General features: G+C 60.6%; 40 protein-coding genes (1 of these 40 cut by a window edge). 23 read left to right on the top strand and 17 right to left on the bottom strand.

The window, feature by feature from the left end; translation table 11 throughout:
* Positions 1-166: 166 nt before the first annotated feature.
* Positions 167-1000, bottom strand: a complete 834-nt coding sequence (locus AC1DUP_RS25700) for a TolB family protein (protein WP_477835393.1) — start codon at positions 998-1000, stop codon at positions 167-169.
* 25 nt (positions 1001-1025) lie between these two features.
* A complete protein-coding gene (locus AC1DUP_RS25695) occupies positions 1026-2705 on the bottom strand; it encodes an NAD+ synthase (RefSeq protein ID WP_477835409.1) in 1680 nt (559 codons plus the stop codon).
* A 201-nt stretch (positions 2706-2906) separates the two neighbouring features.
* On the opposite strand from AC1DUP_RS25695, the gene AC1DUP_RS25690 reads away from it, so the two are divergent.
* The 9 genes from AC1DUP_RS25690 (at position 2907) to AC1DUP_RS25650 (ending at position 12245) form a co-directional block, all read left to right on the top strand.
* Complete coding sequence (locus AC1DUP_RS25690) at positions 2907-3443, top strand: DUF1003 domain-containing protein (protein WP_113301109.1); 537 nt, start codon at positions 2907-2909, stop codon at positions 3441-3443.
* Positions 3444-3616: 173 nt separating this feature from the next.
* Positions 3617-6283, top strand: coding sequence for an ATP-binding protein (locus AC1DUP_RS25685; RefSeq protein ID WP_477835391.1), 2667 nt, complete (start codon positions 3617-3619; stop codon positions 6281-6283).
* Between the two features lie 79 nt (positions 6284-6362).
* Positions 6363-6902 (top strand): type 1 glutamine amidotransferase family protein, encoded by a 540-nt coding sequence (locus tag AC1DUP_RS25680; protein WP_477835389.1) that lies wholly within the window; start codon positions 6363-6365, stop codon positions 6900-6902.
* 83 nt (positions 6903-6985) lie between these two features.
* The gene (locus tag AC1DUP_RS25675; protein ID WP_477835387.1) at positions 6986-7624 is read left to right on the top strand and encodes an ArsR/SmtB family transcription factor; all 639 of its coding nucleotides are present in this window, start codon (positions 6986-6988) and stop codon (positions 7622-7624) included.
* The gene (locus AC1DUP_RS25670; RefSeq protein ID WP_477835385.1) at positions 7621-8862 is read left to right on the top strand and encodes an MFS transporter; all 1242 of its coding nucleotides are present in this window, start codon (positions 7621-7623) and stop codon (positions 8860-8862) included. The genes AC1DUP_RS25675 and AC1DUP_RS25670 overlap by 4 nt, the downstream gene beginning before the upstream one ends.
* Positions 8863-8892: 30 nt before the next feature.
* On the top strand, positions 8893-9684 hold the full coding sequence (locus tag AC1DUP_RS25665) for an aminoglycoside phosphotransferase family protein (RefSeq protein ID WP_477835383.1): 792 nt from the start codon (positions 8893-8895) through the stop codon (positions 9682-9684).
* A gap of 382 nt (positions 9685-10066) precedes the next feature.
* Positions 10067-10897, top strand: coding sequence for an alpha/beta fold hydrolase (locus AC1DUP_RS25660; RefSeq protein WP_162765413.1), 831 nt, complete (start codon positions 10067-10069; stop codon positions 10895-10897).
* A 100-nt stretch (positions 10898-10997) separates the two neighbouring features.
* Positions 10998-11198 carry a hypothetical protein gene (locus AC1DUP_RS25655; protein WP_477835381.1) on the top strand — a complete coding sequence of 67 codons (201 nt, stop codon included), beginning with the start codon at positions 10998-11000 and terminating at the stop codon, positions 11196-11198.
* Positions 11199-11303: 105 nt separating this feature from the next.
* Entirely contained in the window at positions 11304-12245 is a 942-nt protein-coding gene (locus AC1DUP_RS25650) for an MBL fold metallo-hydrolase (RefSeq protein ID WP_477835379.1), read from the top strand.
* 60 nt (positions 12246-12305) lie between these two features.
* Here the strand turns inward: AC1DUP_RS25650 and AC1DUP_RS25645 are convergent, their stop codons facing one another.
* On the bottom strand, positions 12306-13025 hold the full coding sequence (locus AC1DUP_RS25645) for a Crp/Fnr family transcriptional regulator (RefSeq protein WP_113301101.1): 720 nt from the start codon (positions 13023-13025) through the stop codon (positions 12306-12308).
* Positions 13026-13126: 101 nt separating this feature from the next.
* Here AC1DUP_RS25645 and AC1DUP_RS25640 point away from each other — a divergent pair, with 101 nt between their 5' ends.
* A complete protein-coding gene (locus AC1DUP_RS25640) occupies positions 13127-13378 on the top strand; it encodes a DUF6894 family protein (protein ID WP_113301100.1) in 252 nt (83 codons plus the stop codon).
* A 41-nt stretch (positions 13379-13419) separates the two neighbouring features.
* Here AC1DUP_RS25640 and AC1DUP_RS25635 read toward each other — a convergent pair whose 3' ends face one another.
* Both AC1DUP_RS25635 and AC1DUP_RS25630 read right to left on the bottom strand, forming a co-directional pair.
* On the bottom strand, positions 13420-13815 hold the full coding sequence (locus tag AC1DUP_RS25635; protein WP_477835376.1) for a GFA family protein: 396 nt from the start codon (positions 13813-13815) through the stop codon (positions 13420-13422).
* Positions 13816-13926: 111 nt separating this feature from the next.
* Positions 13927-14301, bottom strand: coding sequence for a nuclear transport factor 2 family protein (locus AC1DUP_RS25630; protein ID WP_477835374.1), 375 nt, complete (start codon positions 14299-14301; stop codon positions 13927-13929).
* 387 nt (positions 14302-14688) lie between these two features.
* Here AC1DUP_RS25630 and AC1DUP_RS25625 point away from each other — a divergent pair, with 387 nt between their 5' ends.
* Positions 14689-15438 carry an aminoacyl--tRNA ligase-related protein gene (locus tag AC1DUP_RS25625; protein WP_477835372.1) on the top strand — a complete coding sequence of 250 codons (750 nt, stop codon included), beginning with the start codon at positions 14689-14691 and terminating at the stop codon, positions 15436-15438.
* Between the two features lie 84 nt (positions 15439-15522).
* Entirely contained in the window at positions 15523-15978 is a 456-nt protein-coding gene (locus AC1DUP_RS25620) for a GNAT family N-acetyltransferase (RefSeq protein WP_477835370.1), read from the top strand.
* Here the strand turns inward: AC1DUP_RS25620 and AC1DUP_RS25615 are convergent.
* Entirely contained in the window at positions 15975-16358 is a 384-nt protein-coding gene (locus tag AC1DUP_RS25615; protein ID WP_162748454.1) for an NUDIX hydrolase, read from the bottom strand. The genes AC1DUP_RS25620 and AC1DUP_RS25615 overlap by 4 nt on opposite strands.
* A 136-nt stretch (positions 16359-16494) precedes the next feature.
* On the opposite strand from AC1DUP_RS25615, the gene AC1DUP_RS25610 reads away from it, so the two are divergent.
* Positions 16495-16977 carry an HIT family protein gene (locus AC1DUP_RS25610; protein WP_477835368.1) on the top strand — a complete coding sequence of 161 codons (483 nt, stop codon included), beginning with the start codon at positions 16495-16497 and terminating at the stop codon, positions 16975-16977.
* Positions 16974-17732 (top strand): NUDIX hydrolase, encoded by a 759-nt coding sequence (locus tag AC1DUP_RS25605; protein ID WP_477835366.1) that lies wholly within the window; start codon positions 16974-16976, stop codon positions 17730-17732. Before AC1DUP_RS25610 ends, AC1DUP_RS25605 begins: the two co-directional genes overlap by 4 nt.
* A 32-nt stretch (positions 17733-17764) precedes the next feature.
* On the opposite strand, the gene tyrS is transcribed toward AC1DUP_RS25605, so the two are convergent.
* Positions 17765-19051 (bottom strand): tyrosine--tRNA ligase, encoded by a 1287-nt coding sequence (gene tyrS / locus AC1DUP_RS25600; RefSeq protein WP_113301093.1) that lies wholly within the window; start codon positions 19049-19051, stop codon positions 17765-17767.
* A gap of 183 nt (positions 19052-19234) precedes the next feature.
* Positions 19235-19711 carry an NUDIX hydrolase gene (locus AC1DUP_RS25595; protein WP_477835364.1) on the bottom strand — a complete coding sequence of 159 codons (477 nt, stop codon included), beginning with the start codon at positions 19709-19711 and terminating at the stop codon, positions 19235-19237.
* A 78-nt stretch (positions 19712-19789) separates the two neighbouring features.
* On the opposite strand from AC1DUP_RS25595, the gene AC1DUP_RS25590 reads away from it, so the two are divergent.
* A complete protein-coding gene (locus AC1DUP_RS25590) occupies positions 19790-20602 on the top strand; it encodes a hypothetical protein (protein WP_477835362.1) in 813 nt (270 codons plus the stop codon).
* 189 nt (positions 20603-20791) lie between these two features.
* Here the strand turns inward: AC1DUP_RS25590 and AC1DUP_RS25585 are convergent, their stop codons facing one another.
* Entirely contained in the window at positions 20792-22168 is a 1377-nt protein-coding gene (locus tag AC1DUP_RS25585; protein ID WP_113507763.1) for a class II 3-deoxy-7-phosphoheptulonate synthase, read from the bottom strand.
* A 254-nt stretch (positions 22169-22422) separates the two neighbouring features.
* Between AC1DUP_RS25585 and AC1DUP_RS25580 the strand changes: the two genes are divergently transcribed.
* A complete protein-coding gene (locus tag AC1DUP_RS25580) occupies positions 22423-23706 on the top strand; it encodes a pilus assembly protein TadG-related protein (protein WP_113301092.1) in 1284 nt (427 codons plus the stop codon).
* Positions 23707-23753: 47 nt separating this feature from the next.
* On the opposite strand, the gene gor is transcribed toward AC1DUP_RS25580, so the two are convergent.
* From gor to rpiA, 3 genes are all read right to left on the bottom strand, one after another.
* Positions 23754-25139, bottom strand: a complete 1386-nt coding sequence (gor, locus tag AC1DUP_RS25575) for a glutathione-disulfide reductase (RefSeq protein WP_477835359.1) — start codon at positions 25137-25139, stop codon at positions 23754-23756.
* 108 nt (positions 25140-25247) lie between these two features.
* On the bottom strand, positions 25248-25829 hold the full coding sequence (locus AC1DUP_RS25570) for a DUF2059 domain-containing protein (protein ID WP_113301090.1): 582 nt from the start codon (positions 25827-25829) through the stop codon (positions 25248-25250).
* A 17-nt stretch (positions 25830-25846) separates the two neighbouring features.
* The gene (gene rpiA, locus AC1DUP_RS25565; protein ID WP_113301089.1) at positions 25847-26545 is read right to left on the bottom strand and encodes a ribose-5-phosphate isomerase RpiA; all 699 of its coding nucleotides are present in this window, start codon (positions 26543-26545) and stop codon (positions 25847-25849) included.
* 193 nt (positions 26546-26738) lie between these two features.
* Between rpiA and AC1DUP_RS25560 the strand changes: the two genes are divergently transcribed.
* Entirely contained in the window at positions 26739-27455 is a 717-nt protein-coding gene (locus AC1DUP_RS25560) for an HAD family hydrolase (RefSeq protein WP_477835357.1), read from the top strand.
* An 8-nt stretch (positions 27456-27463) separates the two neighbouring features.
* On the opposite strand, the gene AC1DUP_RS25555 is transcribed toward AC1DUP_RS25560, so the two are convergent.
* Positions 27464-28153, bottom strand: coding sequence for a hypothetical protein (locus AC1DUP_RS25555; protein WP_477835355.1), 690 nt, complete (start codon positions 28151-28153; stop codon positions 27464-27466).
* Between the two features lie 388 nt (positions 28154-28541).
* The gene (locus AC1DUP_RS25550; RefSeq protein WP_113308400.1) at positions 28542-30431 is read right to left on the bottom strand and encodes a L,D-transpeptidase family protein; all 1890 of its coding nucleotides are present in this window, start codon (positions 30429-30431) and stop codon (positions 28542-28544) included.
* A 418-nt stretch (positions 30432-30849) separates the two neighbouring features.
* Between AC1DUP_RS25550 and fumC the strand changes: the two genes are divergently transcribed.
* The 3 genes from fumC to AC1DUP_RS25535 all read left to right on the top strand — a co-directional run bounded on the left by fumC (position 30850) and on the right by AC1DUP_RS25535 (position 35821).
* The gene (fumC, locus tag AC1DUP_RS25545; RefSeq protein WP_113301085.1) at positions 30850-32241 is read left to right on the top strand and encodes a class II fumarate hydratase; all 1392 of its coding nucleotides are present in this window, start codon (positions 30850-30852) and stop codon (positions 32239-32241) included.
* A gap of 211 nt (positions 32242-32452) precedes the next feature.
* Complete coding sequence (locus tag AC1DUP_RS25540; protein ID WP_477835352.1) at positions 32453-33736, top strand: carbohydrate porin; 1284 nt, start codon at positions 32453-32455, stop codon at positions 33734-33736.
* Between the two features lie 477 nt (positions 33737-34213).
* Positions 34214-35821 (top strand): fumarate hydratase, encoded by a 1608-nt coding sequence (locus tag AC1DUP_RS25535; RefSeq protein ID WP_477835350.1) that lies wholly within the window; start codon positions 34214-34216, stop codon positions 35819-35821.
* A gap of 13 nt (positions 35822-35834) precedes the next feature.
* Here AC1DUP_RS25535 and AC1DUP_RS25530 read toward each other — a convergent pair whose 3' ends face one another.
* The gene (locus tag AC1DUP_RS25530) at positions 35835-36071 is read right to left on the bottom strand and encodes a hypothetical protein (protein WP_477835348.1); all 237 of its coding nucleotides are present in this window, start codon (positions 36069-36071) and stop codon (positions 35835-35837) included.
* Positions 36072-36431: 360 nt separating this feature from the next.
* On the opposite strand from AC1DUP_RS25530, the gene AC1DUP_RS25525 reads away from it, so the two are divergent.
* Positions 36432-37502 (top strand): GGDEF domain-containing protein, encoded by a 1071-nt coding sequence (locus AC1DUP_RS25525; RefSeq protein ID WP_477835346.1) that lies wholly within the window; start codon positions 36432-36434, stop codon positions 37500-37502.
* A 142-nt stretch (positions 37503-37644) separates the two neighbouring features.
* On the opposite strand, the gene AC1DUP_RS25520 is transcribed toward AC1DUP_RS25525, so the two are convergent.
* Positions 37645-40053, bottom strand: a complete 2409-nt coding sequence (locus AC1DUP_RS25520) for a glucan 1,4-alpha-glucosidase (protein ID WP_477835344.1) — start codon at positions 40051-40053, stop codon at positions 37645-37647.
* Positions 40054-40209: 156 nt separating this feature from the next.
* Here AC1DUP_RS25520 and AC1DUP_RS25515 point away from each other — a divergent pair, with 156 nt between their 5' ends.
* Together AC1DUP_RS25515 and AC1DUP_RS25510 are read left to right on the top strand one after the other, a co-directional pair.
* Positions 40210-40950 carry an ROK family protein gene (locus AC1DUP_RS25515; protein WP_113301079.1) on the top strand — a complete coding sequence of 247 codons (741 nt, stop codon included), beginning with the start codon at positions 40210-40212 and terminating at the stop codon, positions 40948-40950.
* Between the two features lie 55 nt (positions 40951-41005).
* Positions 41006-41818: a class I SAM-dependent methyltransferase gene (locus AC1DUP_RS25510; RefSeq protein ID WP_477835342.1), complete on the top strand. Its 813-nt coding sequence runs from the start codon at positions 41006-41008 to the stop codon at positions 41816-41818.
* Here AC1DUP_RS25510 and AC1DUP_RS25505 read toward each other — a convergent pair.
* A protein-coding gene (locus AC1DUP_RS25505; protein WP_477835340.1) for a class I SAM-dependent methyltransferase crosses the window boundary here: on the bottom strand, positions 41815-42585 show its 3' portion. Its footprint extends 18 nt past the window's final position; 771 of the gene's 789 nt are visible here — the last part of the coding sequence; the start codon falls outside the window, past its right edge — the gene reads right to left on this strand; it ends in the stop codon at positions 41815-41817. The two genes, AC1DUP_RS25510 and AC1DUP_RS25505, sit on opposite strands and share 4 nt — an antisense overlap.

Here is a 42585-nt window from a genome sequence, read left to right as displayed (position 1 = left end):
AATGCGTCAACCACATTGAAGGCTCGTGCTGCGAAGCTCCATCATGCGGCGACCGATGTCGACCGCGAAGACAACCATGCACCCGGCAGCGCTGCTTACAAAAGATTGCTATTGACGCCCCAGTTGCGATTAGACAACCCCATCATCAAATGGCGGTACGACGCTCTCAAGCTCTCGCCGGGAAATACCGCACATAGGCGAATTCCTCGCCATCCGGCGACCAGTTCGGCACATTGATCGTGCCCTGCCCGCCGAAGAGCTCGAACAATTCCGTCAGGTTGCCGCCATCCATGTCCATCATTCTCAAACGCACATTCAGATCGCGCGGATGGTCGAAGACATCGGGGTCGTAGGAAAGGATCAGCACCTTGTCATTATTCGGTGACGGATGGGCGAACCAGTTGCCGTAATTGTCCGATGTCACCTGTTCGAGACCCGTGCCGTCGGGATGCACGCGCCAGATCTGCATCAGCCCGGTGCGGCTGGAATTGAAATAGATCCACTGTCCATCGGCCGACCAGTCCGGCCCGTCATTGCGGCCCTCGCCATGCGTCAGCCGCTTCTCCTCGCCGCCGTCGACGGAGATCGTATAGATATCAAAAACCTGGTCGCGGATGCCGCAATAGGCAAGCTCTCGCCCATCCGGTGACCAGCCATGCCAGTAGGACGGCAGGTTCTTGGTGATCAGCCGCGGCTTGCCGCCTTCGATCGGCAGGATGTAGATCGCCGACTTGCCGAACTCGGTCTTGTCGGAAATGACGATCTCTTCGCCATCGGGCGAAATGCCGTGGTCATTGTTGCAATGAACAGCAAAGCCGGTATCGACCTTCTCAACGAGATCGCTGCCATCGAGCCGCAGGCGGTAGAGCAGCCCGTCGCCATTGATCAGCAGATAGGCGCCGTCGCGCGAGAAATTCGGCGCCTCCACCAGCGCCTCCGTCTGCCAGACGACGCGGCTTTCGCCTCTCTTGACGTTATAGATCTCTACCGAACTGCGCATGTGCCCCCTCCCGGAAGTCTCAAAATCAGCGATCCCGGAACCGGTTGGTGATCGGGTAGCGCCGGTCGCGGCCGAAATTCTTCTTGGTGATCTTCACGCCCGGCGCCGACTGGCGGCGCTTGTACTCGGCGAGATAGAGCAGATGCTCGATGCGGTGGACCGTCTCGACATCATGGCCGCGCGCCACGATCTCCTCGACCCCCATTTCCCGCTCCACCAGGCATTCCAGGATATCGTCGAGCACGGGATAAGGCGGCAGCGAATCCTGGTCCTTTTGATCAGGCCGAAGCTCTGCCGACGGCGCCTTGTCGATAATATTGTGTGGGATGACCTCGCCCGAGGGGCCAAGCGCATCCGGCGGCACATTCTCGTTGCGCCAGCGGGCCAGCGCATAGACCTGCATCTTGTAGAGGTCCTTGATAGGATTGAAGCCGCCGTTCATGTCGCCATAAAGCGTGGCATAGCCGACCGACATTTCCGACTTGTTGCCTGTCGTGACCACCATCGAGCCGAACTTGTTGGAGATCGCCATCAGGATGACGCCGCGAGCGCGGCTCTGCAGGTTTTCCTCGGTAATACCGCTGTCGGTGCCTTCGAAGAGATTTGATAGCGCCGAGGAGAAGCCCGTCACCGGCTCCTCGATCGCCACGATATCGTAGCGGCAGCCAAGCGCCCTGGCGCAATCGGCCGCATCCTTCAGCGAGTCTTCCGAGGTGTAACGATACGGCAGCATGACCGTGCGCACGCGCTCCTCACCGAGCGCATCAACGGCAATCGCCGCGCAGATCGCCGAATCGATACCGCCGGAAAGGCCGAGCACGACATTCTTGAAGCCGTTCTTGTTCACATAGTCACGGAAGCCGAGGAGGCAGGCGCGATAATCGGCCTCCTCACTCTCGGGGATTCGCGCCATCGGTCCCCCGGAGCAATGCCAGCCGTTTTCCGTGCGCTTCCAGCTCGTGACCGCAAGCGCGGTTTCGAACTGGCTGAGCTGGAAGGCGAGCGACTTGTCGGCATTGAAGGCAAAGCTTGCGCCATCGAATACGAGCTCATCCTGGCCGCCAAGCTGGGCGGCATAGACCATGGGCAGGCCGGTTTCGATCACCTGCTTCAGCACGACCTGATGGCGGATATCGACCTTGCCGCGATAGTAGGGAGAACCGTTCGGCACGAGCAGGATTTCCGCTCCGCTTTCGGCAAGCGTCTCGCAGACACCGAGATCGCCCCAGATATCCTCGCAGATCGGAATGCCGATGCGCACACCACGGAAATTCACTGGTCCCGGCATCGCGCCCTGGTCGAAGACGCGCTTCTCGTCGAACTCGCCGTAGTTCGGCAGATCGATCTTGTCGCGCACCGCAACCACCTTGCCTCCGTCGAGCACGGCGATGGAGTTGTAGCGCCCCGTTTCGTCCTGGCGCGGAAAGCCGATGACGATGCCCGGCCCGCCATCGGCGGTATCGGCAGCGAGGCTTTCGATAGCTTTCCAGGAAGCGTGGATGAAGGCCGGCTTCAGAACAAGGTCTTCAGGCGGATAGCCCGAAATGAAAAGCTCGGTCATCATGAGGATATGCGCACCCTGCCGCGCTGCATCGGCGCGCGCCTCGCGCACCTTGGCAAGGTTGCCGGCGACATCGCCCACCGTGGGGTTCAGCTGGGCGACGGCGATGTTGAACGTATGGGAGAGAGCGTTTTCCTGTGTCATGTCATTCATTTAATCCGCCCTTTCGTGCACCGCAATAAGCCGCTTCAAAAGCCGTAGCCATCTGCGGCGAAAATTTGATGAAGGGCAGCCCCATGCCTGTGCCTATCCCTCTGTTTGCCTTGCGCGACGCCGATACGCATTGCAATTTGCGGCAAGGGCGGAATACTGCGCGCCAATTCGATCCATTCCCGGGACAATGCCATGTATAATCTTCCGAATTTCGTCCACCTGCATTTCGGCAAGCCTGCCGATGAGCTCGGAGACATCGAAAAGCGTGTGATCGCCAAGGCGCATGAGCGCAAGATCATCTCCACCGATGTCAACGCCGCCATTGCCGCCGAATCCTCCTTCGGCGAGCGTGTAGCCGATGGCATCGCCCGCGTCGGCGGTTCCTGGTCTTTCATCATCACTTTCCTCACTTTCCTCGTGATCTGGACGATCATCAACACGGTCATCCTGATGACGAGGGCCTTCGACCCCTATCCCTTCGTCTTCCTGAACCTGATCCTCTCCATGCTCGCCGCCATCCAGGCGCCGATCATCATGATGTCGCAGAACCGTCAGGCCGAGCGCGACCGTTTCGAGGCCGCCAAGGATTACGAGGTGAACCTGAAGGCCGAGCTGGAGGTGCTGTCGCTGCACCAGAAGATCGATATGCGCGTGCTCACAGAACTCACCGCGCTGCGCGAGGATGTCTCCCGGCTGAACGCCATCCTCGCAGAGCGGGGGCAAGGCTAAAACAGCGTGGTCTTAAACACCTGAAATCCCGTCGCAATTTCTGCCCCGCCGCAGCGTTTCATTTGACAGGACGCAGGCATTTGGCTCAACCTGCCGGCACTACGCGAGGGCCGTGCTTGGCAGAAGAGTTTCATTTCGGCGCGTTTTCGATCGTACCTGCCAGGCGGAGCCTGATGCGGGAAGGTTCTGCCGTGCCGCTCGGCAGCCGCGCCGTCGATATTCTGCTGTTTTTGTTGCACCATCCCGGCGAGCTGAAGACCAATGCCGAGATTGTCAGGCAGGTCTGGCCGGATACTTTCGTGGACGAGGCCAATCTGCGTGTCCATGTCTCGGCGCTGCGCAAGGCGTTGGGTGATATCAAACGCGAGCCCCAATTCATCGCCAACGTCCCGGGCCGCGGCTATACCTTCATCGCGCCCGTCAGCCGTCGCAGTAATGGCGCAGCGCCTGCCACGGTATCTCAGAGATTTCGCTCCGAGCGCCTGCCCGCCCGCATCTTCGGCCGCGAGCAGCCGATCGCTGCCATATCCGGCCAACTCGCCAAGGGGCGCCTCGTGACGATTGCCGGTCCTGGCGGGATCGGCAAATCCACCGTTGCCCGCGCCGTCATCGCGCAAGGCGGCTTCGACGGTGAGATCGTCTGGATCGATCTTTCGGAGGTCGCAACCGGTAATTTGATACCGACCGTCATCGCCTCCGCGCTCGGCATCCTCTCCCGCAGCGACGATATATCAAGGGAGATCGCGGCTCATCTGCATCTGCGCAAGCTGCTGCTCGTGCTCGACAGCTGCGAGCATGTGGTGGCCGATATCGCCGAGCTCGCCGAGGACCTGCTGGCCGAAGCGCCTGATCTGTATATCCTCGCGACAAGCCGCGAGCCGCTTCGCGCCGAAGGCGAACGTGTCTACCGTCTCCTGCCGCTTGATTTGCCGCAGGGTGCCGTCACCGCCGAGGCCGCCCTTGTCTCGCCCGCCGTGCAGCTTTTCGTCGAACGCGCCGATGCCTGCCTTGGCGGTTACACGTTGACGGATGCGGATGCTGCCGATGTCGTCGATATTTGCACCAGGCTCGACGGCATTGCGCTGGCAATCGAGCTTGCCGCCGGCCGGCTGGAGGCGATGGGGGTCGCCGCCCTCTCCCGCTCGCTGTCGGATTGCTTCCGGGTGCTGACGCGCGGGCGGCGTACCGCGTTGCCACGTCACCAGACGCTGCGCGCCACGCTCGACTGGAGCTACCTCATCCTGTCACTGGAGGAACAGCAGGCGCTACGCGAACTCTCCGTCTTCCGCGGCCGCTTCACCGGAGAGGCAGCCGCTGCCGTCTTCTCTGGAGGCGAGCCCGAGGACCTCCTGGCCGCCCTCGTCGCCAAATCGCTCGTCGCGGTCGAGACCACGACGGACAAAACCCTCTACCGTCTGCTGGACACGACCCGTCTTTATGCCGGTGAGAAACTGGCTGATACTGGCGAGCTGCCCGATGTCATGGCCCGGTTTTCCGGCTATCTTTGCGCCGCACTCGAAAGTGCCGAGCAGGATCTCTATTCCGCTCCGCCGGACCAATGGCCTGAGGATTTCGCCCAGCAGGTTCCAGGCCTTCGAGTAGCCCTCGACTGGGCCTTCGGCACTTCGGGCGATGCGCTTCTCGGTGTGCGGCTCACGGTTGCCGCTCTGCCGCTCTTCTTCCGCCTGTCGCTGCTCGACGAATGCCTAGCCGCACTCACCCATGCCATCGCCTTCCTCGACGCCCGCCCCGGCCTTGACGAGAAAAGCCGGATGAAACTTTACGCTGCGCTCGGCTGGCCGCAGCTTCGCGCCACCCATGCACCGGAACTCGGCGTCGCCGCCTGGACGACGGCATGGCGGATTTCTGAAGAACTCGGTGATGTCGACCATCAGCTTCGCGCCATCTGGGCACTCTGGGTCGATCTGGTGAACCGCGCTGAACCACGTCAGGGCCTGGAACTGACGGAGCGTTTCGCAGCACTCGCACCCTCTTCTTCCGACCCCACCGATATCATCATCGGCAAGCGCATGAGGGCCGCGACACTCCACTGGCTTGGTCGCCATGCCGAGGCCCGCAGCGAGCTTCTGGCGATGCTGGCGGAATACGAGCACGTGCCGCAGGCCCGCCATTCCGTGCGCTTCCAGTTCGACCAGCGTGTAACGGCGCGCATCATTCTGGCCCGATGCCTCTGGATGCTAGGCGACGAGGACGCTGCTATGCGCGAGGTCGAAGAAACCATGCGTTACGCTAGCGATATCGGCCACAACCATTCGATCAGCAATCTGCTTGCCGAAGCCGTCTGCCCGCTCACGCTTCTGTCGGGCGATGACGGCGAAGCGGCCGCGGCCATCCAGTTGCTGCGCGACCATACCAAGGCGCTATCACTCGATGTCTGGCATACCTATGCCGATTGCTTCGAGGCGGAACTCCATCTGCGGGCCGGCGAATATAGGCTATGCCTCGCAAAGCTGCGCCCGGCGATGGACATTCTGCGGCATGCCGGCTTCAACCTCTTCCGCACCTTCTTCCAGTCGGTGGAAGCCCAGGCGCTTTCCAGTATCGGCCAGCATGCGGAAGCCCATGGCGTCATCGATATAGCGCTCGCCCATTGCGACGCATCAGGCGAACGCTGGTGCCTGCCCGAGCTTCTGCGCATCAAGGCGCTTGTCACCGCGAAGGGACAAAGCCCGGAAGCGCTGGACGCGGCTTCAGCCACCCTTGAGGCGGCGCTCCATGCCGCAAGGCAGGATGGCGCCGGCGGCTGGGAGCGGCGCATCCGCGTCGATCTCGAAGCCCTCGGCCATGAACCGGCCCACTTCTCGGACGCCGCCGGCTGAGGCCTTTACACCGATTTACAACTCTCAACTCGTCCGCTTCCTGACCTCCATGCATGATCGCATCAAGAGGAGCATGCCAATGGACGGTCAACTGCCCATCCGCTTTCTGATCGTTCTTGCCGCGGATGGGGCCGACAGCGAAGTCAGGATCATCAGCATTGCGCCGGCCTATTACCTTTTCAAGGATGCGCCGGCAGAGGTGGTGCTTGCCACACCATCAGGCGGCTTTCCCAATCTGACGGACGAGCTGCGCCGGACCACCCATCAGGAGCCGTCCACCCGCCGCTTCCTCGCCGATCGCACGGCGCGCGACGATCTCGCCGATACGCTTCGCCTCGACCAGATCGTCGTCGAGGATTTCGACGCCGCCTTCTGCATCGGTTTTGCCGGTGCGCTCTGGAGCGCCGGCAATAACGGCATTGCCCACACCCTCAGCGCCTTCCTGAAATCGGGCAAACCCGTCGCCATGATCCCCGGGCGACATCTGGACGTTGCCCCGCAAGGCGCTGCGGCCGGTCTGCTGATCCTCGGCGACAGCCAGGCTTCTCCACTTCTCGCTGCCCATGCGCTGCTCAAGGCCGTGGTCGAACGCCACAAGGGCATGGCGCCGACAGATTAAAAGTCACTGGACGGAGATACAGAAGCATTGCTATTTGCAAAGGAATCTTTGCAAAGAATTGTTTGCGATGGTAAGCTATTTTTATGAAAGCGCCCGTCCCTACATCAACGTCAGCGACATCCCGCAACGTCAGCCGCGTCGTTCCCGATGTCACCGCCCTCAAGGCGCTCGCCCATCCCGTGCGCCTGCGCATGCTCGGCATGCTCCGCATCGACGGTCCCGCCACCGCAACCCAACTCGCCACACGCCTCGGCCTCAACAGCGGCGCGACGAGCTATCATCTGCGCCAGCTCGCCCAATACGGCTTCATCGAGGATGCGCAGGGACCATCCCGCCGCGACCGCTGGTGGCGCGCAAGCCACGAGCTCACTTCGGTGCCAGCGGCCGAAACCGAAGGCGAGACCTTCGACATGGACGTCGCCTTCACGCAGGCGATCCTCTCCCTGCAGGTCAGCCTGATGCAGAAGGCGGTCGAGGAATATGCCGAACTGCCGCTCGCATGGCGCAAGGCGAGCACCGCAAGCGACATCATCATTCCTCTGACCTCGGAAAAGGCTGAGGCGCTGACGAAGCGGCTGAGCGATATCGTCATGGAAGCAATGAGCGAGGCCCCGCCCCTCGGAGAACCGTTGCCGCCTGATATGGTGCCCTTCATGGTGCTGCTGCACGCCTTTCCCTATCCGGGCCGCGTGCCGCACGGCGAGGAAGAGAGCGAGCGATGAGCCGACGCAAGCCTTTCATCGCGCTCGCCATTGCCGAAACGCTTTCGATTTCGGGCACACGGCTCTCCGGCGTCGCCATCCCTTGGCTGGTGTTGAGCACGACCGGCAGTCCCGTACTGACCGGTCTCGTCGCCATGATGGAGATGCTGCCCTATGTCGTCGCCAAGGCTCTTGGCGGCCCCTTGATCGACCGCCTCGGCCCCAAGCGCATCGCCATCATCTGTGACAGCGCCTCGGTGATCGCGGTCGGTCTCGTGCCGCTGCTGCATCTCCTTGACCTCCTCACCATGCCGATCCTGCTGCCGATCGTCTTTGCCATGGGCGTGCTGCGCGGCCCATCGGATGCTGCCAAGCAATCCATGGTTCCCGACATCGCGGAACTCGCCTCCGTGCCGCTGGAGCGCGTGACCGGCGTCGTCGGCGCGATCGAGCGCCTGGCATCGACCGCGGGAGCAGCCGCCGCCGGCGCGCTGATTGCGCTTGTCGGACCGAGCCAGGCGCTTGCCGTCAACGCCCTCACCTTCGCCGCTGCCGCCCTGGTCGTCGCGATCGGCATTCCCGCTGTGCGCCATGCCCCGAAAGCTGAAGCTGCTGGCATCTCCGCCTACGGTCGAGAACTGGCGGAAGGTTGGCACTTCATGCGCCGTGATGCGGTGCTCGTAGCGATCGTGCTGATGGTGGCGACAACCAACCTGCTCGATCAGGCCTATTACGCCGTACTATTGCCGGTCTGGACCCAGCATTCCGGCCACGGCGCCGCCCTGCTCGGCACCTTGTTCGCCGTCTTCTCCGCTGCGTCCATGATCGGCGCAGCGATTGCGGCCCTGATCGGCGAGCGGATGCCACGCCTTCTCGTTTACACGGTCGCCTTTCTGCTCACTGGCTTTCCACGCTTTTTCGTCTTTGCGATGGATTCGCCCCTCGCCCTGATTTTCGCGATCCTCGCGATCGGTGGTTTCGCCTCCGGCTTCCTCAATCCCATCATCACGTCAGTCCTATTCGAGCGCATTCCGAAGCCGCTGATGGGCCGCGTCACCTCGCTGAATGCCGCCCTCTGCTGGGCGCTCATTCCCTTCGGTGGCCTCGTCGGCGGCGCGTTGGTCGATGCCTGGGGCCTGTCCGCCGCATTGCTTCTCACCGGCATCGCCTATCTCGCAGCCACGCTCGCTCCCCTGGCGCACGGCAGCTTCCGTGGCTTCGACAGGAAAAAGCTTGCGGATAACGTACAGTCTTCGTGATGATAACCTGGGGGCCACCGGGGAGCGACGATGCCGACATCAGATGACGAAACGCCGCTCGCAGGCGGCAATATCAATGCCGGCGTCGTCAGGGTTGGCGATACGGTACGCCGTTCGATAAGCCCGAATAGCCGGAATGTGCATCGGCTGCTGGAGCAACTGGAACGCCGGGGTTTTGCTGATGCGCCTCGTTTCCTGGGTATTGACGATCAGGGAAGAGAAATCCTCTCTTACATGTCCGGCACCGCGACAATCCCGCAGACGCTCTGGACAAATACCGCCGCCCTGATCGAAGCCGCCCAAATGCTGCGGAATCTGCATGATGCGACCAGAATCCGGGACTTCGCTCCGGACGGTAATTGGGCTTACACCTACCCTCTTGCCGAACGCAACGACGTGATCTGCCACAATGATTTCGCACCCTACAACATGATCTTTCGAGATGGTCTCCCGGTGGCGATCATCGATTTCGATCTGGCAGGCCCGGGACCGCATTTGAGAGACGTGGCTTACCTCGCCTATTGGTTTGCGCCGCTTTCCTATTCATCCGAAGATCTTGCCGAACAATCCGCCCGCGAGCTTGCCGGCGGCAATAGCCGGCTCAAGTTGCTCTGCGCGGTCTACGGCACCAGCGACTATGCCGGCCTGCTGGATATGGTTTCCGAGGTTCTGGAACACATGGGCGACGAGACAGCGGTCGAAAAGATGGTTGGTCGAGACGCGGCAACCAGACTGCGGGAGGGCGGGCATTTCGAACATTGGAAGCAGGAGGCCAGGTCCTTTAGGGAGAGCCGGCCGGCCATCTGGCGCAATCTGCAATGATGGTCGTGAGCAATTCGGCGCACGGGAGGCCATCGTGGCTTAGACAGGAAGAAGCTTGCGGATAACATACTGTCTTCATGAGGTTAGTACGTCTTATGGCGCATTGCCGTCATTATAGCTTTGCATCAATTTACGACGGTTAACTCGTATCGCTGGCTGAAGTGAGTCAGCTTGTCCTCATCGAAGAGGCGCGGAGAAGCCCGCAAGGAGGCAAGCATGCCAAACGGAGGCAAGCATGAATGAGCGCAGCATTGCACTGACGGCAGATGCCACACGGCGGGACGTTCTTCTGGCAGGAGGCGCCGCCATTGCGGCCATTGCCCTGCCGAACGCCACGCTTGCCGCAACCAGTTCAATATCACCAGAAAATCGGAGCCAGACCATGCCTTTCATCAAGACCACGGACGGAACTGAGATCTTCTACAAGGATTGGGGCTCCAAAGACGCCCAGCCTATCGTCTTCCATCACGGCTGGCCGCTCAGCGCCGACGATTGGGACGCGCAGATGATGTTCTTCCTCGAAAAGGGTTTCCGCGTCATCGCCCATGATCGCCGCGGCCACGGCCGCTCCACCCAGACCTTCGAAGGCAACGAGATGGACACCTATGCGGCCGATGTCGCCGCGCTGACCGATCACCTCGACCTCAAGAATGCCGTCCATATCGGCCACTCGACCGGCGGTGGCGAAGTCGTCCACTATGTCGCCCGCGCTAGGGAAGGCCGTGTCGCCAAGGCCGTGATCATCGGCGCCGTRCCGCCTGTTATGGTCAAGTCCGAGAAGAACCCCGGCGGCCTGCCGCTTGAAGTCTTCGACGGCTTCCGCGCAGCCCTCGTCGCCAACCGTGCCCAGTTCTTCCTCGATATCCCGACCGGCCCCTTCTACGGCTTCAACCGTCCGGGCGCCAAGGTCAGCCAGGGTGTCATCGAAAACTGGTGGCGCCAGGGCATGATGGGCGGCGCCAAGGCGCACTACGATTGCATCAAGGCCTTCTCGGAAACCGACTTCACCGACGATCTTCAGAAGATCACCGTGCCTGTTCTGGTCATGCACGGCGATGACGACCAGATCGTCCCCTATGCCGACTCCGCTCCGCTTTCCGCCAAGCTGCTGAAAAACGGCACGCTGAAGACCTATCCCGGCTTCCCGCACGGCATGTGCACCACGCACCCTGAAGTCATCAACCCGGATCTTTTGGCCTTCATCAAGGGCTGAGTTTTCCTTCGGAAGAACAACGGAAGGCGCGCCCTTGCGGCGCGCCTTTTTTTGTTTTGAAAGGCTTCCCCGCACGCGCCTTTTTCATCTCGATATCAGTTTGTCAGCACCGACAACCCGGATAGGATCGCCGCTACACGGCCAGCGTTTCGAACGCTGGCTGGTCGGCCATGCTGCCGAACTGGCAGACGCCAGGATCGATATCGTGACGCTGCGTGAGGATGCCGCAAACTTCGGTCCTGCGCTGAAAGAGGCGGGCCGCGCTGTCGTCAAGGAATGGCTGTGGGATACTGCGCTGTAAAGATCTGAAAATCAATGTAAATCATTGATAATATTGAATTTTAGGCGCGAAATCCCACAGCTTGTCTGCTATTGTCTCCTCACGGTGAAAAACGGGAGACGAGAGATGAGCAATCCGGATGATCTCGGCCTGCGGGCCACGCGTCGCGAACTGCTGGCCGGCGCCCTTGCCGGTGCTGCGGCGCTCTCCTTGCCGCGTGCCACTTATGCGGCAGAGTTTCATCGCGTCACGCATGGCGCCTTCGATATCACCGTCGTCAGCGACGGTTTCATCACCCTGCCCGCCGAAGTCCTGCTCCCCGATGCCACGCCGGAGGAACGCCAGTCGATCCTGGCGCGGCTCGGCGGCGATGCGGCGGGCGCCTCCGTGCGGGCCAATATCCCGCTCATTCGTCACGGCAACGACCTGATCCTCATCGACAACGGCTCGGGTACGAATTTTCAGCCAAGTGCGGGCAAGCTTGCCGCCAACCTCAAGACGCTGGATATCGAGCCCGAGGCAATCACCAAGGTGATCTTCACCCACGCCCATCCCGATCATTCAGGCGCGACGACCACGGCCGACGGAAAGCTGCTCTATCCGAACGCGCAGTATTTCGTCAGCGAGACCGAATGGAATTTCTGGACCGACAAGGACTACGAAACCCATATGCCATCAGCTCTTCATGGTTTCGCCCGCGGCGCGCAACGCGATCTATTCGCGGTCAAGGATAGGCTCACCCTCGTCAAGGCCGGCCAGGAAATCCTGCCCGGAATGCAGGTGATCGAAACATCAGGCCATACGCCGGGCCACATCTCCTTCGAGCTTGCCGGCGACGGCAGTCTCCTCATCACGGGTGACGCCTGCACCAATGACGTGATCTTCTTCGAACATCCGGGCTGGCACTTCGGCTTCGACACCGATCCGGAAACCGCACTGAAAAACCGCCGTATGCTGCTCGACCGCGCCGCTTCGGAAAAGATCAAGCTGCTCGGCTATCACTGGTCCTATCCCGGTGTCGGTTAYGCCGAGCGCAGGGACAGCGCCTATCGCTTCGTAAAGGTTTAAACTTGTCCCGCTGTTGCGGAAAGGCGGGCAGGTTTGACCCAGCGGCAGCATGTTCGGGCGCTACCGCGGCTCCACTCTCAAGCTCAAATATGTGTCATCGAATTCCGCAATCTCCTGCAGCCGATCCCAGTTGATGATTCTCAGTATCCGGTTTTCCCAGGTGAAGACGTCTTCGCGTTTCAACATCTGAAGAGTCTTGTTGACGTGGACAAGTGAAATTCCCATCGCATCCGCAAGTTCGGCCTGGGTCAGCGGAAATCGAAACGACCAGTTGTCAACTTGCTCTACCGTTCGCAAGCGGACATACAATTCGCAAATCAGGTGCGCGATATGAGCCCGCTTCGATCGTCGCCCCATCGAGGAAATCCACTCGCGATTGATGGCGGCGTCGATGATCGTATTCAACCACAACAGCCGCGCCAGATGCGGCATGGTTTCGGAAATTTTCTTCAAGTCGGAATGATCAGCGAATGCGACACGGCAAGGTGACAAGGCGACGATGCCATGATCGAGCTTCTTCAGCAGGAAGGCGTGCAGGTCGACGAAATCGCCCGGCACCTGCAACGCGGTGATCTGCCGTGAGCCATCGGTCATGTCCTTGTAGCGGGCGGACAGGCCTTCGATCATCAACGTACTGTAACCCGGACGCGACCCCTCAACGACGATGTCTTCACCAGGCATGAAGGAGCGGCCGTTGACAATTATTTCGCGCAACCGGGTGCTCTCTTCCGCAGTCAGAACATCGCGGCTTCGAAGATTCAGCAGAAGAGCTTCAATCATCAGATTCCCGTTCGGATCGGTTCATGATCCGATGGAATTTGTGCGAAGGGAACATTTTTCAATGCAAGGCTTTAAGCCTATCAAAATATAGGGAGCCTTCGATGAGCCGATATTACTTTGATCTCCGCAATGGCGACGGTCCGCTACGGGATGACCATGGCCTGGAAATCGGCAGGCGTAGCGACATTGTGCACGAAGTGGCGAAGATCTTGGTGGGAGTCGCAGGCGACGAGCTGCCAACGACGGATCGCGCGACAATTTCGGTCACGGTGCGAGACGAGGGCGGAAAGGTCCTTTCGGTATCGACCCTCACGTTCAACCACGAGTGGACCGACGTCCGACCTGATGCGTAGATTAGAGCGTCCCTTGTGCGTCCGAATGGACGCGCGGCGCTTTAAGGGCGTCCTGCATATTGCGGAACGCCATCAAGGATCTCGTAGAAATCGCTCTTGTCGGCGCAGAAGATATGATAGCCGAAGCGGAGTCCGCTCGGTTCGTCGAAAGCGCCGGCCAGGATGGAAATGACCGGCCGGCCGAGCCCCTGCCAGAACAGCGCAGAGCCGCATTGCGAGCAGAACCCGCGCCTGGCCTCATCGCTCGACTGATACCAGCGCAAGTTTTCCTCGCCGGTAATAGTGACGGCCGAAACCGGCACGTCGGCCGCCGCATAATAAAGCCCCGTCTGCCGCCGGCACTGCGAGCAATGGCAGCCGACCACGACATCGGGCTTCTCCCGCGCTTCAAACCGTACAGCGCCGCACAGGCATCCACCCGCATGATGTTCGCTCATTTCCGTTCCCCCTGAAGCGATCGGAAGATTGACGTCGGGACACCCGCCAGTCAAATCCAAAGCGCTGATCGAAGGCTTCAGTAAAACTGATACTGAGAAAGACGCACGGCACTAACTCGTCGGCGTGCCCTGATGGAAGACGATCTTCCAGCCTTCATCCGTCCGGCGCCAGATGGTCGAACGGCGCGTCACGCGCCAGGGCTCTTCCAGTATGTAGGAGAGCAGGTAGAGTTCAGCCGCCAGCTGCTTAATGCTGAAATCGCGGCATGGCCAGTCGTGCTGCTCCGGTTCCTTATTGTAGCGTTCCAGCAGCGTCTCGATCACATAGGCGCGGTCGTAGATCTTTCCACTTGCGCCGATCTCCGAGAATGCATCATCGATCATGCGCTCGAGGTCAGCCCGCGTCGTCCCGAACTTCCGTCTATGGAAGATCGGTTCACGTTCGGATAACTCCCCGAGAATGTTTTCCAGCTGCAGATCTGTCATCCCACGAACATGTCTCGATATGCTGGTCTGTGCAATGTGCAATCCGGCAGCGCGTATGCGGCACACATGCGACCCGTTTGACAAGCGCCCGCCCCGCAAGTACGAAGCCTGGCATGAGCTCCAACAGCGCGCCCATCTCCCGTCTTGACCGCACCTGCCTGCAGGTTGCCGTTCTGCGCGCTTTTGGCGGACGAGGTCTCCGCGTCCAGTCGTGACGTCCGGATGCCCCAGGTGTCCGGCGAACTGCTGGACGTAAAGCCCTCCGCCAAAGAGCAATTCCAGCAAAGCAGCGGTTTTGCGTCCGGAATTGCGCGAAAAAACAGATAGAGCCTTTCTGTGTTTCGAAGAAAACGGAAATGCTCTCGGGCTGCCAGGGAGACAGGCACCGTGCTCAATCTTTTCAATGTCAATTCGCTCGTCCACTGGGAAGAGCGTGAAATCAACATGCGCGACCATATGGTTCGCTTCTTCTCCGAAGAGGTGCGAACCTTCCTCCGCTCAGCAAATCCGGCCTGGGATATCAGAAGGGTCGAGGCACCGGCGCTGACGCCGCGCGCCCTCGTCTCGGACGCTTATACCAATGCCGATATCTGGGTGCAGGAGCAACTCGCTGAGACCGACGCACCGCTTGTGCTGAGGCCGGAAACGACGCCGTCGACTTACGTCTACATGCAGCACATTCTCGGCAATCATTCGAGAACGCGCCTGCCGCTCTGCGTCTGGCAGGCTGGCCGATCCTATCGCCGCGAGCAGGAACAGCCGTCCAGGCATATGCGCCTGAAGGAGTTCTGGCAGCTGGAATTCCAGTGCGCCTATACGGCCGACAGCGGCAACGACTATCACGCCGCTGTCCTTGAACCGGTGCGCCGTATGATCGCCGTGCTCATCCCGCTGCCGACCCGCATCGTGCCCTCCGACCGGCTGCCGGCCTATTCGCAGACGACAGTCGATGTGGAAGTCGATAACGGCGACAAGTGGATGGAAGTCTGCTCGATCTCGCGCCGCACGGACTTTCCGGAGCGCTACAGGACGCAGCCGAAGAAGGGACCGGCCATGGAGCACGACGTCCTCGTGCTCGAAATCGCCATCGGCCTTGATCGCTGCGTTTACAACTGGAACATGGCAACGAGCATGTAAGGAATGCGGACCGGATTCACGGGGGATCCGGTCCGCATGCAAAATATAGTGAAAACAATATGTCTTGAGTTTTGGGCGATGGTTATGGATATCGGCATAAGAGAGGCGGAGTGCGGCGATGCCGAAGTGATAAGGCTGATAATCGTGAGTGCCTTGCGGGAGTCCAACGCAAGCGACTACTCGCCCGAGATCATTACCCGCCTTGAGAAGAACTTTGCCCCACCTGCGATCGAAGCCTTTCTGGAAAACCGCAGGGTCTACGTCGCACTCGTGTCCGGCACTGTCGTCGGCACGGCCAGTCTGGAAGCAGGTTATGTGCGAACCGTCTTCATTGCTCCGGACATGCAAGGCTGCGGCGTCGGCAAGCGACTGCTTCAGGAAATCGAGAACGCCGCGCGTTCCGCCGGGCTTTCCGTCTTGCTCGTCCAATCCTCCGTGACGGCCGAACCGTTTTACGCCAAGCTCGGCTTCACCGCGGTTGGCGATCGCTATCATGGCGATGAACGCACCATCCTCATGCAGATGTCCCTGTCAGGCTAGTCCTGAAGCCCGTCGAAGATCGAACACCATTGCGGGTGCCCCATATCGTAAAGGGCCGCAGCTTCATCAGGGGTGATCCATTGCATCGCCGTATGTTCATCGCCGAGCAATGCAGGCTCTCCGCCCTGCCATTCGCTCACCAGAAAGAGATGAAAGATGGTATCCTGCTCGCGGTGTTCGGCGACTTTGCCAAATCGCACCGGCGTCAACCCGATCTCCTCTTTTGCCTCGCGTATCATTGCGGCTTCGGCGCTCTCTCCGGGCTCAACATGGCCGCCGACCAGATCCCAGCAATCCGGAAAGCGCGCCTTGTGCCCTGCCCGCCGGACCAGCAGAACCCGGCCTTCCCGCCAGAAGATGGCGCATGCAATATCAGTCAAAAACATGTCCCCCGATGCGTCCGCAATCTGCCTCGACAACAGGCGAAAGTCACTTCCCCTTGCCCTTGTCGAAGCATGTCATCGTCGGCCACAGTGCGAATCCGTGCGGCTGCCCCACGCGATGGAGAAACAGTCCTTGGAAATCCCCCCGCAATTCCATGTATCCGAAACGCCTGGCTGGCTGGTGAACCATCGCATCAATTCCGCCCTGCCCGGCTATCTCGTGGTCAGTTCCCGAAGCTTCACCAATGACCTCTCCGAGCTATCGGCTGAAGCGCTTGGCGAACTCGGCCCGCTGCTCGCGAAGGCGCAGACGGCCCTTGGTACGATGCTCGGCGCAAAGCGCGTCTATATCGGACGCTACGGCCACACGCCGGGCTATCCGATCCATTTCCACATCATTCCCGTTTATGACTGGGTGGAATCGCTCTTCTGGCAGGACGAGCGCTACCGTCTGCGTCAGACCTTTGCCGAAGGCACGGGCGAAACCCTGACCGACGGCGCGGAATTGACCTTCTTCATCTGGCGGGAATTCTGCGAGCGCGCCGAGCCGCCGCCGATCCAGGGACCATCCCTTAACGAGACCATCGAATTGCTGAGAGAGGCAATGCGCGCATGATATTTGCAGATGAAGCATTCAGCATCCCCGTTGACCATATCGAATGCCGGCTTTCAGGAAGTTTCCAGCTTTCCGATGCGCTGGAGGCCAGGCGGAAGGCAGGTTGGGAGAGCTTCCTTGCTCGCCATCCCGCCGCCTTTGATGGCACCTTGTTGCGCCTTGCCGCCCATCGCATCGAAGGTGGCAGGCTGATGATAAACGCGGCGAGCACGTCCTTTTCCGCCTATGTTGAGACCCGCCATCCGGGTTTTGCGGACGAGTATCCGCAGGCCGAGCGCGCCGATCCGCTTGGCCTGACCGCGCTTGTGGTAACGGCAGACCAGCGCGTCATCGTCACGAAACGCAGCCTCACGGCCGAGCAGAACCCCGGTGCACTCTATTTCGTCGGCGGCTATGCCGAGCCCGCGACCGGTGAAAACATCGACCTCTTCGACGAAGCGGCCCGCGAAATCGCCGAGGAGATCGCCGTCACCGATCTCCAGCGCCCCGAATCCTTCGCCATCGGCCTCGCCTACGATCCCGTCTTCTGCCACCCGGAACTCTTCCTGCTGACGGTCAGCCGCTCCACCGCCGCCGATATCCTCGAAGGCGCCCGTCACGCGCCTGACCGTAACGAGGCTGCAGAACTGTTTACGTCACCGCTGAGTGATATCCTGAACGACGAAGGTCCTCTTGTCGGCGCGCCGCGAACATGGAGTTTTCTCAAGGGCCAGGGCTTTCTGCAGCAGCATTTCCGGCAACGCCATTCACTCTAGCGTTGCCGGCTGATAGCGGCCGTCCGATAGCGTCATCCTCCGGGCTGCAAAAGCACGTGTCTCTTCCTGCCGACGGACAGGCGGATGACACCGTCCTCAACATCCGTATCGACCAGCCGTACGGTTTCATCGAGAACGGCACGGCTGTTGACCCGCACTCCGCCGCCGATGATCAGCCGCCGCGCTTCGCTTTTCGACTTTGCAAGCCCGGCGGCGACAAGGGCGTCTGCCAGCGGAAGACCCTCGCGGAAGGTATCCAGGTTCAGAGCGATCGTCGGCAGCCCGGCAGCGGTCTCGCCGTCTTCGAACATGCGCCGCGATGTTTCGGACGCTTCCGTCGCTGCACCTGCACCATGGCAGAGCCGTGTCACCTCATCCGCCAGCACCTTCTTCGCCACATTGATCTCGGAGCCGCGCAGCATTTCCAGCCGTGCGATTTCATCGAGCGGCAGTTCAGTGAAGAGCCTCATGAACCGGCCGACATCGGCATCCCAGGTATTGCGCCAGAACTGCCAGAATTCGTAGGGCGACAGCCGGTCGGCATTCAGCCAGACCGCACCCGACGCACTCTTGCCCATCTTCGCGCCCGAGGCGGTCGTCAAGAGCGGTGCCGTCAATCCGAACAGTGCGCGCCCGCCGGCGCGCCGGCCGAATTCGACGCCGCTGAGGATATTGCCCCACTGGTCGGAACCGCCGAGTTGCAGCAGGCAGCCGTGCCCTTCTGCGAGCACATGGAAGTCGTATCCTTGCATGACCATGTAATTGAATTCGAGCAGCGAAAGCGACTGCTCGCGCTCCAGCCGCTGGCGCACGCTTTCGGATGTCAGCATGCGGTTGACCGAGAAATGCGGGCCGACATCGCGCAGGAAATCCAGGTATTTGAGACCACCAAGCCAATCGGCATTGTTGACCATGAGCGCATCGGTTGGCCCATCGCCGAACGTCAGGAAACGTTCGAAAATGCGCCGGATACCGGCCAGATTCTGCGCAATCTGCTCTTCGCTGAGCAAGGGACGCGACGTATCGCGAAAGCTCGGATCGCCAAGCCGCGTCGTGGCGCCACCCATCAGCGCGATCGGCCTGTTGCCGGTCTTCTGGAACCAGCGCAGCATCATGATGGGAATGAGATGCCCGACATGCAGGCTGTCGGCCGTCAGGTCGAAGCCGTTATAGGCCGTGCCGATCCCGGCGCAGAGCCTGTTGTCGAGCGCTTCGAGGTCGGTGCATTGCTGGATGAATCCGCGCGCCGTCAGAACGCGCAGAAACTCCGACCGGGGACTGGTGGATGGTTGAAAATTGATGGTCACAAGGGTCTCCATTGGGGCCGATGAGGCCGGAGACCTTCTGTTGAAACACACGCCGCCGACCATGCGGCGTTGAGGTGTCAAATAGATGACCGTCGCCGCTCTATGGGAGCAGCGCGTAATACAGGCCGGAAAGGGTCGGAATACGGGTCATGCAGCCTGCATACAGGGCCTGCGATGCGGCCACAAGGGCTTACATCACCGACGCACGGCACTCGGCACTGCGGACTGAGAAGCTGCCACCTCCAGAAGATCGAAAATTCCGTCCGGAAAGATGATGTCGGTACTGCCGAGCAGCTCCTCTACGGACCACCAGTGATGGTCGGCCATGACCTCGCGCTCCAGCTCCGTCCAGCCGCTATCGGAGATCGCACCGCGTTCGGCGTGCACCACAAAAAACTGCTCCTCGGCGCGCACCAGTTCGCCATCGGGTAGCTGCAGCTCGAAAGACCGGCTACCGATCGACGCTCCCACCCGATCCGCATGAAGGCCTGTCTCCTCCCTGAGTTCACGCAGAGCAGCTTCCTCGTAGGTCTCACCCTCTTCAAGCCCGCCCCCTGGCGTCGCCCAATATTGCCGCCCCGCAAGTGCGCCAGATGTGAAGACGAATTTGAAGAGCAGGACGCAGCCGAACTGATCGAGCAGAAGCAGCCGTGCCGACGGACGTATTCGCATCAAACTTACCTCTTGTGTCATCGCTCATGAGAATGGCAATGGAAGATAATCGCAACTTCCGGTCTAAAAAAGCATCAGATGCTTCGTTTCGCCTTCCGCTTCGCAATCGTCGTCTTTCTGACCCTGCTCACCCAGATCGGCGGTATCGCCTATCTCGTGAGCCTTGCGGTTGCACACCTGTGGAGCGTGCGCAGATTGGTGGCGAAGCTCGCGATCTTCCTGCTCGCCTATACCAGCCTGACGCTTGTCGCCAGCATCATTGCACCGATCTTCGGTCGTGTATCCCTGCCCTGTCTGGCAGACGTTTCGGATAAGCTTGTCCTTCGCTCATCGATCTACTGCGCCCTCAACCGCAACTATGTCACTCCCGGCATGCGGGATCTGGCCCATGCCCTCGCCAATAATATGGACAGGCAATTCCCCGGCACGACAACGGTCGCGCTGGATGCCAACTTCCCGTTCTTGACGGGGTTTCCTCTGCTGCCGCACCTGTCGCATGCCGATGGCAGGAAGCTCGACTTCGCCTACTATTACAAGGATGCCGGCGGCAACTTCCTTGATGGCGTGACCCGCTCACCGATTGGCTATTTCGCTTTTGAGCAGCCCAGTGCTGATGACGAGCAGCAATGCAAGGGGCGGAATGACTGGCTGACGGGACGCTGGAACCTCAATGTTTTCCAGCCGCTGTTTCCAGCCTACCGGATTGAGGAGCAACGGACTGTTGCCGCGATCGATTGGCTGACCACCGAGGGGGTGACCGGGTTCGGGGTAGAAAAGATTTTCCTGGAACCTCACCTGAAAGATGCGCTCGGCATTACTGACGATCATGTGCGTTTTCAGGGGTGTCGTGCCGCTCGTCACGACGACCATCTGCATGTTCAAGTGCAGTGATATCTATAATGGCTGACAGAGGATCAGGCTCAGCTTGCCGACAAGCCTGCTCTTTACTCGACGTCATCCTCGGGCTCGTCCCGAGTATGACGACAGTGCAATCGGCAGATTTCGTTGGAACAAAAAGCCCGGCGCTCGGCCGGGCTTTTCAAATCTATTCACTGCTCACTACTCACTACCCGCCTCGCTTTACGCGTTGGCAGCAGCCATCCGCTTCTCGTCGCGGCCGCCCTTCATGCGCTCGGCCAGCAGGAAGGCCAGCTCCAGCGCCTGGTCGGCGTTGAGGCGCGGGTCGCAGTGGGTGTGGTAGCGATCCTGCAGGTCTTCGGCCGTTACCGCGCGGGCGCCGCCGGTGCATTCGGTGACGTCCTTGCCGGTCATCTCGATATGGATGCCGCCCGGATGCGTGCCTTCGGCGCGGTGAATCTGGAAGAAGCTTTCGACTTCCGACAGGATACGTTCGAAGGGGCGCGTCTTGTAGCTGTTGAGCGTGATCGTGTTGCCGTGCATCGGGTCGCAGGACCAGACGACCTTCTTGCCCTCGCGCTCGACGGCGCGGATGAGCTTCGGCAGGTTGTCCGCCACCTTGTCGTGGCCGAAGCGGCAGATCAGCGTCAGGCGGCCGGCTTCGTTGGCCGGGTTCAGCGCGTCGATCAGTTCGATCAGGTTGTCGGGCTGCAGCGAAGGGCCGCACTTGAGACCAACAGGGTTCTTGATGCCGCGGAAATATTCCACATGCCCATGGTCGAGCTGGCGCGTGCGGTCGCCGATCCAGATCATGTGGCCTGACGTCGCGTACCAGTCGCCCGAGGTGGAGTCGATGCGGGTCAGCGCCTCTTCATAGCCGAGCAGCAGCGCTTCGTGGCTGGTGAAGAAATCCGTCTCGCGCAGGCTCGGATTATTATCCGGGGTGATGCCGATCGCCTTCATGAAATCCATGGTTTCGCTGATGCGGTCGGCAAGCTTGCGGTAGCGCTCGCCCTGCGGGCTGTCCTTGACGAAGCCGAGCATCCACTTGTGCACGTTGTCGAGGTTGGCATAGCCGCCCATCGCGAAGGCGCGCAGCAGGTTCAGCGTTGCGGCAGACTGGCGATAGGCGTCGAGCTGGCGTTCCGGGCTCGGAATGCGGGCTTCCGGCGTGAATTCGATCCCGTTGACGATGTCGCCGCGATAGCTCGGCAGCGACACGCCATTCAGTGTTTCCATCGGCGACGAACGCGGCTTGGCGAACTGGCCGGCGATACGGCCGACCTTCACGACAGGCAGCTGTGCGCCGAATGTCAGCACGACGGCCATCTGCAGGAATGCGCGGAAGAAGTCTCTGATATTGTCGGCGCCATGCTCCAGGAAGCTTTCGGCGCAGTCGCCGCCCTGCAGCAGGAAGGCGTTGCCTTCGGCCACATTGGCGAGAGCGCTCTTCAGGCGACGGGCTTCACCGGCAAAAACGAGCGGAGGATAGGTGGAAAGCACAGCTTCCGTCGCCGCCAGCGCAGCCGCATCGGGATATTCCGGAACCTGCTGGACGGGCTTGCTCCGCCAGCTGCTGGGGGTCCAATTCTGTGCCATGTCACTCATCTGCTTCCCCATCCGGTTTGCCCCGGATGCCTGCCCGTTAAATAGTGCGGCGGCTTATAAACCTTTCGGCTCCCCTTGCCTAGCGCATTCAGCGCCCTACAGAGTTTCCGTCGGCGGCTCGCAACGCCGGTCCGGCCGCGTCAATATGGCGCCGAAACTAGCGTTAAGACGATGTATACCATGCTATTTTCCGGCTAATTTAGATTTTGAACGTACAGAATACCCTAATAAAATAGGGGTTCAGCATGGGTATCGTTTCGTCCGCTTTCCTATCGGACCGGTCTGGCAATTTCGGCATCATGACGGCGCTTTTGATGGTGCCGCTGGTCGGCACCGCCGGGCTGGCGCTGGACTATGCCCATGCGCTGAGCCTGCGCACCCAGCTCTACGCCGCCGCCGATGCCGCCGCCGTCGGGTCGATTTCCGAAAAATCGGATGCGGTGGCAGCTGCCATGATCATGCAGGGCAATGGCACCATCTCCGTCGCAAAGACGGATGCTCGCAGCATCTTCTTCTCGCAGATGTCCGGCGAGCTGACCTCGGTGCCGGTGAATTTGAGCATCGACGTCACCAAGACGGCCAACAAGCTCAATTCGACGGTGACCTTCAGCGCCACCGTGCCCACCACCTTCATGCACGTTCTCGGCCAGGACGCGATCACCATATCGGGCACGGCGACGGCGGAATACCAGACCGCCTCGTTCATGGATTTCTACATCCTGCTCGACAATACGCCGTCCATGGGCGTCGGAGCGACCCCGACCGACGTTTCCAAGCTGGAGGCCAAGACGGGCTGTGCCTTTGCCTGCCACCAGATGGACCAGAGCACCAACAACTACACGATTGCCAAGAGCCTTGGCGTTGCGATGCGCATCGACGTGGTACGCCAGGCAACCCAGGCGCTGACCGACACGGCCAAGAACGAGCGCATCAGCGCCGACCAGTTCCGCATGGGTGTCTACACCTTCGGCACCAAGGCCGAGGACGCCAAGCTGACGACGATCTCGGGCCTCACCTCCGATCTCAATAAGGTGAAGAACTATACCGACGCCGTCGATCTGATGACCATTCCTAAGCAGAATTACAATCAGGACCAGCTCACCAGCTTCGACGGCGCCATGACGCAGATGAACACCATCATCGATCCCTCGGGCGACGGCACGTCGAATATCAGCCCCGAGAAGATCCTGTTCTTCGTGTCCGATGGTGTCGGCGACAGCTATAAGCCGTCGACATGCACCAAGAAGACTACCGGCGGCCGCTGCCAGGAGCCGATCGATACGTCTTTCTGCAAGCCGCTCAAGGATCGCGGCGTCAAGATCGCCGTGCTCTACACCACCTACCTGCCACTGCCGAGCAACAACTGGTACAATGACTGGATCAAGCCCTTCCAGAACGAAATCCCCTCGCGCATGGCGGCCTGCGCCTCGCCCGGCCTCTATTTCGAGGTGTCGCCGACCGACGGCATCGCCGAGGCGATGAAGAAGCTGTTCCTGAAGGTCATCCGTGCGCCGCGCCTGACCAGCTAACCACGCTCGCCTGCCGCTGGTGCGGCAGGCTCGATCCTGTCAAAAGATCAGACCCGCTGGCCGTCGCGGATGCGGTAGCTCGGCGCATACATCGTCACCAGTTCTTCGGCCGCCGTCGGGTGCAGCGCCATGGTGCGGTCGAAATCGTCCTTGGTGCAGCCGGCCTTCAGCGTGATGCCGAGAAGCTGCGCCATCTCTCCGGCGTCGTGACCGAGGATGTGGGCACCGACAACCTTGCGACTTGCGGCATCGACGATCAGCTTCATGATCATCTTTTCCGCCCGGCCGGAGAGTGTAGCCTTCAGCGGCCGGAACTGGGCGCGATAGACTTCCAGCTCCTTGTAGCGCTTGCCTGCCTCTTCCTCTGATAGCCCGACAGTGCCGATCTCCGGCTGCGAAAAGACTGCCGTCGGGATCAGGTCGTAATCCGGTTTGGTCGGATTGTTCTTGTATTCGGTCTCGATGAAGCACATGGCCTCGTGGATCGCGACCGGCGTCAGCTGTACCCGATCGGTGACATCGCCGAGCGCATAGATGTTCTCGACATTGGTGCGCGAATAATCGTCGACGAGGATGGCGCCGCGCTCGTTGACGGCGACACCGGCATTGTCGAGCCCAAGCCCCTGCGTATTCGGGTCGCGGCCGAGCGCCAGCATGACGATACCGGCATTGAGCGTGCCGTTCTTCAGCGTCTCGATGACGAGGCCGTTTTCGCCCTTCGTTACCCGCTGCATCACATCCTGACAGAGGATGCGGATGCCCTTTGCAGCCATCGCCTCATGCAGGCCGCGGCGTAGGTCTTCGTCGAAGCGCGAGAGGATTTCGGCGCCGCGATAGATCAACGTCGTCTCGACGCCGAGGCCATGAAAGATATTGGCGAATTCGACGGCAATGTAGCCGCCGCCGGCAATCAGGATGGATTTCGGCAACTCTTCGAGATGGAAGGCCTCGTTGGAGGAAATGCAGAGCTCATGGCCGGGCAGCGCCTCATGCGGGTTCGGCCTGCCGCCGGTCGCGATCACGATGGTCTTGGCCGTCACCGTCTCGCCGGTCTTCAGGAGCTTGATCGTATGCGCATCGACGAGCTCGGCACGCGTCTCCAGGATCTCGGCATTGGCGCCGGCAAGCCCCTTCTTGTAGAGCCCTTCCAGCCGCGCGATCTCGCCGTCCTTGGCGGCAACCAGCTTCTTCCAGTCGAACGAGCTTTCGCCGACCGTCCAGCCGAATCCGGCTGCATCCTCGAAATGTTCGTGGAACTGAGAAGCATAGACGAAGAGCTTCTTCGGCACGCAGCCGCGGATCACGCAGGTGCCGCCGTAGCGGTATTCTTCGGCGATCGCCACGTTCTTGCCGAGCGAGGCTGCGACGCGCGCGCTGCGCACGCCCCCCGAACCGCCGCCGATGACGAAGAGGTCGTAGTCGAAGGTGGGCATGATGATCTCCGGAGGGAATCGCTGCGTGGGTGGTTCACATATAGGAGTGAGCTGTAGAAAAACAAAAGCCCGGACGATGCCGGGCTTTTGCGAAAGTTGAAGGCGGCCTTACGGCTTGGCTGGTGCCGGTGCGGCGGCCGGAGCCGGGGCAGCCGGTGCAACCGGGCTTTCGGTTGCCGCCGGCGGAGCCTTGATGACCTTGGAAAGCTCGACATTGCTCTGCTTTTCGAGGTCGCGGGAAATGCCCTGCGCCCAGATATCGGCAGCCTTGGCGGTTTCGCGCGAGGCAACCGGGCCGTCGCGCAGCAGCTTCTTGCCGATGTCGGAATTGTAGAAATCGGCGATCGCCTTCAGCTCTTCGACCGTGAAAGCCTTGGCATAGGTCAGAGCTGCTTCCTTTTCGAGGTCGGCACGGCGCGGCGCCAGAGCCAACGCTTGCGCATCGACGGTCGCGGAGATGACATCCTGATAGTTCGGCGAATCCTGGATGAGACCGGCCTTCAGACGTTCGGCCAGACCCGGCAGGATGTTGTCGTACTGGGTGGTTGCGCCGATCGCGTCCATGGCCGCGCGGGCAGCCTTCAGCTGCTCCTCGGATGCTTCCTGCGCTCTTGCGGCAGAGCCGAAGGCAAGCCCGGAAAGAACGATGGTCGCAGCGGCAAGACGGCCAAGGCCTGCAATGTTCATCATGAGTTTCTATGCTCCTGTTATCTGTTTGCCTGCAGCGTGCGGGCACCTGCAGGACCGGCAATGATCGCAAGCGCCGCCATGTTGATGAAAAGCCCGTGCTCCACGACACCGGGTATGGAATTCAGTTCCCTCGAAAGCGCCTCTGCATCAGGAATGCGGCCAAAAGATGCATCGATAATGAGATGTCCGCCGTCAGTGGTAAACTCTCCGTCACCGGATTGGCGAAGCTTCAGTTCGCCCGTCAGACCGAGGCGCGAGGCGGTCTTTTCGATAGCCATGCGCGTCGAAACGAGGCCGAATGGATTGACCTCGATCGGCAGCGCGAAGGCGCCGAGTGTATCGACGAGCTTGCTCTCGTCAGCGATGACGATCATCCGCGTCGAAGCTGCAGCGACGATCTTTTCGCGCAGCAGCGCACCGCCGCCACCCTTGATGAGCCGCAAGCCTGCATCGACTTCGTCAGCACCGTCGATGGTGAGATCGAGCTGTGGTAGCTCGTCCAGTGATTTCAGGGGAACGCCGAGTTCGACGCAGAGCCGAGCGGTGCGTTCGGACGTCGGGACGCCCTCGACCCTGAAGCCGGCTGCAACCTTTTCAGCGAGCAGACGGACGAATTCCTCTGCCGTGCTTCCGGTCCCGATTCCAAGGCGCATGCCATATTCAACATGGACAAGCGCGGCCTCGGCGGCCTTGATCTTCATTTCGCGGGCATCCATGCGCCGCCAGCTCCTGATGTTGCGTTGGATGTGCTGTTTACACGGCTCGTATTGCAAACGAAAGCCAAAATCATCGTCTTTGGATTGAAAGCCACCCGTTTCGGCTGCGACGTTTCTCTCTGATATCCTGGCGTTGCTTTTCGCCCGTTCATCGCCTACTCCCGGATGATCCTACCCGCAAAAAGGCACCACTTTGACCATCGCTCCCGAACATACCGGAAACGCCCTTGTCATCTTCGATCTCGACGGCACGCTTCTCGATACCCATGTCGATCTGGTCGAAAGCCTGAACTACACGATCGCGGCGCTTGATCTAGCGCCTGTCACCTATGACGACCTCACGCACCTGGTCGGCCAGGGCGCCCGTGTGATGATAGAGCGCGCCTGCAAGCTGCAGGGTCACCCAATCTCGCCTGAAGCCCTGCCCCCGCTCGTCGAGCGCTTCGTAGCCCACTACAGCGCAAACATGCCGGGGCATACCGAGCCCTATCCCGGCCTCGTCGCTGCGATGGATCGCCTGAAGGCATCGGGTTATAGGCTTGCCGTCTGCACCAACAAGCTCGAGGGCCTGGCTAGCGGCCTGCTGGAGAAGCTCGGCCTGACGCATTATTTCGACGCGGTCACCGGCGGCGATACGTTCGAACACCGCAAGCCCGACGCCCGCCACCTCACCGGTACCATCGAGCGCGCCGGCGGGGACATTGCCCGCTCCGTGATGATCGGCGACAGCATCAACGATATCGCCGTCGCGAAAAATGCCGGTGTGCCGGCGATTGCCGTACCCTTCGGCTATTCGGATGTGCCGGTGTCCAGCCTCGATCCGGATGTGATCATCACGCATTTCGATGAGCTGACGGTGGAACTCGTGGAGAGTTTGCTGCGGGATTCTGCTGCTAAGGTTGCTGTCTGAGGCAGGGCTCACTCGGCCATCCGTGCCGATGGAATATCCCTGAAGACACTCCCCATACAGCGTGCAAAGTTGCGCTCTGCTTCATCCGACCGTGTCCTCTCGCCATTCAACCCGAAATCCGTTACATCGAGCTCAATTGGAATGGTTATGTCCTTGTTGCCGCCTCGCTGGTTGAAAGCAACAGCGATTTTGTGAGAGGACTTCGCCGCCTCCTTCAATATTTTCATCGTCGGATCGGCATCAAGCATCAATGTCACGCTTCCGGGCGTCTCGGTATTCCTGGGTTCGTAGAGCCTGTCCATATGGCTCTGCATATTCTCACCCAGCAGGTAGGCTCGCGAGGGAGCCGATGGCGTCAAATTCAACCGGCCGTCGGATGAGATGGCAACCTCATTGACAACCAGCTTTAACATCGTGTTGACGGCATGTTGCGCAGGTGAATCCACGAAATCGCTCGTTCTTATGACACTGACCGATCCGGCAATCCTCAAATACTGCCCGTGCCGGTAGACCCGATCTCGCGTGAGAACAACGAATGTGTACTGGCAACCAGCGTGTCGGCCGTCTTCCAGGAGCAGTGGTTCCCCTATTACCTTCATTGTGCCGAGCGCGGAATCGAGCCTGTCTTCGCTTGCATTGGCTGACGCCACGGCGAGGGACGCAGCAAGCGCCACTCCCGTCAAAAAAGTCCATCTCATCTGATCCCCTCAACCCCGGCATGTTGAAGCCTCACCATAGGGCGGTATGCGAGTCTGTTGAATATCGAAGTTAGCGATCATCCGATGGATAGTGGAGCTATCCGTCCGTTTGCACTCTCATTCACCTGAATTATCTCGATCAAGAAGGGACCGCTCGTTGAAGCGCAGCGCTTTCCCGTCAGCATCCCGCAGGCACCTTCTCCCGCTGGGTAGAAGGGACGCTGTCGCGACGCCTCGCTCCCAATCAAAGTGTCTCATGTCGTTGCAAGCCAAGGGGCGGATGAGAGGCCCACGGTACACCCTCTCCTCAGATTTTTCGTGCGCAGACGCCCAAAACAAAAGGGCGGCCCGAAGACCGCCCGCCCAATTACCCATCCAACGCTTGGAGTCAGATCTGCGCCCCACGTGACTTCGTCGTCACATCAAACGCCTTGTCCACAAAAGCATCGCGACCATACACATCGTCGAAATACTCGATCACGCCGTCCTTGTTCGGCCATGCGGTGAAATAGGACACGTAGACCGGGATCTTCTGCGGCACCTTAACAGCATGGTTCTGGCCGGTGGCGATCTGTTTCGCAACATCATCGACCGTCGTGCCGAGAACGGCAGCCGCCATGGCGCGCGGGTCGGCAAGGCGGACGCAGCCGTGGCTCAGTGCACGCATGTCACGCTTGAAGAAGCTCTTCGAGGGCGTGTCGTGCATATAGATGGCGTGGCTGTTCGGGAACAGGATCTTCAACTCGCCGAGAGCATTGTCGCTGCTCGGCGGCTGGCGCACCGAGACATTCTGCGTCGAGCCGTACCAGTCGACGCTGGAGGACGGAACGGCGCGACCGCCGACTTCGACTTCATAGCCCATCTGGTCCAGATAGTTCGGGTCGGAGCGCAGCTTCGGCAGCATCTCGTTGATGATGATCGACTGCGGCACGCCCCAGAACGGGTTGAACTCGACGGTCTCGATCTCGTCGTCGAAGAAATAGGTCTGGTTGTTCTTGCCGCCGACCACGGTGCGCATCGCAAGCTGCTGCTTGGAGTCGTTATAGTAATAGGCCATGAAGGCCGGCTGGTTGATCATCACGTAGCGCGGGCCGAGATCGTCAGGCAGCCAGCGCGCCTGCTCCATCGCGACAACGAGCTTGTCGACCTTGGACGCATTGGTGTCGCCGCCGGTCATGGTGCGCACAGTCGCCTGGCCGATCACGCCATCGGGCTTCAGGCCATGTTCTTTCTGGAAGTCCTCGACCAGTGACACGATCTCGGGCGAATAGTCGCTGCTGCCTGTATAGGCCGAGAAGGTGGCCGCATGCGCGGTCTTCAGCTCTTCCGAACCGTGCTTCTGGATCGCCTTGACGATGTTGGCGACTTCCGTCGAGCTGTCGCCCGGGCGCAGCAAGGAAGTGAGCGAAATGGTGATCGGCGCTTCGTTCCCGCCGTCGGCGGCGCGCAGCTTGGCAAGCTCGGCCTTCAACGCGAGGAACTGCGTGCTGTCTGGATTGCGGCTGGAAAGATAGGCCGCAACGTCGGGGCTCAGGCGGGAGAGCTTCAGCACCGGATCGAGCTTGACGACCTTGCGCTGGAAATCATGGTATCCGGAGAGCTTGTTCGGGTCGACGCGGCCGCGCGTCGTATCCTGCACATAGGCCAGAACCTTGGAGGAAAGCGCCAGTTCGAACTGCGTCAGCGCCCGGTCGCGGAGATCGGGATCCGGATTGGCCGGATCGATCGTCGGCTCGGACACGGCATAATCGGCCGGATCGAGGCCGACGCTTGCCGCATCGGCAAGTACGGTCAGCGCAGCCTTGCCGCGCTCGCTGACACCTTCGCTGGAAACCCAGACGAGCGGGTTCTTGCCGTCGCCGTAATAGCCCTGCAGGGCCTTGGCGACATCGGTATTGGCGCGAACCTTGGCTTCCGTCAGGAAATGGCGCTGCGGAGCGCCATCGGTCGTGGCAGCGCCCGACACGTCGGCGACCGCGCCGGTCACGACTGGATCGGCAAACTTCGTCGTATCGACGAGCAACAAGGCTTCGGTCTTGTATGTGTAGTAGCGCGGGCTGGAAACCTTCGGCAGTGCGGCTTCCGGATCGATATCGCCGCCAAGGCCGTTACGATTCCCGCGAACCGGAGCCGAGGGGTCCATGATGATCGTGCTCTGGCCGCTTCTTGCCCGGTCGCCGCGCAGCATGTCCATCAGCGTATAGGCATGCGCAGGAACCGCGCCCATCACGCAGGAAAGTGCCAATGCGGAAACCGCGCTTTTCAAAACGAACTTCATCTTGTTTTCCAGTCCCAGTACCATGCTGTTGTCAAGTAAAAAGGCTCAGATCAATTCTTCCAGAATTCCCGGCAGCTGCGGCCCATTCATCAGAAACCGGCCCGCGCCGCCAGCACTTTCAGGCTCAACTTTGTGTGACGGGGTCGAACGCAAGCGCCGTGCAGAAGTTCACACAAAATTATGAAATTATTAGTTAATTTTTTACCGAATTTTCCGCTACGAGAAAGTGTGCTTTGTGACGCTATTTGCATTAATTTCCCAGCGTGACCGAAAGAACACGCTGAAATACGCCGGTAAACATGACAACCGGTTTCAATATTTCGCACTGCGTCCGGTTTTCTTGGAAAGCTTTCCACCCTATAAGTCCCTCATCCTCAAAGACTGCCCTTAACAGCATGTGACAGGAAGGCACGAAGCCATGAGCTCCACCCGCACCGAAACCGATACATTTGGCCCGATCGAAGTTGCCAGCGACCGATATTGGGGCGCGCAGGCGCAACGTTCTCTCGGCAATTTCAAGATCGGCTGGGAAAAACAGCCGCTCTCGATCGTGCGTGCGCTCGGAATCGTCAAGCAGGCTGCAGCACGTGCCAACATGGCGCTCGGCCAGCTGGATGCTGGCATTGGCAAGTCTGTCGTGGATGCGGCCCAGGAAGTGATCGACGGCAAGCTGAATGACCATTTCCCGCTGGTCGTCTGGCAGACCGGTTCCGGCACGCAATCCAACATGAACGCCAACGAGGTGATCTCCAATCGCGCCATAGAAATGCTCGGCGGCGTCATGGGTTCCAAGAAGCCGGTACATCCGAACGATCACGTCAACATGAGCCAGTCGTCGAACGATACCTACCCGACGGCCATGCACATCGCCTGCGCCGAACAGATCGCCCATCATCTTCTGCCCTCGCTGAAGCATCTGCATGCGGCGCTCGACATGAAGGTCACCGAGTTCAGCCACATCATCAAGATCGGCCGCACCCACACGCAGGATGCGACGCCACTCACCCTTGGTCAGGAATTCTCTGGTTACGCCGCGCAGGTCGGCTCCGCCATCAAGCGTATCCAAATGACCCTGCCCGGCCTTTGCGAGCTCGCCCAGGGCGGCACGGCCGTCGGCACCGGGCTCAATGCGCCGGTCGGTTTTGCAGAGAAGGTCGCCGAAGAGATCGCTGTCATCACCGACATGCCCTTCGTGACCGCGCCGAACAAGTTCGAGGCACTCGCCTCGCATGATTCGATGGTCTTCGCCCACGGCGCGATCAATGCCGCCGCCGCTGCCCTCTTCAAGATCGCCAACGACATACGCCTGCTCGGGTCCGGCCCGCGCGCCGGCCTTGGCGAACTGGCACTGCCGGAAAACGAGCCCGGCTCCTCGATCATGCCCGGCAAGGTGAACCCGACGCAGTGCGAGGCGCTGACGCAGGTCTGCATCCACGTCTTCGGCAACCACGCGGCACTGACCTTCGCCGACAGCCAGGGCCATTTCGAGCTCAATGTCTATAATCCGATGATGGCCTACAACTTCCTGCAGTCGGTCCAGCTGCTCGCCGACGCCGCCGTCTCCTTCACGGACAATTGCGTCGTCGGCATCGAAGCCCGCGAAGACAACATCAAGGCCGGCCTCGAGCGCTCGCTGATGCTCGTCACCGCACTCGCCCCCAAGATCGGCTACGACGCAGCCGCCAAGATCGCCAAGACGGCGCATAAGAACGGGACGACCCTGAAGGAAGAAGCGCTGGCGAGCGGGCTGGTAACGTCGGAAGAGTATGACGCGATCGTGCGGCCGGAGACGATGATCAGTCCCATGTGAGCTGACAGATTGAATGATGATGAAAGGGCCGGCTCTGCCGGCCTTTGTTTTAGGCTGGCGACCGAATGTGGCGGGTTGCGATGATTGACCGACACTATTGTGCAATCGACCGGAGCTGGAATAGGCTACCATACTCTGACGAATCGGAGAATCTTTTGGAAGGACGGCGGCCTGATCGCGCGGCTACCTTCCAGTTCGGAGGATGACCGGAGTGCAGTGCTCAAAGCTTGCCGTGGCCGCCATCATGCTCATCGCGCTCGACGGAACTGGCGTCGTCGAAGCCGGAGACGCGATTGCTCCTGTTTCTCCAGCCGCAGCACCCGTCAGCGATCCGGAGCCGTGGCTGTTCGGCGACTGGAACGGGGCTCGGACCAATCTTCGGGACAGGGGCATCGATTTCCAATTCGGTTATGTCGGGGAGTTCGCCTACAACCCGGTCGGCGGCATCGATAGCAAGAGCAGATATGCCGACCAGTATTCGGCCGGAGTGACCTTCGATCTCGACCGGCTGCTTGGGGTCCCCGACGCCAAATTCCAGGTCACGCTCACCCAGCGCACCGGCCGGAACCTGAGTGACGACGCGCAGCTCGGAACCCTGCAGCAGGTACAGGAGGTCTACGGCCGCGGACAGACCATCCGACTGACCGACTTCTGGTACCAGCAGCAGTTTGCGAACGGTCTTATCGACTGGAAGATTGGACGAATGCCCGTCAACGAGGATTTTGCCTCGTTCCCGTGCGATTTTCAGAACCTGACGTTTTGCGGTTCGGATCTCGGAAATCTTGTCGGAGACTACATCTACAACTGGCCGATCAGCCAGTGGGCGACGCGGGCGAAGTTCAATCTGACTGGCTTCGGATATTTCCAGGTTGGCGTCTATGACGTAAACCCTAAATATCTAGGGGTTGATGATCAGGTTCTGCCGGTGTTCTTCAGTCATTCCACGGGCGCATTGATCCCCGTGGAACTGGCTTGGTTGCCGAAGTTCGGAGGCGGAACCTTGCCCGGCAGCTACAAGATCGGCGGCTGGTACGACACCTCCAACGCCGACGACATCGCTGACGACGTCAATGGCGATCCTTTTGCCATTACGGGCCTGCCTGCACGCCGGGATCGGGGACGATACGGTGGCTACCTGAGTTTCCAGCAGCAGATGACGGACAATCTCAGCCTGTTCCTCAACCTTGTCATGGCCGACAAGCGTACATCGACCACCGATCGCCAGATCGCTGCGGGCGTCGTCTACACAGGGCTTTTCAAATCGCGTCCGGAGGATGACGTCGGATTCGCCATAGGCACCACGCACGTCAACAGTCGCGCCTCGACGTCCGACGATCCGCGTGGTTCCGAATACGCTGCCGAGCTCTACTACACGTATCGGCCGCATGCCGGGCTGCTCATCCGTCCCAATCTCCAGTATATCCGCCATCCCGGCGGCACCAGCGACAATGACGACGTTGTCGTATTGGGATTGAAAACCTCGGCAACATTCTAGGGCGCCGTGCGTCCGTTCGGACGCACTAGGGATGCTCTAACTCTTTGAATCTACGCATTGGGCTTTGCGAAAATCGATTCCGATTTTCGGGCCGGTGCTGGGGGCTCAGGCCCATCGATCGATCCGGTAGCCGCACGTTGCCTCGATAAGGATTGCTGCGATGGTGTGCCCGGAGACGATGACCACCTCGATGTGAGCTGATGGGTCAAATGATAATGGAAAGGCCGGCTCTGCCGGCCTCTTTTGTTTGAGGTGGAGACAATAGAGGATTGCCGCACATGGCTCGGTTTCGATGAGGCGAAGGGAGTTCCCATCATCCCTCATCGCTGTGACATCCCTTGTGCCGGCACGAGGGCACAGGAATGAGCAAGGAAGGCGCGGCATTTTTGCCAACACTCCACCACCCCTTCCCGATTGATTTTGCCATCCACCAGATTTAGACCGCTTCCAAAATATCCCACTAGAAAGGTCACTTCGATGGCTGACGATCTCTTCCCCCTCGGCGCCGATTCCACCCCTTACCGCAAGATCAGCAGCGACCATGTCTCGGTCGACAGCTTCAAGGGCCAGGAGATCCTGTCAGTCGATCCTGAAGGTATCCGTCTGCTCGCCGAAACCGCCTTTTCCGATATCAACCATCTGCTGCGTCCCGGCCATCTGAAGCAGCTCGCTTCGATCCTCGACGATCCCGAGGCGACCGATAACGACCGTTTCGTCGCCTATGACCTGCTGAAAAACGCGAATATTGCCGCGGGCGGCGTGCTGCCCATGTGCCAGGATACAGGCACGGCGATCATCATGGGCAAGAAGGGCCGCCGCGTCTGGACGGAAGGCGGCGATACGGCTGCTCTTTCGAAGGGCGTGCTCGACGCTTATGAAAAGAAGAACCTGCGCTACTCGCAGCTCGCCCCCATCACGATGTTCGAGGAAAAGAACACCAAGAACAATCTGCCGGCGCAGATCGATATCTATGAGGAAGGCATCGACAGCTACGACTTCCTCTTCGTCGCCAAGGGCGGCGGCTCTGCCAACAAGACTTTCCTGTTCCAGGGCACGCCCTCGCTGCTGTCGCATGACCGCATGCTGGACTTCCTCAAGGAGAAGATCCTGACGCTGGGTACGGCAGCCTGTCCCCCCTACCATCTGGCGATCGTTATCGGCGGCACCTCGGCCGAGATGAACCTGAAGACCGTCAAGCTCGCCTCCACCCGCTATCTCGACGAGCTGCCGACCGAAGGCTCCGAGAGCGGCCATGCCTTCCGCGACATCGAGATGGAAAAGGAAATCCACAAGCTGACGCAGGGCCTCGGCGTCGGCGCCCAGTTCGGCGGCAAGTATTTCTGTCATGACGTCAGGGTGATCCGCCTGCCCCGCCACGGTGCCTCGCTGCCGATCGGCCTTGGTGTTTCCTGTTCCGCCGACCGCCAGGCCAAGGGCAAGATCACCCGCGAGGGCATCTTCGTCGAGCAACTGGAAACCGATCCCTCCAAGTACATGCCCGAGATCGACGAGGCCAAGCTCTCCGAATCCGTCGTTCGCATCGACTTGAACCGTCCGATGGCCGATATACTTGCCGAACTCTCCAGGCATCCGGTCAAGACGCGGCTGTCGCTTACCGGCACGATCATCGTCGCCCGCGACCTGGCGCATGCCAAGATCCGCGAGCGGCTGGAAAAGGGCGAAGGCATGCCCGACTATATGAAGAATCATCCGGTCTATTATGCCGGCCCGGCCAAGACCCCGGCAGGCTACGCTTCCGGCTCCTTCGGCCCAACGACGGCCGGTCGCATGGACAGCTATGTCGACCAGTTCCAGTCCTTCGGCGGTTCCATGGTCATGCTCGCCAAGGGCAACCGCTCGCGCGCCGTGCGCGAAGCCTGCAAGAAGCACCAGGGCTTCTATCTTGGCTCGATCGGCGGCCCGGCCGCGCGCCTGGCGCAGGACTGCATCCGCAAGGTCGATGTTCTCGAATATCCGGAACTTGGCATGGAAGCGGTCTGGAAGATCGAGGTCGAAGACTTTCCGGCCTTCATCGTCATCGACGACAAGGGCAACGACTTCTTCCAGGAGCTGAACCTCGGCTGATACTCCAGGCAGGCTATCGAACGGAAGCCGTCTCGGCGACATCGATATTGGCCGCCGTCACGGCGTGAGTTGCGGGCTTTTCCATGCCCGCGAAATCGGCTGCAATCAGCATATCCTCCGCCTTCACGCTGGCGAGGATGTCGGTGCTGAAGATGCCGTTGAAGAAGCCGCTTTGCTGCAGAAGGAAAGCAATGCCGGCGACGATGGCGAGCGCAAGAATGGCGGGCGACGTGTGGCGAGACGATTCCATGATCTCATGCCTTCAACAGGGGGCCGCGTTCCGGTCCCCGTAAATCCGGTTTATTGAGATGGAATCTGTCACTTAGCGCTTCCCGCCAGTAGATCAGACAACAGACACCGACCGTCAACAAAACCAAAACAATCCCTGAAAATAGAAAAACGACTGAACTTTTTTGAGACACTCGCGCATAGGAGGTGTCTTCGGTACTGTCGAACTTACAAATCTTTGAGAAAAATCATAGGGCTGATCGTTGTATTGCGACCTGTCAAACTTATCGTATGTAATCTTTGGTATATGTGGCTTTAATCTTTTCCCAAGAAATTTAAGCTAACAAATAGAAGATTGCTTAAGAACTGAGGAGTTGCCGGAATGAATACGGCCGTCGCGCCCAAGGTGCAGGTTCCCGATGTGGCGGGTCAGATCACCTATGCCATGCGCTCCATGGGCGTTGCGCCAATTCCCCGCAATTACGAACTCTTCTACGAGGCCTATATCGGTTCCAATCCCGCGCTCACCCGCGACCTTGCCGCTCTCGGCAGCCAGGCGACACAGGCGGAACTCGACGTGCTCGGCACGCAGCACTGCTCACACACGGCGCCAGCCAAGATCTTCGACGACGCGCACAGCCGCATCGCCGGCGAACTGGAAGGCCTGCTCCGCGTGCTGCGCCAGGAGCAGACCTCGCTCGAAAGCTATAACCGGCTGCTCAACGAGACCTGCAAGCGCATCAGCTCCAAGAGCACGAGCAGCGCCGACCTCATCGAAAACGCCATCGACCTTTTGACCCAGGCAACCGGCGATACGATCACCCACGGCGAAAAGACCGTAGAAGACATGGTCCAGCGCTCGCAGGAGATGGATCAGGTTCGCAAGGAACTCGACGAATACAAGCGCATCGCCAACACGGATTCGCTGACGCGCCTTTCCAACCGCCGCGCCTTCGACGACCGGCTGGCCGCCGTCTTCAACAATCCTGCGCTGCGCCCGGTCACTGCGTTGCTTCTCGCAGACATCGACAATTTCAAGAAGATCAATGACACCTATGGCCACCCGGTCGGTGACAAGGTGCTTGCGACGGTTGCCTCCGTCATCCGCACCAATGTCCGCCGCGATGTCTTCGTCGCCCGCACCGGCGGCGAGGAATTCGCCCTCATCATCGACGGCAATACGCTCGACGAAGTGACTGCAATCGCCGAGCGCATCCGCCGCACACTGGAATCCACCCCCTTCAAGAATTCCCGCACCCGCGTCAACTACGGCCCGGTCACGGTCTCCATCGGCATCTGCATGGCCTCGCATGCCGATGATGCCGGCGAGCTCTATTCCAGGAGCGATATCGCGCTTTACGGCGCCAAGAATGCCGGCCGCAACTGCACCGTCGTGTATGAGGACGGCATGCAAAAGGAATTCACCAAGAGCTGGCTGATCTACAAGTCCTGATCCCCCTGGGTTTGGCTTGGGCCTGATCCCGAGTTTCCGGCAATACATCCGGAAATACAGAAAAAATGAAATAAGTCTCTTGAGCGGCCGGAAACGGCCGCTTCTTTATTGCAGGCTTCTTAAGTGCACACCGCGCGCCCTTTCAAACCACCTCGACCCTGAAATCCGTGCCTTCCCAGCGCTGCGCGTCCGTCCAGAAGATCGTGAAGTCGACGACACCGGGACCGAGCGTTTCCGTCGCCAGATCGAAGACATGGATGCCGAAGCCCGTGTCGCGGCATGGACTGTCGGTGGCACTTGCCCAGCCGTCGGTGGACCAGCGCACCAGCGCAGGCTCGGGCAGATCGATGCGGAGCCGCCGGCCCGCCGGCATTTGATCGCGCCGGGCCGTCAGCCGCCAGGAGAAAGGTGCCGGCGCCGGCTTTGCCGCGACATAGCGGGCAACGGTCTGGGGCGGCATGTCGAAGATCGTGCCGTCGCGCAGCGACCGCAGCAGCTTGATGTGTTCGGCATGCGCCCAGACGAGCGGCATGGCGCTGCCGGAGGGTCGGCCGAGGAAAAGCTCGCGTGCCGGCACGTCCTCGCTATCCCATATCTGCTCGGGCAAGAGCCCTCCCTCGCTTGCCGAAGCCTCCAGCGCAGCGAGCATCCGCCGCGCTTCGTCCACTCGTCCGGCGGCGAGTTCATAATGGGCGCGCTCGCCGGTCAGCAGCGGCCAGAGCCTGCCGACACCGCTTCCGGCAAAAGGCGCGCCGCCAATGCGCTCGCCGTAGCCGTCGTCATTGTAGCGATACCAGTAGGGACCGGCGGGAAGGTCGCGGCGCAATTGCGCATCGATTGCCGCCACCGTGCCGAGGATGCGTGGATCGTCGGCGGCCCGGAGGCCGAAGCGCACCAGCGCCAGAGCATCCGGGCTAATCAGCAGGTCCGCCTCCAGCACCTCGCCGAGATCGTCGCGATTGCGGATCGGAATGAAGTCACGCCCCAGCGACGAGGCGCCATCCGTGGCCGAAGCGATGCGCACGTAATAGCCCTCGACGCCGAGACTACGCGACAGTTCCGTATCGGTGGCGTAAGTCCACTCCTCGATGCGCTCGTTCCAGCCATCGGCCACCTCGCGCAGATAGTGCGACGCCGTGAGCCGCCCGGCCGCTTCCAGTGCATCGGCCGCCGCAAGCAGCCCGGCGATCTCCACGGCGAGCGTGAACGGCGAGTAACCGGCATCTTCCTCCCAGCGATCCTCCTGGGTGGCGGGACCGTTTCTGACGAGATAGCTCGCAGCCGCCTCGATCATCGGCAGATAGCGGCCGGCCTCTGACGCATCGATCGCGCCTGCCCGCAGCAGCATGTCGTAGAGCAGGATCGGAAAGGCAGTTTCGTCCATCTGGATGCCATGCCAGTAGGGCCTGCCGTCCAGCCAGGCATTCTGCACCCAATGGCCGTCCGCCTCCTGGATGACGGCGAGATAGTCGAGAACGGAGCGCGCATCCGCGGTGGCCCCGGCCGCGAGCAGACCGCCTGCCGTTTCCACCAGGTCGCGCGTCCACACCAGATGATAGCCGCCAAGGTCGTCATCGCCTTTACTGAAACCCCAGGGGATGGACAGGCTGGCGATGATGGCACCGGAGGCATCGTCTCGGTGGGTGGCGAGCACGCCGGTGCTGACGCGGTAGCGGTTCAGCTTATCTGGATCATGCGGTTCGTCGAGCGCAAGCAGCCCGGCCTGCCACTCCCGCCATCCGCTGCAGTAATGTTTCAGCGCCGGTTCGCCGCCCTGTTCGAGGCTCAGCAGCGCGCGCAGGGCGGCCTCTTCCGGCTGCGTGCCGAAGCCGATGGCGATCAGCGCCCGCCCCTTACCCGCCTGCATATCAAGCGTGCCTGATAGCGCGACATTGCCGGAGGTAGCAACGCAATAATCCTCTCTCAATCCCTTGCCGCGCGACAGCGTCTGCCAGCCATCGGAAATGCCGACATAACCCACTGACCGGGCAAGCAGAGGCACCGAAGCGGCAATGGCGAGCGACCGCCCGGATCCCTCGGCAAAGAGCATCTGCCTGCCCTTGAAATCGGCAGACCAGCCGGTGTTCTCGGCACCGCCATTGACGAGATGCGGGGCAGCAAGCGCATGCAGCCTGTAGTCTGAAAGGTTGCCCCTCAATGCCTCGAAGTGGATGTCCTGCAGCACCACCTCGCGCTCCGGGTCGGAAAAGATGGTCTTGGTGATGCGATAGCGTCCGTCGCGGGCGGTATTGACGAGACGGAAGGCCGGAACGCCGTCCTCGATAGCCTGAACGCTATGATCGGCATCGCGCTTCTCCTCGGAGAAATAGCTCTCCGCCGTGACGATGAAACCGAAATCGCGCATACAGGCCATGTCGAGGCGCGGCGCGTAGATCTCGTTGAGGATGCCGTGGCTTGCCGTGAACCAGACGCAGCTCGCCGAACTGACGGCGGTACCAACAGCACTCTTGTCGCTGGACGTCCATCGGGGCTCGATGCCCGGCGCGCCTGGTGGCTCGACGGAACCGGGTGGCAGTGTCGGATAGGCCAAGTGCTGTTCCTCCGCTTTGTTTGCGCATCTTCCTTGCCATCCTGAGATGAAATTAAGCGATCCGCAATATACCGGCTTGACAGCCGGCTACGATCTTGTGCCCGATAGAATGGCGCGGGAGGGAATGAGGGTACAGCCCGGAGAGGAGCGCCAGCCATGGTTGACACAATGGAAGCATCGCAGGCAAAGCAGGCGCGTGAGCGAGCCAAGCCCAAGGTTGCTGCGCCGGACGGCCGCATCGTGCTCGCCGTCGATATCGGCGGCTCGCATCTGAAGGCGGAACTCAGCAGCGGCAGCGAGCGGCGCTCGGTCGTATCGGGGCGCGAGATGACGGCGGCGAAGATGGTGGCAGCCCTTACCGATCTGACCGCCGACTGGCACTATGACGTCGTCGCCATGGGCTATCCCGGCGCCGTTGTCGCCCACCGCCCTGCGGCCGATCCGTTCAACCTCGGCCCGGGATGGAAGGGCTTCGATTTCGAAAAAGCCCTCGGCAAGCCCGTGCGCGTGGTCAATGACGCGCTGATGCAGGCGATCGGCAGCTACGAGGCCGGCCGCATGCTCTTCCTTGGCCTCGGCACCGGACTCGGCTCGGCCATGATCGCCGAGAACGTCTGCTTGCCGCTCGAACTCGCGCATATGCCCTATAAGAAGGCGACATTCGAGGACTATGTCGGCGAACGGGGCCTCGAAGGTCGCGGCAAGGGCAGATGGCGAAAATCGGTCTTCGACGTCGCCGATCGCCTGGCCGCCGCCCTGCTGCCCGACTATATCGTCATCGGGGGCGGCAACGTCGAAAAGCTGAAGGATCTGCCGCTCAAATGCCGGCGTGGCAGCAACGAAAATGCCTTCCGCGGCGGCTTCCGGGTCTGGCTGGACGACAGCTTGCGGCTGTGAGCGGCAGTGAAACCGATGTGCTTGAAGCCGTAGTGGGCGGCGGAGGGTGATGACAATGCTGGAAACGGACAAGCTGTTCACCGGCTCGATCCCGGAAAACTACGACCGCTATATGGTACCGCTGATTTTCGCGCCCTTCGCCGTGGATCTCGCTCAGAGAGCGGCATCCCTGTCGCCCGGCGCCGTTCTGGAAATCGCAGCAGGCACCGGGGTCGTCACCCGCGCACTGGCGCCGAAACTGTCCTCGGACGCACGCTATATCGTCACCGATCTAAACCAGTCGATGCTCGACTACGCTGCTTCGCAACAGGGCTTCGATGATCGCCTGGAATGGCGCCAGGCGGATGCTCTGAAGCTGCCGTTTGAGAATGCCGCCTTCGATCTCGTCTGCTGTCAATTCGGCGCGATGTTCTTCCCGAACCGCATATCCGGCTACCGCGAAGCAAAGCGTGTCCTGAAGCCCGGCGGACGTTTCCTGTTCAACGTATGGGACCGCCTCGAGGAGAATGTTTTTGCCGACGATGTGACGACCGCCCTTGCGACGATGTTTCCGGACGATCCGCCACGCTTCCTGGTCCGCACGCCGCACGGCTATCATGACAAAGCCTTGATCTGCGCCGAGCTGGAAGAGGCGGGTTTCTCCCATGTGGTGATCGAAACGAAGGCCGAACAAAGCCGCGCATCCTCGCCCCGGATTCCCGCCCTCGCCTATTGCCAGGGAACCGTCCTTCGCAGCGAAATCGAAGCCAGAGCTCCAGGAAAACTGCATGTTGCGACCGACTATGCCGCATCCGCGATTGCCGCCCGGCATGGCGACAGCGAGGTTGCCGCCAAAATTCAGGCCCACGTCATCATGGCAGCGGCCTAGGCCTGCCTGATCGAGCCCCAGACCAGTTTCGTCCTGACGATGAAACTCAGTTTTCCCTCGCGAGCATAGGGAGCGAGCATCTCGCCGAGCTCTCCGTCGAACTTGTTCATCCTGCCGCCCAGATGGGATGGCGCGAACGTATCGCGCGAATGCTGGCAGCGAATGAAGTCTTCGACACTTTGCTCGAATGGAGCGGAGTGGAAATGCTCGGAGCCGTCGATGTCGAGGAACGCCTTGTACGCCGACCAGCCCTCTCGCTTGCCAATGGGATCGAACGCCTCGCCTGTTATGGCCGGAACCCATTTGGCGAGAAAAGACTGCCAATCTGCCTCCCAGGCCGGTTGGAAAGGCGCATCTCCCGATATGACGGCCACCCGGTGATCGGCGGCGGCATAGGTTTTCAGCCGCGCGAAAAGGCGCCTGTGATCCATCCAGTGAATGCTGGCGGCGGCAACGATGAGATCGGGACGATCGGGGATATCGACATCCTCGGCGAAACCGACGATCCAGTGAAGATTGCGCGCGCGCCCTTCCTCCAGGCTCTGGCCGAGCTCGATCATGTGACGCGACGGATCGACGGCAATGACCTTTTCGAAATGCCGTGAGAGCGGCCGTGAAATCTTGCCGGGGCCGCAGCCTATATCCAGCAGGCAGGCGCGTTTCGGCGCGATGCCCAGTAGTTTGTCGTAGACCGCCTCGGGATATGGCGGACGGAAGGGATAATTGCTGACGACATCGGCATCCTCGAACGATGCCCCGGTGCGTTC

The sequence above is a fragment of the Rhizobium sp. 01L419 genome (assembly GCF_056400025.1).
The sequence above is the reverse complement of the archived record's forward strand: the minus strand, read 5'-3'. Positions and strand labels throughout refer to the sequence as shown.

Bases quoted from the DNA above. Each gene is read 5' to 3' on its own strand.
- AC1DUP_RS25700 (WP_477835393.1), bottom strand. From the start codon at position 1,000: ATGCGCAGTTCGGTAGAGATCTATAACGTCAAGAGAGGCGAAAGCCGC.
- AC1DUP_RS25695 (WP_477835409.1), bottom strand. From the start codon at position 2,705: ATGACACAGGAAAACGCTCTCTCCCATACGTTCAACATCGCCGTCGCC.
- AC1DUP_RS25690 (WP_113301109.1), top strand. From the start codon at position 2,907: ATGTATAATCTTCCGAATTTCGTCCACCTGCATTTCGGCAAGCCTGCC.
- AC1DUP_RS25685 (WP_477835391.1), top strand. From the start codon at position 3,617: ATGCGGGAAGGTTCTGCCGTGCCGCTCGGCAGCCGCGCCGTCGATATT.
- AC1DUP_RS25680 (WP_477835389.1), top strand. From the start codon at position 6,363: ATGGACGGTCAACTGCCCATCCGCTTTCTGATCGTTCTTGCCGCGGAT.
- AC1DUP_RS25675 (WP_477835387.1), top strand. From the start codon at position 6,986: ATGAAAGCGCCCGTCCCTACATCAACGTCAGCGACATCCCGCAACGTC.
- AC1DUP_RS25670 (WP_477835385.1), top strand. From the start codon at position 7,621: ATGAGCCGACGCAAGCCTTTCATCGCGCTCGCCATTGCCGAAACGCTT.
- AC1DUP_RS25665 (WP_477835383.1), top strand. From the start codon at position 8,893: ATGCCGACATCAGATGACGAAACGCCGCTCGCAGGCGGCAATATCAAT.
- AC1DUP_RS25645 (WP_113301101.1), bottom strand. From the start codon at position 13,025: ATGATTGAAGCTCTTCTGCTGAATCTTCGAAGCCGCGATGTTCTGACT.
- AC1DUP_RS25640 (WP_113301100.1), top strand. From the start codon at position 13,127: ATGAGCCGATATTACTTTGATCTCCGCAATGGCGACGGTCCGCTACGG.
- AC1DUP_RS25635 (WP_477835376.1), bottom strand. From the start codon at position 13,815: ATGAGCGAACATCATGCGGGTGGATGCCTGTGCGGCGCTGTACGGTTT.
- AC1DUP_RS25630 (WP_477835374.1), bottom strand. From the start codon at position 14,301: ATGACAGATCTGCAGCTGGAAAACATTCTCGGGGAGTTATCCGAACGT.
- AC1DUP_RS25620 (WP_477835370.1), top strand. From the start codon at position 15,523: ATGGATATCGGCATAAGAGAGGCGGAGTGCGGCGATGCCGAAGTGATA.
- AC1DUP_RS25605 (WP_477835366.1), top strand. From the start codon at position 16,974: ATGATATTTGCAGATGAAGCATTCAGCATCCCCGTTGACCATATCGAA.
- tyrS (WP_113301093.1), bottom strand. From the start codon at position 19,051: ATGGAGACCCTTGTGACCATCAATTTTCAACCATCCACCAGTCCCCGG.
- AC1DUP_RS25595 (WP_477835364.1), bottom strand. From the start codon at position 19,711: ATGCGAATACGTCCGTCGGCACGGCTGCTTCTGCTCGATCAGTTCGGC.
- AC1DUP_RS25590 (WP_477835362.1), top strand. From the start codon at position 19,790: ATGCTTCGTTTCGCCTTCCGCTTCGCAATCGTCGTCTTTCTGACCCTG.
- AC1DUP_RS25585 (WP_113507763.1), bottom strand. From the start codon at position 22,168: ATGGCACAGAATTGGACCCCCAGCAGCTGGCGGAGCAAGCCCGTCCAG.
- AC1DUP_RS25580 (WP_113301092.1), top strand. From the start codon at position 22,423: ATGGGTATCGTTTCGTCCGCTTTCCTATCGGACCGGTCTGGCAATTTC.
- gor (WP_477835359.1), bottom strand. From the start codon at position 25,139: ATGCCCACCTTCGACTACGACCTCTTCGTCATCGGCGGCGGTTCGGGG.
- AC1DUP_RS25570 (WP_113301090.1), bottom strand. From the start codon at position 25,829: ATGATGAACATTGCAGGCCTTGGCCGTCTTGCCGCTGCGACCATCGTT.
- rpiA (WP_113301089.1), bottom strand. From the start codon at position 26,545: ATGGATGCCCGCGAAATGAAGATCAAGGCCGCCGAGGCCGCGCTTGTC.
- AC1DUP_RS25555 (WP_477835355.1), bottom strand. From the start codon at position 28,153: ATGAGATGGACTTTTTTGACGGGAGTGGCGCTTGCTGCGTCCCTCGCC.
- AC1DUP_RS25550 (WP_113308400.1), bottom strand. From the start codon at position 30,431: ATGAAGTTCGTTTTGAAAAGCGCGGTTTCCGCATTGGCACTTTCCTGC.
- fumC (WP_113301085.1), top strand. From the start codon at position 30,850: ATGAGCTCCACCCGCACCGAAACCGATACATTTGGCCCGATCGAAGTT.
- AC1DUP_RS25535 (WP_477835350.1), top strand. From the start codon at position 34,214: ATGGCTGACGATCTCTTCCCCCTCGGCGCCGATTCCACCCCTTACCGC.
- AC1DUP_RS25530 (WP_477835348.1), bottom strand. From the start codon at position 36,071: ATGGAATCGTCTCGCCACACGTCGCCCGCCATTCTTGCGCTCGCCATC.
- AC1DUP_RS25525 (WP_477835346.1), top strand. From the start codon at position 36,432: ATGAATACGGCCGTCGCGCCCAAGGTGCAGGTTCCCGATGTGGCGGGT.
- AC1DUP_RS25515 (WP_113301079.1), top strand. From the start codon at position 40,210: ATGGTTGACACAATGGAAGCATCGCAGGCAAAGCAGGCGCGTGAGCGA.
- AC1DUP_RS25510 (WP_477835342.1), top strand. From the start codon at position 41,006: ATGCTGGAAACGGACAAGCTGTTCACCGGCTCGATCCCGGAAAACTAC.